This window comes from Paenibacillus sp. PSB04, assembly GCF_025809195.1.
GTDB lineage: Bacteria > Bacillota > Bacilli > Paenibacillales > Paenibacillaceae > Paenibacillus_AQ > Paenibacillus_AQ favisporus.
Genome location: NZ_CP081301.1, coordinates 3,480,344 through 3,538,014, shown reverse-complemented (window position 1 = coordinate 3,538,014; position 57,671 = coordinate 3,480,344). Strand labels below are relative to the sequence as shown.

Below are 57,671 nucleotides of genomic sequence, written 5' to 3'. Positions count from 1 at the left end.
TGGTTCCGTACACGGCGATGCCGTGCGCATCCCGGCCCAGCAGGTCGGTGCCGGCAGGAGTCGACGTGTTTTTGATATCATGGATCTTGTTTTTGGACAGCGTAATGTTGCCTCCTGCGCCGTGAACATAAATCCCAACGGGCATGACGTTGTTAGCAGTCGTCGTATAATTGCAAATTTCGAAACCTTGAATGGTCACATAGTTGACGTCGGCAAGGTCAACGATGCCTTCCGTTCCGCTTACGGAAAGTCCCGTACCGTCAATAACCGGCGTCTCGCCGCTGTAATTGGCAAAGGTGATCGGCCCTTGATCCGCGGAACCGGACTTGGTGACCTTCAGCTTTTGGTTATACACCCCGCCCCGGACATAGACCGTGCTCCCCGGCCCGGCCGTGTCGGCTGCATGCTGCAGCGTTGCCCACGGTGCGGCGCTCGTACCCGCATTCGAATCGCTTCCGTTAACAGCAACGTAGTACTCGGCGCCCGAAGCCTCGACGGTCTGCGACGCCGCATACCCGATGCCAAGCCCCAATACAGCCAGACTGATACCTGCAATCAGTGTTTTACCGAATTTCACGAAATATCAACTCCCATGATTAAAGTTTGAACTGAAATGAAAAAATCCGATTTAGACTTGCTATGTAATTTGTCGATCACCCCCTTTGCCCGGACTCTCATGAACCTTTGCCTGAGCTTCCACCGCCGAGGCGCTTACTGGAGCGGCCGCCTTCCCTGCAGGGCCGATACCGCCGCTGCTGTCGGCAAATGGCCGGTCCCCCCCACGCCCAGCGTGGATAACGCGCCGCAGGCATTGGCGTACTCAAGCAGCTCTCTGCCGGTCAAGCCTTGGAGGAAACCGCAAATCAAGCCGGCATTGAAGCAATCCCCCGCTCCTGTCGTGTCTGCGGGGGTAACCGGATAAGGGGGCGCCGACACGACAGAACCATCAGGAGACCGGAGCGATGCACCCTTTGAGCCTTGTTTGACGGCGATCAGACCGGGAACGGCCGCCAATTGGCCGAATACCGTTTCTACGCTGTCCTGCTCAAAAATATGCAGCGCCTCCTCCTCGCTGGGGATAAACAAATCTGTAACGGCCAGCAGTGCGCGGATCCCGGCAGCATCCCACCGGCCACGGACATCCCATCCGGTATCAAAAGATGTGCTCACCCCTAAGTCCTGCGCCTTCCCGAACAGCTCTTTCCAATGCGGCCGCATGCCGTCCTGCAAATAGTAGGAGCCAAAATGCAAATGATCCGCCTCCTGAATCACAGCATCGGGAATATGGCCGGGCGTCAACAGCGGAATACTTCCGGGATACGTGATCAAACCGCGGTCGGAAGGCGTCGTAAACGAGAGGGTAACCCCCGTTGTGATCTCCGGCAGCACCGCTACATGATCGGTGTTCACCCCCAGCCGCTGCAGCTCGCCCAGGCAGAAGCGGCCGAAGTCATCCGCCCCCACCACGCTGACGAACCGCACGTCCAGGCCGAGGCTGGACAGCGCGCTCGCGGTAATCGCCGATGAGGAGCCGAGAACGACGTCAAAACCGTCGACGATTTTCTCCCGGTTCCATTCCGGGATCACGTCCGTTCCTGAAATAATGATATCCACGTTCAGCTCGCCGGCCACTACGACAATCGGTTTATTCTTGTCCCCTCTCATCATTTCAGCACCGGTATGAAGTCGCGCTCCGCTTCATACAGCTCCTCGAACATGTCGCTGATCTCATCCAGCGAACAGACAGCGGCGGACAGCGGGTCGACCATCAGAGCATGGCGGGCCATTTCCTTGTCGTTATTCAGCACAGCGCCGACGGCCAGGTCAAAGAACGCCATGTTGGACCGGCACAGCGCGGCCAGATGCTCAGGCAGGCTGCCGAAACGGCATGGATTGACGCCATTACGGTCGACCATGCAGGCTACTTCGACGATCCCGTCCCCGGGAAGATTGTGAATCAGCCCTTCGTTCGGCACGTTTCCGTAAATCACCTTCGGTTCATTTTTCAGCATCGCTTCAATAATGATAGCCGCGTATTCATTGCTTGGCGCAAGCTCGATCGGGAGGGAGCCTTCCAGCTGCTTGACGATTCTTTCGTCGTTTTCCTTGCGCCAGATCGGCCAGTTATCCGCATAGTAGCCTGTCGCGCCATTATACCCGGTGCTGCAGTGCTTGTCGATTAAGGACTGCCGTTTGCGGTAGTACGGAATGTACTCTGAAAAGTGCCCGCTGGACTCCGAGACAAAAGCGCCCAAGTACTTCATGGCGTCAAAGCGCACAGGGTCCTTTTTCAGCAGGTCGGGATTCTGGATCTTGTCCCGAAGCACAGGATACAGATCTTTTCCCTCGTGGGTCAGCTCCACAAACCAGGACATATGGTTGATTCCTCCGGCCCTCCACTGCATGTCTTCGTAAGGTACGCCGGCGTATTTGGCTAACTGCCGGGACGTATTCTGGATGGAATGGCACAGGCCGACGACCGGAATGGAGGTCACCCGCGACGTCAGCAGGGTCACCGCCGACATCGGATTCGTATAGTTCAGAATGGTCGAATCCGGGCACAAATCCTCCACATCGCGGATGATGTCCATCCAGCTCGGAAGCGTGCGCAGCGTTTTAAACAGTCCGCCCGGCCCCAGCGTATCGCCGATGCATTGATTGACCCCGTATTTCAGAGGAATCTCGTACTCATAGCGGACCGTTTGCAGCCCGCCCACTTCGATTTGGTTGATGACGAACTGCGAGCCCCCGATGACCTCCCTGCGATCGGTCGAAGCGATAACGTTCCAGCGCTTGCCGGACAGCTCAATGATTTTCTCGACCAGCTTGCGGGCGATCTCCAGCCGCTCCGCGTCGATATCCACCAAAGCGATCGTACCGCCCTCAATGCCTTCAATCAGTAAAATGTCCGTAGCGATGTCCTGCGTAAAGGCGCTGCCTGCGCCGATAATCGATATTTTAGTCATGCAGTTTCTCCTCCTCATGGTCTCTTCTCTTTTTATTTCATGCCTGTCATCGTAAGTCCTTTAATAAACTGCTTCTGGAAAATCAGGAACACCACAATCACCGGCAGGGTGATGAGCACAGCCGCCGACATGACGACGTTATAGTTGACCATATGGGTTCCGTTAAAATAAACAAGGGCGAGCGGCACGGTCATTTTGCTCTCGTCGTTCAAAATAATGAGCGGCCATAAATAGTTGTTCCAGGCATTCATGAACGTAAAAATACCAAGCGCCGACAGCATCGGCAGAATCAGAGGCGCAATGATCCGGACCATCAGCCGCAGCTCGCCCGCCCCGTCGATCCTTGCGGCATCGAGCAGATCCTGGGGAATGTCCTCGATAAACTGCTTTGCCAGAAACACTCCGTAGGAGCTGACCAGATTGGGGAGGATAATCGCCAGCAAATGATTGACCAGCCCCAGTTTGGCCGTAATTAAATACGTCGGAATCATGACCACCTGAAACGGAATCATCATCGTAGCCAAGATCAGGATGAACAGCAGCTTCTGCCCCTTGAATTGATGCTTGGCGAAAATGTATCCCGCCAGGGCGCTCGTAAATAACGTCGCGGCCGTAATGACAACCGACGTCATCGCGCTGTTCAAAAACCACCTTCCGAACGGTGCGTCTTCAAGGACGGTCCGGTACCCCTCCAGGCTGGGATGCTGCGGCAGAAGCGCATGCGAGCCGGACACGATTTCCATGTTGCTTTTTAAAGAAGACAAAACCATCCACAAATACGGCAGCAGCATCAGGCATCCGGCTGCGATCAGCACGAGCATGACGATGCCGTCGAACCATCTATTCCTCCGGTGCATCGAAAGTCCCCCTTGTCAGTACTCCCACTCGGTGCGCCCCAACTTCAGCTGCAGCAGGGTCACCACTAAAATAATGATCAGAAACACCGTGGCCATCGCGGACGCATATCCCATGTTGGAATTGGAGAACGCCTGCTCATAAATATGGAGCGCCAGCACCCGGGTCTCGTTAAACGGCTCACCCTTGGTCATGATCTGGAACTGGGCGAAAGCCTGGAAATAGGAGACGACCGTCGTCACCGAAACAAACAGCATCGTGCGCCGGAGCAGCGGCAGCGTCACATGCCAGAACGAATGCCAGCGGCTCGCCCCGTCCAGAATGGCCGCTTCATAATACATATCCGGAATGGAATCCAGACCGGCGATAAAGAGCACGATGTTATACCCGATATCAGCCCACAGCGTCATCAGAATTACCGAGTACAGCGCATAATGAGGATCGCTCAGCCACTGCACGGGAGCCATGTGGAGCTGGGTCAGCACGATATTAAACAATCCGTGATTGTAATTGAACATCGTGCTCCATACGATCGCCGTTCCCGCCAGCGGCGCGATCGTCGGCAGAAAAAAGACGGTTCGCATCAGGTTCCGCAGCCACCCCGTACGGATCCGCTGGATCGCGACGGCAAACATCAAGGTGATAAGGATGTTGACCGCAACGGCAATGACGACGAACTTAAAGGTGACCCAAAGCGACTTGATAAAAATGGAATCGCCCAGCATGCGGATATAATTGTCCGCCCCGACGAACAGCGCGCTTGCGCTGAGCGGATTATACTTAAATACCGAAAGTCCCAAGCTCCATCCAATAGGAATGAAAGCGAATACACCAAATAGCAGCAGGATCGGCGCCAGCGATAAATAGATGAACCAGCGGCCCCTTCCTTTCTCCCCTCTGCGGTTCGGGGTACCGGGGACGATCCCTGGACTGCTGCTTGCTGCAGCATCATGCTTCATGGAAACACCACTCCGATCATTTATGTTGATCCTGACTGTCGTTGATGGTTTTTTCAATCTGCTGCAGACCGCTTTCCACCGATTCCTGGCCGGTCGCCATCAATTGGAAATGATCATTGATCGTTTTAAAGAAAAAGTCCCGGTCGGCAATGGGCCCGATCCACTGACCCAGCTCCAAAATATCCAGCGATGTTTTCATATAAGGATTCGCTTTGACGTAATCGGGATTTTGCGCCACCGCTTTTTTGGCCGGAACCGTAAACGTTCCCTGGTTCCACTCGAGCAGATTATCGTCGGATGACATGAATTTGATAAAATCGACGGCCGCATCCTGATGCTTGCCCTTCTGGGAAGCTACGAGCCCCCAGCCTGATTCGGCCGCATATGAAGGCGGACTTGCCGTAAAGGAAGGAACGGGCACATACTCAAAGTCTTTCACCTTGTATGTATTCAGCCCTGCAGCAATCGTCCATGGACCCCGGTAGGTCATTGCCGAGCTGCCTTGAAAGAAGTAGTCTGAGGTGTCAAGTTCACCGCCAAACGTGGTGAGGTCCGCCACTTTATCGGTGGCGATCAAAGAGGTTAAGGCGGTCATCGCCTTTTGTGCTTCAGGGGTATGAAAGTCCACATGGTCGTTATCGCCCCAATACTTGCCGTTTTGCTGCAGAATCAAGGAAAGGAACGTGAAGGTAATATTGTCGCTGGAGACGAAATCGAATCCCTTCACCTTGATGCCGTTTGCGTCCCGCACCGTCAGTTTCTTGGCGTCTTCAACCAGTTCGTCCCATGTGGCCGGAGGGCTCGCGATGCCCTGATCCTTCAGCATTTGCGGGTGAATCAGCATTCCGCCGTTCTCGATGTTAAATTCGAGCGGCAGTCCATACAGCTTGTCGTTCAACGTGTACCCTCCGAGCGGGGCTTCGTAATACTCCTGCCGCAGCTGCTCGGCCTCCGGGATCTCCACAAGCGCCCCGTTTTTCGAATATTCCGGTACCCAGGTACCGAACATTTCTGCGATATCGGGCGGATTTTTGGCGGAGAAGGATGCCTTGAGCTTCTGATTGTACACGTCGTAAGGGAAAGTCTGGTAGTCGATCTCAATGTCGGGATGCAAAGATTGATACTTGGCGATCAGCGCTTTATAAGCGTTCATAATGGCATCTTCCTGATGACTCCAAAACACAAGTTTGGTTTTGCCTGTTGAACCGGCAGAGGTAGCGGAAGCATCAGAGCCATCATTCTTTGCGCAACCAATCAGCAAAAATAACATGCAAATTAGAGCAAAAACAGAGAAACTTTTGAAATATCGCAATGACATAACCCCTTTCCCTTTACTTTTTTGCTTATATCACCTCAATCTCATGAAAATCATACCTCTGATGAAAAAGTTAGTCAATCAGTTTTTGCAACTATTTTGCAATAATTTTATTATAATTTGCAAAACATTATCACCGTTTTTCAGTTGACCTGTGATTTTATTTTACTTAACATATAGAGTAAGCAATCCAAACGACAGGTTTTGCAGAATCCTCATCTGACATTAAAGGCAGGTCATGACATGCCCACATTAAAAGATATTGCCGAACGCGTCGGCGTCTCCATATCGACCGTTTCCCGCGTACTGGCCGACGATTCGAATCGCTCCTCAAGCAGCGGGACCAAGAGGAAGATCTGGGACGCGGCGCAGGAGCTCGGATACATGGCGAAGGTGCCGCCCCAGGACCAGGCCGCAGTCAAAAAAATCGGATGCGTCGTATCCACCATGCAGGGACGGCGCTACCATCCCTATTTTTCGGTTATTTTTGAAGGGATTGAGAAGGAACTGGCCCGTCACGGATACCAGATCGCTTTTACCTACACGCAAGAAGATTTGCAAAAAAATGAAATTTTGCAGCAAATCTCCGGCAAAGATTCAATCGACGGTTTAATCGTGATCGAGGGCATTGAGCCCAAATTATACAGCTATCTCAAAAAACACGTTCCGCATGTCGTCGGAATCGACGTTTCCGACCCGAGCATCCCGACCATTTCGTACGACCGCGTCGAAGCGGCGTCGATTGCCGTCAAGCATTTGACCGGACAGGGCCACCGCGAGATTATGTTTATCGGAGGTACGGGCTTGTCCGGCCAATTCGACCGGGAGAAAAGGTACCGGGGGTACAAGCAGGCTCTGGAGCAGGCCGGCTTGCCGGTTCAGCCGGAGTATGTGCTGAATGCCGAATGGGAGCCCGATCGGGCCTACCGACTCATGCTGACCTTTTTGGAGGAGCATCAGGGTAAGCTCCCGACGGCGGTCTTCGCGGCCAGTGACATCATGGCGATGGCCGCCATGCGGGCCATTTCCGAGAAAGGCTACCGCATGCCCCAGGACTTCGCCGTCGTCGGCTTCGACGACAACGAACCGTCACGCTATACCGTTCCTCCGCTCTCCACCATTCATATTCCGACGTTTGAGATCGGCGTCATGGCCGCGCGAACGATCCTGCAGATCACCGGGGATCCCTTTCCGCTGCCGGTCAAAATCGTGCTGCCGTATGAACCGATCTTCCGCCAGTCCAGCATTTGGCAGGTGTAGTCGCAGAACAAAAGGCCCCTCTTTCCGCTCTGAAGAATGAACTTCAAACGGTAAGAGAGGCCTTTTTTCGAATGCTGGGGCCTCCTTCATTAATTATGTACTAGTCGATCCAGAAGTTCTTGACAAGGGGCATGGTTCAACATAATATATGGAATGACTGATCTATAATTTGACTGAACTGGAAAACCCATGGTTTTTCTATTCTTCTGTAGGGGATGTGTCGACAGATGATAACCTTTAGAGACAAAACATATCGCTGTACCTCGGAAATTATACTAAGCTTAGTTAGCGGTAAATGGAAGATATCCATATTAAACGAATTAGCCAATGGTCCGGTACGGTTTAATCAGCTGCAGCGGCTGCTTCCCGAAGCGACCCAACGCATGCTCACGATGCAGCTGCGGATGCTGGAAAACGACGGACTCATTATTCGCAAGGTTTACCCGGTTTCGCCACCAAAAGTGGAATACGGCTTGTCCAAGCTGGGCGAACAATTTGCTCCCATGCTCACGATGTTATGCGATTTTGGCACTGCCTATATCGAAAGTTATCCCGATGAAGTATCCTATACCAGCCCAAAGCATGCCTAAACAGCCGCTTCGAATGTGGAAAACAGAGGTACCCTGGGCGGGTACCTCTTCTTCTTAAATTCCGTGATCACGAACTTCCTTCGTATTGGTGCGCAGCCCATTCTTCTCTCTGGATACGCTGCGGGCTCCCCGATCTAAACGATAGGTGATCCAAGCCAATAAGGATGCTAAAACAGCCATCATCCCCCCGGACCAGGAAAGATCAACGAGCTCCATATACTTCGTGACGAAACCTCCCAAAGCGGATCCCATCGCGATCCCGACATTGATGGATACGGAAGTTAAGGAGGAAGCCAAGTCTTTGGCCTCGGGAACGTGCCGATCGGCCCAATCCATGAAATACAGCTGCATCGTCGAGTTCATAAGGTACACAGCGAGGGCGATCAATGAGATGCTGACGAGCCCCCCGGCAAGCGAGCCGGAAGATACATAAAGCGACGCGAGAATGACAGCCTGCGCCAGGAAGATATAGCGAATTTTTCCCATCCCGCCACCGGCAGCCAGCTTCCCCCCGATTAAAGTGCTAAAGATGGACACGATACCATAAAGCAAAAAGACTAGGCTAATATACCGTGCCGGCACAAAAAGCACATCCTGAAGCATAGGGGCTAAATACGTATAGACGCTATAGGTTGCCGCTATGCTAAATGCTGGAATAAAGAAGGCAAGCACAATTCTGGGATAGGTAAATAATCGAAGTTGGTTTTTGAGTGAACTCCGCGCCCCCTTCAGTCCCCTCGGGATCGTTGCAGAGCTTGCTATCAGTGAAACAATCCCCAATAGCGTCGTAAACCAATAAGACATATGCCACCCGCCCCATTGCCCGATGAATGTGCCAAGGGGGACGCCAAGAACGCTGGCCACAGTGAAACCCGTAAAGATGATAGAGATCACAGGCCCTCTCTTTTCCGGTGGCAGCGTTTCCCTGGCAACAGCCATCGCAAGTGCAATCAGGACGCCAGTAACCACGGCGGTGATCACTCTGGAAAACAGAAGCAAACCATAGGATCCGGATATCGCCGTGATCATATTCCCGATAGTAAATACGCCGATCAGAGCAAGGATGAGCGGGCGCTTGGAGAATCGGCTGAATAACGCCGTGAAGACCGGGGTACCGATGGCAAAAGACAGGGCAAAGGCCGACACCAAGGAGCCTGCGATCGATATGGCGATCTTCATGTCCGTGGCCACTTCGGTTAACAACCCGACCATCACAAATTCACTGGTTCCCAGGACAAAAGTCAATAAAAATAAATTCAAAGTCAGAAGCTTATGTTGTCTAGTCAATATAAATCCCCTCCTACTCTATCTCTATGGACAGTGCCGTTCTTATCTTTCAAAGTAAGCTAATATTTCTGCATACCTTCGCACCTCACCTGTGATTTAAACGACCGTACCGCTCGGCGAAATCTGGATCGATCGTTCTATATGTAAGATTATCAAGTTCCTCCACGCCTGAATAGTACGCACTTTTTTGTATGGTCCGATCATTTTTGTAAGGTAGGATACTTTTTGATACTGGATTATGGGAGTCATCAAAGACCATCGGCGAGAAAAAGAAAAAGGCCCGTGACGTTAAACGCCACGAACCTTCGGACTATCAATCATTACTTTATCTACTCAAACTCACTGCTTCCTATGTCAATTAGACAAAAGCATCGGTGTTTCCTGCGCTGCAAGCTATTGCTTGGATTTATAAAATTCATGGTACAGCTTCATCAGGGCACGCTTCTCGATCCGCGACACGTAGCTGCGGCTGATGCCGAGCTCCCTGGCGATTTCGCGCTGTGTCCGCTCTTCTCCGCCGTGCTCCAGGCCGAAGCGGCCTTTGATGACCTCCTGCTCGCGCTCATCGAGAATGTCCAGGTTCCGGTAAATTTTGCTCTTCTCGATCTTGAGCTGGACCATGTCGGCCACGTCGTCCGCCTCACTGCCCAAAATATCAATCAACGTGATTTCATTTCCCTCTTTATCCGTTCCGATCGGATCGTGCAGGGAAACGTCCTTCCTCGTTTTCTTCAAGGAACGCAAATGCATCAGGATCTCATTTTCGATGCAACGGGCTGCGAACGTGGCCAGCTTCGTGCCTTTATTTGCCTGAAAGCTCTCAATAGCTTTGATGAGCCCGATGGTACCGATCGAGATCAGATCCTCCAGATCCTCGCCGGTATTATCGAATTTTTTCACAATGTGCGCCACCAGCCGCAGATTATGCTCGATCAGCATATTGCGGGCGTGGGCGTCTCCTTCCGCCATCAATTGAAGGTACTTACTTTCCTCTTTCTCTGTCAGCGGCTGCGGAAAGGCGTTGTTTTTGACGTACGATACCAGCAGCGTTAATTCTTTAATGAAAAGGGCGATAAAGCTGAAAAGTCCGGGCAAAGATGACACCTCCTGCTGAATGACTGGGCACCGCGAAAACATGGCTGCTGCTTCCTGCTGTTAGGCTGCGGTCTGTTCATTCTATGTGGGCGAAGGCCCATCTGTGCCTGTACGTATAAAAGAAAATCCTGCCGTTTTAGGCCTGCATTGCTTGCGAGGATGTGTCCCCGGCGGCGCCCTCTGCGGCTTCGCGCAGCTTCTCGAGGGTAAACCGCTGGACAAAACGGCGGTAGGACTCCTTCCTTTTTCCATGCTCCTGAAACTGGGCAATGAGCCTGGTGACGGCCGGAATCAGCTGTTCCGCCTGAAGCCCCGTCAAGAGCAGCTTGGCCAATTCGGCCTTGATCCCTTTCGGCTCACCTCCGACATAGAGATCGTAGCTGTCTTTCATCTTGACAACGGCGATATCCTTCAGCAGCGGTTCGCTCGTTCCGAGTGCGCAGCCGGCGTACCCGATCCTCAGCGGACTCGGTACCGCTATGCCCGCGATCGCCAGATCCAGAGCTCTCGCCACATCCAAACCGGCCTCTTCCGCTCCGCGGCAAAATTGGCAGGCGATCAGGCTCTTAGTCACAAAGCCCGCCGGGTGAATTTGAAGCCCGGCGGCCCTGAGTTCCTCCTGAACCTCTGCGAGACGTTCTTCTTCTGCCGTCACGTACAGCTGTTTGAAGCCGGTCATTTCCACATTGACGACTCTGTCGGCCATGCCGCCGATCGCTGCAAGCTGTTTCGGGGAGAACACGGTTCCCCCGACCCCGAAGCCGGGGGTAACCGCAAATTTGCGCTGACCCAACCTTCCTCACTCCTTATCGCTTCGATGAATATACCTGGTACCTGGTGACAGCCGGCAGCAGATTACGGCACGTTCACGACGAAGGGAACGGTAATGACGCGTCCGTCACGCTGGAACTGCCCCCATATTTTATAGATGCCGGCGTGCGGAAAGGTTGTCATAAACTCGGCTTTTGGCCCCGAGCCTTTTTCATCCATCGGGTGGACGTGCAGGTACTGCTCCGCATCCTCGGACAGAATGACCACGTGTCCGACGGCGCCCAGGTACGGCTGCAGGTCGGTGACCGGTGCGCCGGTCTCGGCATCCTCGATCGTGTACGTGAGCATCAGCTCCTGCCCTGCCGCAAGCCGGTCAAAATCCAGGGTCACCCGCAGTCCGTCCACCGTTTTGACCCGCTCTCCGTCCGGCTTCACGGGAGCAGCCGGCAGCGGTGCACCCTTCACCTCAAGCCACGTCGATTTATTCATCGCGCTTCCGCCTTCCGGAACAAAGTCGGCGATCAGCTTGTAATCTCCGCCTGCGGGGAAGCGGTTGTTCACTTCAAACACGCCGCCGCCCAGGTACTCCGGATGAATATGGTGAAAGTATGACAGATCTTTGCTGACGATAATGAGATGCTCTTTTTGTTCATGCGTCGTTTCGAAGGATTCAATCGCCTTGCCGTCATGCGTAAATGCCATGGTGATCTTCGTATCCACGCCGGCTTCCGGCGCTTGGCCATCTGCGTACGTCCAACTTACGTTCACGTCCTTTTCCTGAAGCCCTCCTGTTTGGCCGCCGCCGTGGTTATGCGTACTGGCCTCTGCGCCGTTCGTCTTTGCCGGCCCATGGGCCGAGTGATGATCATGCGACATGTTCATTTGTTCTCCATCTCCTTTTATCGCTTTTGTTTCGGACTCGCAGGCGGTCAGCACCGCGAGTCCGAGCAGTGCGGCGAGTCCCAATGAACGTTTCATGCAGCCCGCTCTCCTTTCGGGTTCATCTGCAGTTTCATCCGCTGCAGTCTAAGTGCGTTCAGGACAACCGAGACTGAGCTCAGCGCCATCGCTGCCCCTGCAATCCAGGGAGCGAGCAGCCCGAGGGCCGCGACCGGAATGCCCAGCGTGTTGTAGCCAAGCGCCCAGAACAGGTTTTGGCGGATATTGCGCATCGTTTTCCGGCTCATTTCGATGGAATCGGCAATGCTGTTCAAATCACCGCGCATCAGCGTCACATCCGCCGCTTCCATGGCGACGTCCGTCCCTGTTCCGATGGCCATGCCGATATCGGCTTGCGCCAAGGCCGGTGCATCGTTGATACCGTCGCCGACCATCGCCACTTTTTTGCCAAGCGACTGCAGCTTTTTGACTTCGGCAGCTTTCCCTTCCGGCAGAACCTCCGCAAGCACCTCGTCAATGCCCGCCTGCCGGGCGATCGCTTGGGCGGTGCGTTCATTGTCCCCGGTGATCATGACCACTTGAATGGCTAAGCCCTTCAACCGGCCGACCGCCGCCTTGGAGCTTTCCTTGATCGTATCCGCAACGGCGATCAGTCCGGCGTACCGGCCGTCTACTGCGACGAGCATCGCCGTTTTGCCCTCTTCCTCCAGCTTCGTCATGCTGCTCTCGGCATCCCGTGCAAGGATGCCATGCTTCTCCATCAGCTTGCGGGTCCCGGCGAGCACCTCACGGCCGTCCACGACGGCCCGGATGCCGTAACCCGGGATCGCCTCAAATTCCCCGGCTTCGGTAAGCGCAATACCGCGGGCCTTGATGCCGTCTACGATGGCCTCTGCGAGCGGATGCTCCGAAGGCTTCTCCGCCGAGCCGGCCAACCGCAGAAACTCGCGCTCATCCATCGATGCGGTCAGCACATCGGTCAGCTCCGGCTTCCCTTTCGTGACTGTGCCCGTTTTGTCCAGGATGACCGTATTGATGCGGTGCGTCGACTCCAGATACTCGCCGCCCTTAAACAGGACGCCCAGCTCGGCGGCGCGACCCGACCCGGCCATGATCGACGTCGGTGTCGCGAGTCCGAGGGCACACGGGCAGGCGATAACCAGAACCGCAATCGCCTTCTCCAGCGCACTGGCAAAGTCGTACGGGGCAACCCAGAAGTACCAGACGACGAACGACAGGAGGGCAATGCCGACCACGATCGGGACGAAGATGCCGGAGATGACGTCGGCTACCCGCTGGATCGGCGCCTTCGAGCCCTGCGCTTCCTCCACCACTTTGATAATTTGCGCAAGGGCCGTTTCCCGGCCGACCTTCGTCGCCTGAATTTTCAGCCGCCCGTTTTTGTTGACGGTCGCTCCGAATACGGAATCCCCGGCCTTTTTCTCAACCGGTATGCTCTCGCCGGTCAGCATCGATTCGTTGACGGCCGACGCCCCTTCGAGCACGAGTCCGTCCACCGGAATTTTTTCGCCCGGCTTTACAAGGACGATGTCCCCGGCCAGAACCTCTTCGACCGGAACGGTGAGCTCTTCGCCGTTTCTGATAACGACGGCATTCTTCGCCTGCAGCCCCATCAGCGTTTTGATCGCTTCGGACGTCCGTCCTTTCGCGAGCAGCTCAAACAGCTTACCCATAATGACCAGCGTAATCAGCACGGCGCTTGTTTCATAATACATTTCCGGGCCGTGATGAAGGCTTCCGCCTCCGGCGGCCCACTCGATGGTTAGATACAGGCTGTAAAAGTAAGCGGCCGATGTGCCCAGGCTGACCAGAACGTCCATATTGGCACTTTTGTTGCGGAGGGCGTTGAACGCCCCTTTATAGAACTGCCTTCCGATATAAAACTGTACCGGGGTGGCGAGTGCGAGCTGGAACCACGGGTTCATGAACAACTCCGGCATCCAGATCCAGGACAGGAAGGAGAAGTGGCTGACCATGGACCACAGCAGCGGCAGAGACAGGAGAGCGGAGATCAGCAGCTTGCGCTTCTGCTGCGTGATTACCCGGCTGCGCTGCTCTGCCGGATCAGCGGTCTGTTCCCGCTTGGGAGTCGCCTTGTATCCCAGCTTGTCGATCCGCTTCTCCATGTCGCCCGCGTTGACTTCCAGCGGGTTAAATTCCACTCTGGCCGTCTCCATCGCAAAATTGACGTTGGCGCTCTTTACCCCAGGCATCTTGTTGAGCGTTTTTTCAATTTTGACCGCACAGGCCGCGCAGTACATCCCGGTAATATCCAGATCGACCACTTCTTTGGCCGTATCGTACCCCAGCTTCTTGACGGCTTCCTCCATATGATCCATGCTGGTCCGGTCCGGGTCATACGTAACCGTGGCGCGCTCCATCGCAAAATTCACGTTGGCCTCAGACACGCCATCCAGCTTTTTCAGCCCCTTCTCAATCCGGTTGGCACATGCGGCACAAGTCATGCCTGTGATCTGCAAAGACGCTTGCTCCTGCTCCCTACCGTAAGTTTCCATTGCAACGACACCCCGTTTCATTTATTCGTTAGGCGACCTCATAGCCTTGATCTTCAATGGCTTCCTTAATGGATTGAAGCGACAGCTTGCCGCTGTCATACGCTACCGTGACTGTCCCGTCGGCCAAGTTGACCTTGGCGTCCGCACCCAGCGCCTTCATCGCGCCTTCGATGGAATTGACGCAGTGCATGCAGGACATGCCGTTAACCTGTAATGTAACTTGGTTCATATATCATCTCTCCTCGGATCGTTTTAGATGGAAGATGGTATTGGCATGAGCCCGAATCATCGATCACCATCTCCTTGTAATGAAGTATACCCCCCTACCCTATAATTAGTCAACCATTATTTTACTATACCCCCCTAATCTATATTTTTGCCTACAAAAAAAGGATTCTTTCGAATCCTTTGATTATCCGAGCCGTATTCGATTATTTCATCAATTTATTAATCGTTATGAGCAGCTCGTCGATTACTTCATTCTCCCCGTCCTGAATGCGTTCGATCAGGCAGCTCTTCATATGATGCTCGAGCAGAAGCTTGCTGACCCCGTTCAAAGCGGATTGGACCGACGAAATCTGGTTCAGCACGTCGTCGCAGTACGTATCCTTTTCGATTAAGCCTTTAATGCCGCGGATCTGCCCCTCGATCCGGTTCAAGCGGCTGATCAGGTTGTTTTTCGTTTTGGGGGAATGGTGGCTTTTCCGTTCGCCTGTTCCGCAAGACTCGTGCTTGACGGATTCTTCCATGGTCTCTTCCACACGCATCCATCCTTTCTTACTGGCTATCTCTATTGTACCATCCGTTTCCCCGATTGATGAGTCCGGATCGTGCATCCGGTGTCCGGTTTCGTAAAGATCTTTGATCAGCCGGGCATCGAAAGCCCGCCGGATCTTCAGGGGAATATCGATTTAGAAGCGGACAGCCCACACGCAGACCGGTTTGGACACTTCGACCGAATGGCCTGTATACGTTAATTTGCCGGTATCCTGGTCTACGGTGAAGAGCGTCAGGTTATTCGTATCCCGATTGGCCGCGATCACATGCTTACCGCCGGGAACGATGGAAAAATGGCGCGGGTGCTCGCCTTCCGTCGACACGTGCTGCACCGTTGTCAGCTTGCCGGATTCCGGATCGACCGCATAGACGACAATGCTGTCGTGACCGCGGTTGGAGCCGTACAGGAACCGGCCGTCGGCAGAAATCGTAATTTCCGCGCAGCCGTTAGCCCCCGTCCACTCGGCAGGCAGCGTCGGCACGGTTTCCAACGTCTCGAGCGTTCCGTGTTCCGCATCGTATTGAAAGGCTGTAACCGTCGAATTCAATTCATTGATGACATACGCGAATTTTCCGTTCGGATGGAAAGTCAGATGGCGCGGTCCGGCGCCTTTCTCCACCCGGGCGTCGCTCACGGGCACGAGCTTGCCTTCGGCTTCGTCGATCCGGTATGTACGGATAAGATCCAGACCAAGGTCGCACGCGAGCAAAAAGCGCTGATCCGGGCTGTAGAACGAGGAATGCAGATGCGGAGCCACTCCGCTGTAGTCGCCTTGTCCGACATGCTGCTGGATATCCAGCACGCTTCCCACCTTGCCGCCGGCGGCAAGCTCCACCAGGCTGATCGTGCCTTTATGATAGCTGGTCAGCGTCAAATATTTGTTGTTTGCGCTCCGCTGAATGTGGCATGCCGGACCGTTCAGTGCGTACGCCCGGCTGGCTTCGGTCAGCTTGCCTGTTTCCGGATCGATCGTATAAGCTGCGGCGTCGCTCGTCTTCGTTCCGTCTTCGTCTGCCGTTTCGCTGATCGCGTACAGCAGGTTTCCCGCCTGATCCACGTTCAGGAACGTCGGATTTTTGTTGCCGTCCACCTTGTCGAGCAGCGTCAGCTCGCCTTTCCCTTCATTCAATTCGTATACGTAGATTCCGTCGGATGCCGCTTCGGCATATGAACCGACGAACACCAGCATGCGATCGTTTGCTGTCATGATCACTTCGCCTCTCTCTTTGTGTTTGTATAAATGATTGTATCATTGTTAGTGGAATACGGCAAAAGGGGCTCAGCCTTCTTTTTCACCCATCCATAAGGGAAAGGGACGGATCATCGGGTCCATGGTGTAATTATCCTCGGGAAGGAACATAGTAATACGGTCGGTGTTATTGGCGGATGCGTGTAACGGGAATTGCTGCATCACTGGCGGATCTGTTCAATCGTCTTACAGTCATTATGGTACGGGCGACATCATCCTTAAACATAAGGAATATCTGGGATCACAGCCGGATGTAAAAATCATTACGGCGCTTCGGATAGAGCGATCGAACGCAAACAAACCCAACATCAGGAGGCTGATCAAACCTATGAAATTAGCGGATCATACGATTCTCGTCAATGGGGGCGCGGCGGGCATCGGCAGGGGGGTCGTTATGGCTCTCGCCAAAGAGGGTGCCAAGGTAGCCTTTTTCGACAGCAGCGAAGAAAAGGGACGCATCACGGAGAAGGAGGTTAGCGAAAGAGCCGAATGCATGTTTGTGAAAGTCAACCTGCTCGATAAAGATGAGGTCGCTCAAGGCTTCAAGCAGGTTATCGGAAGGTTCAAAACGCTCCACGGATTGGTGAACTGCGCGCAGGCTTCCAGGAACGTGCCCTTTCTGGATACGACTGAAGAAGAGCTCAGACTGGCGCTGCATACAGGCTTTCTGCCCGCTTTTCATCTGATGAAATGGAGCTACCCCTATTTAAAAGAAACGCAGGGCTCGATCGTGAACTTTGCGTCGGGAGCGGCGCTCGAAGGCATGCCCACGCAAACCTCCTACGCAGCCGCCAAGGAAGCCATGCGCGGCATTTCCCGCGTGGCGGCCAAGGAATGGGGGCCGGATCAGATCAATGTCAACATCGTCTGCCCGATCGCAGCCTCCGAAGGCGTGCTGGAATGGAAAGAGAAGATGCCCGAAGCTTACGAGAAAATGGTCAACAACATCCCTTTGCGGCGGCTTGGGGACTGTGAGCACGACGTCGGCCGGGTCGTCTGCTTCCTGCTAAGCAGGGACGCCAAATTTATTACCGGGCAGACCATCATGGTTGACGGCGGCACCATGATGCTGCGGTAGCGTTCAAGCTTGATGGGGAAGCAGCATCCCGCAGCGTGGCTTGGCGGCTGCGAGCACGGCCTTGTTAAGCAGGTCGCCTGCTTGCCCGTTGAGCCGTGACGCCTTCCATAGCTTCAGATATACTTGGGAGCAAAGGAGTGAGATCATGAATTCACACATTCAGCTAGGACACGATGTCCCGGAAGCAGAGGAGTACAACAAGCTGCGGGTAAATGCCGGCCTCAGCCCCAAGGACATCGAAGCTTCCCGCAGGGGACTTCAGGGCTCCCTCTTCATCGCGACCCTCCGCCTGGAAGGGAAACTGATCGGCATGGGCCGAGTCATCGGGGACGGCGGCTGCATGTACCACGTCGTGGACATCGCCGTTGATCCCGATCATCAAGGCCAGGGCCTGGGCAAGCGGATCATGGCCGAAATCACCGGCTACCTGGACCATAACGCTCCGCCCACCGCCTATGTCAGCCTGATCGCCGATGTGCCGGCCGACCGGCTGTACCGGCAGTTCGGCTTCGAGGAGACGGCGCCGGCATCGGTCGGCATGTACAGGCGGTTCTAAGGCGGAGCGGCCATCGGCGGCAGTCTCGGTGAAGTCCTCAGTCCACCTTGGCGCCGTAGGCCCGGGCTACGCCGACCGCCTGCTCCAGGTCGATCCGCACCCCGGTGAGGTCGATCGACCGGAAATCAAAGCGGTCCAGCTTCGCGCCCCGGAGATCCGCACCGTTCAACGCGGCCTTCGCCAGCCGGACGCCGCTCAAATCCGCCTCGCGGAGATCCGCCTTTTGCAAGTTGCATTCGGACAAGTCCGCCTCCACGAAACGGATGCCCCGCAGCTGCTGCTTGACGAGATTGGCGTGCCGCAGGTTCGTGTACGACCAGTCCCCGCCCTGGATTGTGATGCCGTCCAGCGATGCGCCGGAGAAGTCGCTGCCCGTCATTTTGCAATCCTCAAACTTGCTTACGAACAGATTGGCTCCCGCAAAGCGGCAGTTTGTAAACGCTGACCGAGCATGGACAGAAGCGTTCAGCGTTGCTCCCCCAAAGTCGCATTCGATAAACCGGCAGCCGGTCGTCCAGACCTCATCCAGCGCGGCTCCGCGAAAGCTGCACTGATGGAAGGTGCATCCCTTCAGTTCCCCTTCCTTCAGATCGGCTTGGCCAAAATCCACCTTTACGTATTCCTCATCTATGTACTGATACATCCGCTCATCTCCCACGTTTTATTCGATAACCCTTAAGTTTGTTTAGACAGCTTATTTTCTATCCTATCAAACATATGTTCCTTTCTCAATCGCTTTCCGAGTCAGCGTTATAGGCAGTTCTTCCGGACGTTCCATCTTTGACTCGCACATTCCCCATATCCACAAATCCGCTTTTACAGTATAATTATTCCAGCATTATTACGTTTTTATGAACAAGGACCCTGGGTCCGGAAGCCTTACGGCATCGAACAAAAGACAGGGGGCATACCATGTACAAAGTATTCATCGTCGACGATGAAGCGGTTGTCCGCGACGGGCTGAAGCGAACGATCGGCTGGCAGGAGCTCGGCTTCGAGCTGATCGGCGATTACGCCAACGGCCGCGAGGCGCTGGAGGCGATCGATCTAAACATGCCGGATCTTATCATTTCGGACATCTCCATGCCGTTTATGGACGGTCTTGCGCTGACGGCCGCCGCTGGCTCCAAATATCCGCATATCAAAATGATCATCCTGACCGGTTACGACGAGTTCGAATACGCGCAGCAGGCCATTCGCCTCAAGGTTTCCGATTTTATTTTGAAACCGATTACTGCCCAGGAAATCCGCGAGCTGCTTCTGAAGGTCAAGGCCGAGATGGACGAAGAGACCCGCAGGCGCGAGGATTTCAGCCGGCTCTACAGCCAGCTAAAGCAGAGCCTGCCGCTTCTAAAGGAGCGCTTCCTGGAGCGTCTCGTCGTTACCGGGATGAAAGCCGAGGAAGCACAGGAGCGCTTCCGCTATTTCGGCCTGACACCGCTGGCTTCGCCGTGCCTGGCCATGGTGGCTGATATCGACGATTTCGGCTCCCGTTCCCTGCAGAGCGAGAGCGGGCAGGACACGGAAATTCTACGCTATGCCGCTTACAACGTGTTCGAGGAAATCGCCCTCCGCGAGGACCTGCTGCTGTTCCGCACACGCGAGGAGCGCATCGCGCTGGTCGTCTCGGACGGCGCCGAGGATACCGATGTGTACGAAAAGGCGTTCCGGGTGGCCGAAGAAGCACGCTTCTACATTCATAAATATTTAAAATTCACCGTTACCATCGGCGTCGGACAAGCAGTACAGGCAGCGCAGCAGCTTCCCGCATCGTACACAAGCGCCCTTTCCGCGCTGGATTACCGCTTTCTGCTCGGCAAAAACCGGGTGATCAGCCTGCTGGACATGGAGGGCCGGCCCGCCCTCGCCGGGACGCTCCGTGCGAATTGGGACCGCCAATTGGCTTCCGCCGTCAAGACCGGCTCCCTGGAGGAAATCCGCCAGCTGATCCGGGAATTCGTCTGCGACCTGAAACAGGGCATGGAACCGATGGATTCGTGCATTTTTCACATCCAAAAGGTCATCCTTTCCCTCATGAACACCATTCAGGAGCTGGGCTTGCACGAATCGCGCTCGATCCTGCTGACCGACGTCTACAAATACAAAACGCTCGACGAGATCGAAGCCTGGCTCACGGAGACGGTCACCTCCATCATGAACGCCGTTGCCGAAAACCGCCATCATTTGACCCGTATGCAGATCCGCAAGGCCGTCGACTACATCGAGACGCATTATGCCGATGAAGATATCTCGCTGCAGCACCTGTGCCGCCACGTCCTGATGAGCACCAGCTACTTCAGCCTCGTCTTCAAGCAGCATACAGGCGAAACCTTCGTCGAGTACCTGACCCGGACCCGAATGGACAAAGCCAAGGAGCTGCTGGCACACACCGGACTCAAATTTTACGAAATCGCCGGTCAGGTCGGCTACAACGACCCGAACTATTTCAGCATCCTGTTCAAGAAGCATGCGGGCATGACGCCGCGGGAATTCCGCGACAGGCAAGCCAAGGAGAGCTCGCAGCCATGACCAGACAGCGCGCCTCCCTCCTTCCTTTTTTGCCGTTTAAAAGCATTCAGTCGAGCATCTTTTTCACCTTCTCCTGCCTCATCCTGATTACCGTCCTGGTCATCAGCCTGAACAGCTACAACCTGTCGGTCGCCGCGATGGAGACCAATTCGGAGAGCTACGTCCAGGAAATCATCACGCAGGTCAACTCCAACATCCAGTCTTACATCGACAACATGGAAAATATCAGCCTCTTGGCCATGACCAACAAAGACGTCAAGTATTACATCTCCAACAACACGTTTATCAGCACAAGCGACCGGCGGCCGTACGAAAAGCGCATCTCCGACCTGTTCCAGGCCATCCTGTACTCGCGCAAAGATATCTCAGCCATCATGGTGTTCGGATACAACGGCCATTACGTGTCCGACCGCCGGATTACCCTGCTCAACCCGAACACCAAGCTGGAGGACCAGTCCTGGTACAAGGAAGCGAAGAGCAAGGGCGGACAATCCGTCATTTCGCCACCTCACGTGCAGAACGTCATCCAGAACGAATACCGGTGGGTCGTCTCCCTCAGCCGCGAATTGAAGAGCACGGACGGGATCCGGGGTGAGGGTATTTTTCTCGTGGACCTGAACCTGAGCATCATCAACGATATTTGCAGCAAAATTAACCTGGGCAAAAAGGGCTACGTATTCATCGTCGACCAGAACGGGAACATCATTTACCACCCGCAGCAGCAGCTGATATACAGCAACCTGCGCACGGAGCAGATCGCCAAGGTCACCGGTGCCAAGAGCGGTACCTCCTTCACGATCAACGACGACAAGGGCAAGCGCATCTACTCGGTGCATGACACGAACTTCGGCTGGAAAATCGTCGGGGTGGCCTATGCGGACGACCTGATCGCGAACGAAGGCACGATCCGCAGGTCTATCCTGCTGTACGCCATCATGGGCATCCTCTTCTCCCTGCTGCTGTCGCTCGTGCTGTCATACCGCATGTCCAAGCCGATCCGCATTCTGCAGCGGGATATGAAAAAGGTCGAGCGCGGCAACTTCAATATCCGCACGAAGATCGACCAGCCGAACGAAATCGGCCAGCTCGGACGGTCGTTTAATTTGATGCTTGCCCAGATCAAGAACCTGATGCAGGAAATCATCCACAACCAGGAGAACAAACGAAAAAGCGAGCTGATGCTGCTCCAATCGCAGATCAATCCGCACTTCCTGTACAACACGCTCGATTCGATCGTATGGATGGGCGAGCAAAAGAAGCACGAGGAAGTCGTCCTGATGACCTCGGCTTTGGCCAAGCTGTTCCGCGCCAGCATTACGAAAGACAAAGAATTGGTGCCGATCAAGGTGGAAGTCGAGCATATCACCAACTATCTGCTTATACAGAAGATGAGGTACAACGAGCAGCTGGAATACGACATCGACGTGCCGGAGGAAATCAGAGGTTTCATGACGCTCAAAATTTTGCTGCAGCCCTTTGTGGAAAACGCCATTTATCACGGCATCCGCAACAAGCCCGAACCGGGGAAAATCGTCATCCGGGCCCGCGACCTGGGCCAGATGATCCAATTTGAAGTGGAGGACGATGGGCTGGGCATGACGGAGGAGCAAATCGGGCGCATCTGGAACCCGCCGGAGGACAGGACGTCCGGCCGGACGAAATCCAGCGGCATCGGGATTGCCAACGTCAACGAGCGCGTGAAGCTGTACTTCGGCGATACGTACGGGATCCAAATCCGCAGCGAGCTGGAAGAAGGGACCTGCGTCACCATCACCATCCCCAAAATGAAGGAGTAACACCCATGCGCATACAACGTGCCACGCTGCTGTTGGCCATCATTTTTGTCATATCCTGCGTCTACATCATCCTGTACTTCAAGCTGTTTATTCCGACGCCCCCTCAGGAGCGAAGCGTGACGGTGATTCTCAAGGAGCACAACATCCGCTCCGAATTCTGGCAGACGGTGAGCGCCGGGGCCGAAGCGGCCGCCAAGGAGGCCGGGGCCAGCATCAGCATCACCGGCCCGCTGCAGGAGACGGACGCCGAGTCGCAGCTTCAGCTGCTGAAGGGCGTCCTCAAGCAGAAGCCGCAGGCCGTCGTCGTCGCCCCGATCAACGACGACCGCATCATGGATGAGCTCAAGAACATCCAGGATGAGGACATCCCGCTCGTCATTATCGATACGCCCCTCAGCCTGAAATCGCCGCCGGCCTTCGTGTCGAACGATCATGTCACTGCCGGCGTCCAGGCCGGCAAAGTGGCGCTGGAGCAGACCGGCGGTTCGCTAAGGGCAGTGATCATCAGCGATTTCGTGACGTCCGGCGTATCGGCCGAGCGGGAAAAGGGCATCCGCCAAGCGCTTGAGGCCTCGTCCTCGGCGATCTATGGCACGTTTTACTGCTCCGATTCCGAGGAGCGTTCGTACCTGATCGCCAAGACGCTGATCCGGGACCACCGCGACATGAACGCCATCATCGCGCTGAACGAATCCGCAGCCCTCGGCGCCGCCAAAGCGGTCAAGGAAGCCCATCGGACCGGGCTTGTCCAGCTGATCGGCTTCGACACGTCCGCCAGCGAAATCCGGCTGCTCGAGGAAGGCACCCTGAACGCGACCGTCGTGCAGCAGCCTTTTAACATCGGATATTTGGGCGTACAAACCGTGCTCGACCTCATCAACGGAAAAAAGGTCAAGCCGGAAACCTACACCAATTCGATCGTCGTCACCAAGGCCAACATGTATTCCCCGGAAAATCAGAAACTCCTCTTTCCATTTATCGATAAATAAACAATAACCATCGAAAGGTGCGAGAGCCGATGACTTCCCGTTTTCTGACCCGGCTTGCCGGGATCTCCCTCTGCCTGCTGGGCATTCCGGCGCTCCTTCTCTCCTGCTCCGGCCCGCAAGATGCCAAACCGGTGATGAAGCCGCCGGAGGAGCAGACTGCGCTCATCAATTTTGTCGCCTCCGAGTACAGCTCGGAGACGCGTCCCCTGCTCGAAAGCCTGGTGCAGGACTTCATGCTGAAGAACCCGTCGATCGTCATCAATTTGCAGGTGGCCAACTGGGACATCCTCGACGGCATCTATACTACGATGATCAGTAAAAATCAGCCGCCGGACCTGCTGAACACGAACGTGTACACACATTTTGCGAAGGACGGCCTCCTGAACGACATGGACGAGATCATTTCGCCGGAGCTGAAGCGGAAATTTTATCCGGACCTGATGAAGCTCGACCGGTGGGACGGCAAGCAGTATGCCATTCCGTACGTTTCGTCCACCCGGAATATGTATTACAATCGGGACCTTTTCGAGGCGGCTGGCATATCTGAAGCACCGGCCACCTGGTCGGAGCTGAAAAAGGATGCCCTCAAAATCAAAAACACCGGCAAGGCCCACGGCTTCGGCGTCGATTTGAGCGATAACGAAATCCAGGCCTATCTCTCTTATTTCTTCCTTGGGGCGGGCGGCGGGTGGTTCCGTGACGGGAAATGGACGATCAATTCGCCGGAAAACGTCGAGGGCCTGGCCTTTCTGAAGGACCTGTACGACGAAGGATTAACCGATCCCGAGCCGACCGTCACCACCCGGGACGAGAAGCAGCGCATCGTCGGGGACGGGAAGCTGGGGATGATGATTTCGGGCAATTATTTCGGCACCGTCATGCCGAGGGAGTTCCCGAATCTGAAGTGGGGCACTGGCCCTATTCCCGTCAAGGACGGCCGCAAGCCGCTCCTGTTCGGCGTGCATGATAACCTGGTCTCGTTCAAAACAGACCATACCAACAAGGAGGCGCTCTCCGCGTTCCTGGATTATCTGTATTCCAGCCCGGTGTATGAGGAAATCATCGCGCAGGAAGGCTTCCTGCCCGTGACGGAGGAGGCCGGAGCCAAGCTGTCGGCAGCGGATCCCATGGTGAAGCAGCGCCTGGCGGAGCTGCGGAAATCCAGCTTTTATCCGATCCAGCAGCCGGAATGGCAGTCGATCATGGATACCGCACGGAAAATGGGCGACGCGGTCCTGCACGACCACGTCTCGCCGAAGGAGGCGCTGGACGAGCTGCAGCGTTACGCCGAGAAGGTGCAGAAGGAGGTCCATGGAACGGAGTAAGGGGAAAGCGGCAGCGGCGCAGCGGCGCAGCAGCACTGCGACGGGGCCGCTCCACAACCTCACATTTTCCTGCCTCATCCCAAGTAGAAGATTATCCTCCTTTTTTCCCCACGAACAGAAAATAACAAAGAATTCATGGAAGATATTCGATAGAGCCTCTCCCCCCGAATCCTTATGATGGTTTTAGGCGCTGTAATCCAAGTTAGACAACCACTATGGCGTTGCACAATCACTTAAGGAGGGTTAGCTTTTATGATGTTCAAGAGACATTTGGCGGCACTCAGCCTTGCGGCTTTGATGATCGTCGCCCCGCTGGCCGGATGCGGCTCCAAGGACTCGTCTACTTCGACGAAAACCGAAGACGCGTCCTCCTCAACCACCGCCACAACGACCAACACCGATTCCAGCTCGAACACGACGACCGATGACAGCACCAAAAAACTGACCGGAGACTTTGAAATCCAGTACTTCGTCGGCGGCTACGGCGACAAGTGGTGGAAAAAGGTCATCGCCGACTTTAAAGCGGCCAACCCCGATTTGAACGTTAAAGAAAGCGGCGGGCCAAAAATCAACGACCAGATGAAGCCCCGCTGGGTCGGCGGCAATCCGCCGGACTTCGTGTATATTGACGGACCGAACCTGAACGACCGCCAAATGGTGGAGGACGGCCAGCTGGAGGACCTGACGGATTGGATGAAGGACGCCACGAACATCGACGGCACCAAAATCAGCGACATTCTGGCGCAGCCGCCGCAGCTGTTTGACGGCAAGGTCTACGACATCCCGCTCGTTTTGAACTCCTGGGGCGTGTTCTGGGACAAAGCCCTCTTCCAGGAAAAAGGCTGGGAAGAGCCCAAAGACTGGCAGTCCTTCTTGGCCGTCAGCGACAAAATCAAAGCGGCGGGCGTGACTCCGTTTATCCATACCGGCAAATATCCGTACTACATCAACGGTGCGATTTTGTACCCGGCGATCGTATCCGCCAACAACAACGATATTTCCATTCTGCAGGACATGGCCGATTCCAAAGTGGAAGCCTTCCAGCAGCCCGCCGTGCTGACCGCACTGAACAAAATCGTCGAGCTTCGCGACAAAGGCTTTATCGACAAAGCCTCCATCCAGATCAACCACACGGATTCGCAAATGCTGTTCCTGCAGCACAAAGACGCCTTCATCCCGAACGGCCTCTGGCTGCCGAACGAAATGGCCAAGGACGTCCCGGGCGGATTCTCCTTCGGCTTCATTCCATCGGTGACGCAGGATTCAGGCGGCAAAGTCGTCGCCAACACTTCCACCGCCAACGTGGCGATCGCCAAGAACGCCAAAAACAAGGAAGCGGCCAAAGCATTCCTGCAGTTCATCTTCTCCGAAGCCCAGGCTTCGCAGTGGGCCGAGCTGAGCGGCGCTCCGTCCAACATCAAGGGCGACATCAGCAGCTCCAGCGCGCCAAGCCATGTTAAAGATGCAGCGCGGTATTTAACCGATTCCAACACCGTCGTCGTTCCGTCCATTACCTTTAACGCGGACGTGGATAAGGCGATGCAGGATGCCACGGATGCCCTGACCATCGGCAAAATTACGCCGGAAGAGTGGGTACAGCGCGTCGTGGACGTCGCCAAGAAAGTGAAGAAATAATGCGATAGACCGGCAGGAAACGCGGAGGATGACGGGGATGAACGCTCTCTGTTATCCTCCGTACATTTTAGGTGAAAGGCAGGGAGAACGAAGATGAAATTGGGGACGAACGCCTGGCAGCGCAACCTGTTTATCGCAACCTTCATCATTCCCACGTTCCTGTTCTTCTGCGTGTTTACGGTATACCCCGTACTGCAGGCGATGTATTACTCGCTGTATGACTGGTCCGGCTCCTCGGACAATAAAACGTTTATCGGCCTGGACAATTTCAAGGAGATGCTTCGCGACCCCATCATCTGGATCGGGATGGGCAACGACTATTTTCTCGTCGCGGGCAAAATTATCGGCATCATGATTCTGGCGACGTTTTTTGCGGTCGCTCTGACCCGCTTCAAATTTCGGCTCGCCAATTTTTTTCGCTCGATTTTTTTCATTCCGAACGTCATTTCCGTCGTCGTCATCGGCGTCCTCTGGAATTTTATCTATAATCCGCAAATCGGCTTTCTGAACTCCTTCCTGTCCTTGTTCACCAAAGACAAAGTGGACATTACGTGGCTCGGCTTCACCAGCCACACGATCTGGATGCTGCTTCCGCCCGCCATCTGGGCCGGCATCGGCTTTTATATGATTCTCCTGATCGCCGCGATCCAGGGGATACCGGAATCCTACTACGAGGCCTCAAGCCTTGAAGGCGCTGGCCAGTGGCACCAATTCCGCCATATCACGCTGCCGCTGATCTGGGAACAGATGAAGGTGTCCATCCTCAACATTATGATGACCACGCTCAACGGCTCTTTTGTCATCGTGATGATTATGACGAACGGCGGGCCGGACAACACCACCCAGGTCATGGGGTCCTACTTGTATCAAATGGCCTTCACGCAGTACCACTTTGGCTATGGTGCGGCCATTGGCGTGCTGATTCTGGTCTTATCGATGATCACGACGATCATCCTGCAGCGGCTCATGCGCCAGGAAACGATCGAAATCAGCTGATTTTTCTAGGCACAGGAGGAACAAATAATGAAATCAGGCCTTTCCAATCCGATGGTCAAAATCGTGTTTTACGCCATCCTGATCCTGTGGGGCATATCGGTGATTTATCCGCTGCTGTGGACCCTGCTGGACTCGCTGAAAAACAACGACCAATTTTTCCGCAAAATGCCCTGGTCCCTGCCGGACTTTCCGCTGCTGTGGAGCAACTTCAGCTACGTGTGGCGGGAGTTCAGCTTCGGTGATTACTTCCTGAACTCCGTCGTGGTGACGATCGGTTCCACGCTGCTCGGGCTGCTGCTGTCGGCCACCACCGCCTACGTTCTGGCCCGCTACCCGTTCCGGGGAAGCACGGCGCTGTTCCTGCTCTACATTGCCTCCATGATGATCCCGTTCAGCCTGGCGCTCATCCCGCTCTTTTTCCTGATGAACTCCATGCATCTGACGAATTCTTCTTTAGGGCTGATCCTGGTGTATGCCTCTACGCTGATTGCGTTTGGCATTTTCGTGCTCGTCGGATTTTTCAAAAGCCTGCCCAAAGAGCTGGAAGAAGCTGCCGCCATGGACGGAGCGTCCTACTTCGGCATCTTCTTCCGGGTCATGCTGCCGCTCTCGCAGCCGGGGCTTATTACCGTGGGCATCGTCAACGTCCTGAACATCTGGAACGAATACATTATCGGCACGATTCTGGTCAACGATCCGAAGCACTATACCCTGCCCGTCGGCATCGCAATGATGCAGGCCCAGATGCAGTACCGTACCGAATGGGGCCCCCTTTTCGCCGGTCTGCTCATCACCATCGTCCCCGTCCTGATGATGTACATGTTCTTCCAGCGGCAGATCGCCAGCGGAATAACGGCCGGGGCCATCAAGTGATCCCGGATTGCCGGTTACATCGCTCACAGCCGTACAGAAAAAAGCCCGGAATCCCCGGGCTTTGTTTTTGTTCTGCACGTCAGCAAGCTATGCGGTTGTATCCGTGCTCGCTCTGGCACCGGATGCCTGCAGCCCCCACGAGCCGCCAGTCGTTTCCCGCCCTAGCACTCTTTCAGCGTCACTTCCGGCCCCAGCGTAATCTCAAACGCCCGCTCCCAAATGAATGCCGGATTGTCGTAGTCCAGAGTCGCGCAAGCATACGTCGCATATGACCATCCGGACGGTTTGATCCGCCACACGTTCTGCGACACGCCGAGCTCGAAGGCCTTTCTGGCAGCCAGCGCCTCCGTGTTCGCCTGCATGCGTTCGCGAAGCATCTCGACCAGAACCTTATAGTCTTCCGGCGAGTTAAACAGGCGAATGTTTTGATCCGCATACGGTACGTTGGAGTATAGGGTGTGTGCCCGCGAGTACGTCCGAATTTCGGCAATCGTGATCTTCTTATAGTAATAGTCCTTGAGGAATCGCTTGAACAGCAGCGATCCGTGTGCATTCACTGCCTCCTGCAGCGCCGGCGGCCGCTTCTCCGTGCCAAGGTATACGAATCGGGCCTGGGCCATGCCGAGGGCCATACCGATTTTGTTGCCGGCCGTGTTCCACGCGCTGTATCCCAGAAGCTGTCCGGTGGACACGCTGTCGAGCAGCGCTTCGGTTACGGTCGCATCAGCGGCGCCTCCCCCGACAAAATCAATCACCAGCGTCGGGATCCGGCCGGCGCTGTTCGCTTCCATCCGGCTCACGGCGGCGCCGATCTCGCTGGCGCCGGTCACCGCCACGATTTCGATATCATAGGCTGCCGTGTCAACGAACTCCCCGCCGACGATGTCCACATGATGCCGGATATTGTCGTGCACGCTCATATACTCGTAAGGATTGACGATGGTCGATCCGTCCGGCCCAAAATATTTGACGCCGTATTTCGGACGGGAGCTGTACTGGTGAAGCTCCTTCGCCATCCGGCCCAGCAGAGAATATCCCAATGCATCGGCATCGGGGAGAATAATCGCTTTGTCCGGATTCTGGCCGCCGGTGCCGCCCAAATGCTCATTCACAAAGGCTTCCAGGTAAGCAATCTCGTTAGCCTGTACCCCTTGGGTGTAGGAGTCATCCACCCCCACTGCGAGAAAATCCACGTATCCCTCACGGACGAGCCTTTCAATGATATATCGGTTGGTCTTGAATTTATGCCTTCTGGCATTATAGTACTGCTCTTTGTCAAAAAGGGTTGGCTCTCCAAACGAAGTGCCGTCGGGCTTCGTGTCATACCCTTCCAAAATGCCCTCGAACGTGGTTGCGACCGCCCGCGGCTGCTGGGCAAAGGCTCTGGCTTCATCGTATGCAGCCTGGGTCAGGCCTTCCACAAACACCGTGGTCGCCAGCCGCATAATCGTATCCAGCACATAGACCGGCTTACGCGGGTAGGCCCGCTTCACTTCCCGAACGACGTCCAGCAGTTTGGTAGTCTCGGGGTCGTAATCAGGGTAGGCGCCACCCGCGCTTGAACGAAGCCGTCTGCTGCCGATTAACCCGCCGTAGGCCAGCATATCCGTCGAAATGATAAATCCGTCTGCCTGAGCGGCATGTTCCCTGATAAAACGGCGGATATTCCGCGTCTTTCCGTACGTCGGCGATGAGGTGCTCACCAGCTGGCCGCCTTCGGCCACGGCCTTGGAATCGAGGCGATTGGCAATATCCTCCCGGTCAGGGACTATCAGCTGGATCCCTGCGGATCTCCCCTGCACGATTACATCATCCAAATTGGCAGGACGGTCGTCCAGCGGCACATAAAGCACTTTTTTCATAAGAGAACATCTCCTTTGCATGCTTGATTTGTCGTATTACGCGGCGCTGCTGAATACGGTTAAACTCAAGATGGCTTATCATGCCGAAGGAAAGCTTACTCCATGGACAGCTGCATCGGACTTCCGGATATCCGACGCTGCCGCGTCGTTCTTTAAGGGGAGGCACCTTCCATCTTCGGCTGATTCGGATCCGTGAACCCATAATATCATATACCGTTACGATACGCAATATAATATTTGGTTTTTTTATTCCTCCAACGAGAAGGAAAGCCCCCCCCTAAATTTGCGCAAGCAGACGGAGCATTCTCCAGTATTTCTCGGATTCATTCTCATCTATAGGCCGCGTCGAAATGGCGTCTTACAGCTAAGCTAATAGGAATCCTCCGGTTACTTACTATACTTTCAAGTTGACTATGTATGCCCTGTTCATCTACAATATATAAGGTAAATTTACAAGAACAGGTGAAGAAGCAATGACAACGAAGCAAGAATACCGTATTTTGTTATATTATAAATTCGTCAACATCCCTGATCCTGAGCAGTTCACTGCGGAGCATCTGCAGTACTGCAAAGATCTGGGCGTCAAAGGCCGCATCCTGATCGCCTCTGAAGGCATCAACGGCACGCTATCCGGCACCGTGGAACAGACCGAGAAGTATATGAACGACCTGAAAGCGAATCCGCTGTTCTCTGATATCGTCTTCAAGATCGATGAGTCGGAAGGCCATGCGTTCAAGAAAATGTTTGTCCGCCACAAGAAAGAGCTCGTCACGTTCCGTTACGAGGAGCCGCTTGATCCCAACGTCATCGGCGGGAAGCGTCTGTCTCCGGAAGAGTTCCATGAGCTGCTTCAGCAGGATGACGTCATCGTCCTGGACGGACGCAACAGCTATGAATACGAAATCGGACATTTCCGCGGCGCCATCCGTCCGGATGTCGAGTCGTTCCGCGAATTTCCGGAATGGATTCGCAACAATATGAGCCAGTTCAAGGACAAGAAAATTCTGACCTACTGCACTGGCGGCATCCGCTGCGAGAAGCTGACCGGCTTCATGATCAAAGAAGGCTTTCAGGATGTTGCCCAGCTTGAGGGCGGCATCGTAACATACGGCAAGGACCCTAAAGTCAAAGGACATTTGTGGGACGGCAAATGCTACGTCTTTGACGAGCGCATTTCGGTGCCGATCAACCGTACGGAAGAGGACGTCGTGATCGCCAAGTGCATCCACTGCGGCAAAACGCATGACCGCTATATCAACTGCGCCAACCCGACCTGCAACAAACAGCATGTTTGCTGCGAAGAGTGCGAAGAGATCCATCAGTCCTTCTGCTCCGACGAGTGCCGGGACGTCATCATGGCGGCCAAGACCAACTGATCGGGTCCACCTATCCAAATAAACGGCAGTTTCTCTCTCTGAGAGGAGCTTGCCGTTTTTTTGTTAATACGTGGCGGGCGGAAAGCCGCTTTCTTCCATCCTCCAGGCATAAAAACAGCCCGTCCCTCGAATGCCAGGGAACGGGCTGCTGCGGATTTACGTGGTCATCTCATTCGTTATCGTTATTCCTTGGGCGGTGCAGTTGACGATTTGGCGTATGCTAGAACGCGCCGGTTCCCCCGCCTCCGCCTCCTCCCCCGCCGTCACTGAAGCTGGACGAGGAACTGCTGCTGCTTCCTCCGACGCCCATCGGCTTCAGGAGCAGGTGATTTTGCGTATAATTCAAGGATTCCATAATTTCCACGCTGAATAGTGCGGGCACGGCTGCGGCCAAGGCGGCGCCTGACATTCCGGTCTGCTTACGGTGTTTAATATACCGCGGAACGGTCCCAAGCAGGGCGGCATATTCCGCGGCCTGTTCTGTTTCCAGCGGTTCGCCTGCGTAGGACATCTCTCCTTTTCCGAGCGTACTCCGAAGTGCCTTGAGTGCATAACGATAGCGATGCGTCTCCCAGGACAGCACATGAACGGGAATGCTCCATACAAACAGAGCGGAACATACCGTCAGGATCAGGTAGTCGCCCGAAATATCATGCACGATCTGGGAGCCCATAATAAAGCATGCGAGCAGAAACAGGAAGATCCACAGCTTATTCCGGAAACGGATGGACGCCCATACCCCTCCGGCACCAAGCAGCACGGCGGTTAGCACGATCATGAGCGTGGACGCCGCGTCGGTGAACAGCAGATACAGCAGCAGGCCGTAATTCACCGCAGCCGTCAGCGGAATGAACAGCTTGAGCAGCGGATTAGGCCGGACCTGCCCCGAATAAGGCTGGGTACGCGACAGCAGCCTGATCCACTTCATCAGCCGGTCGGCATGCTTAACCGACTTTTCCCGGTACTGCTTGACGATCCTTGCGCTCTGCCGCTCCTTAAACGTTGGTCCCGCCAAGGAATCCAGCTTGAAGATCAGACTGCCGTTGATTTCTTCGAACAGCCAGCCGACAAGATGCTTCTCCGCCGGGTTGAGCTGGTCCATCCTGCCCGTAAAGGTGAACTGCAGCGTGAATTCGGGAGCCGTCGGCTCTTCCTGGAAGCGTTTGGAAGCCGGGACCTGCTTCACGGTCACGTAACCCTTCTGGCGCAGCGATAACAATCCGGCCATGAAGTCTTCCCTTTTTAACCGGCCTTTGCGCAGCATATACATGAGAAGCAGCGGATCCGCTTCATCGATGTCCTGCCGGGTGACATCCCCGCGCCGCAGCCAGGCCGAAATTTTTCTCCACGACAAAGCGTACAGCAGCGCACCTACAATGAAAACAGCCATGCCGGCTTGCACAACCGGACGGATGGCGTTCATTCGATCGTCACGGGCGGCAAGCCGTTCCTGGTATTTCTGCTCGGCAGACAGCTGCTTTTGCAAAGAAACGTGTTCCTCGGAAGCCGTCATTTGGGATAGCTGATCTGGTGGAAAATAGACCACCATATGCGCCGTGCCGTCACTCTTCAAATCATCGGTTTCATAGTGAACCGCCGGCGGGCCTTCGCTTGTAATCTTCCCGCCCGAACGGTCATGCAAAAAGGCATGAACGTCTCCGTCCTTATAATCGCCGGGCATAAACAAGTCGACGGACACCTGGTGAAGATCCTCTTGGTTATTTTTGAAGAAGCTCCATTCCAGCTTGCCCGTTTCGCCATACCTGACTGCCGCATGGTCAATCCGGTAGCGGTAATAAACCTGTTTCGTTTCGTTCTGCGCGGCATCGTATATGTAATACGTATCATCGTCGTCGTCCCATTGGACATCCAGCCGCTGCAAGTTTTCGTAGGAGAAACTGCCTAGCTTCGGATGTTCCGGGGGTACATAGGCTTCAAAAAATTCAACCCCCTTCTGATCCGCCCGATCAATCGCACGCGTCATTCCGTTAAAGCTGCCCTTAAAGGTATACGTAAACAGTTCTTCGACATACAAGTCTCCATCCGGCCCGAGGTAAGCCCTGGATTCCACGCGGTCCATTGAGTAGCTCTTCTTGTCTCCGCAGCCGGTTATCCCAAGGACCAGGACTAGGCTGCCCAGCAGTAGCCACCATCTCCTCATGCGCTCACTCCCATCTCCATACTTCTTGCTCTCTCTACTGACTATGCACAGATTCAAAATGCCCGCTTCCCTGTCATTCAAAGAGCTGTATTCTCCGGGTTACAGCGGCTGCCATAGACGTTTGCTATTATATTAACAAATGCCCCCTAGTGGAAAACAAGTGCATATGGTACCAAAATATGAGTTTTTTCGCCATTTATTGTTGGAATATACGTCTTCCGTCGCATACTGTCAGCGTCTTTCGGTATGTGTTCATTGGAGGACAGATTGCTCATTTTATGCGTTATAACCTAAAAAAAACTGCCCCGGATGATCAACCGACACAAAAGGTCAGTCACCCAAAGGCAGCCTACAGTAAATGAACATGCTGATTACAGAAGGTCGTCAACCGCTTCAAAACCGGTACCGGGATCGTACTCCATCCGGTGAGAGCAGTGCATCAGTGCTTCCAGGCAGCGTTCACGTCCTGCATGATAGCCGGCAAAAAATTTCCGCTCGATGCGGATCGACAGCACCGTAATGTATTCCTCCTGCCCGGTCTTTCCGTTCAGTTTGGTGTCCCTCGCCTGCACGACGACCGACTCCAGCGGGAGCAGGGCAAACAGCTCGCCTGCAATCCGGAGGACGGAGCCGCAGATGTATTTCAGCTCCAGTTCATTGCGTTCGGGAACGGTCAGTTCAGGCGAAGCTACCCCTGCTTCGGTGCGGACTTTCGCCTCGCGCGGGATCACCTGCTGGGAATTGACATCCAGTTCCACTTCCACCTCGGAGCTGCTTCGGACGCTGAACTCGAGGCCGCTCCCAAGCATCGTCAATTCCTGCAGCGGGGCCATCTCTTCCAGAACCCGCAAATAGGCGGTACGGTTGCCGTCCAGGATGTCGTGTGCAAAATCGTTGGCTGCTTTCCATGCCAGATAGTCTTTACGATCCTCTTCCCGGGCCAGCTGAACCTGCCTTTCGAGCTCCTCCCGGATCATGGCGTCCTGCTTGAGGAGCTTCTGGATACGGGTCGGCTGGAACGCAGCCAAATTCCCCTCAGCCAGCTTCTCTTTCGGTCCCTGTTCCCCTCTCGGGAACGGAGGAGCCATGGCGGCAAGAACATCCCAGAATACCGGCTCCCCGTAAGTTTGATCGATCGTCGCGATCCACTCCAGCTGATTGTCATACCAATCGGCCTCAAACGCTAACTTTTCCGCCTCGTTCCAGGCGGTCTGCCCCTGCTGCCGGTTTATGAGTTCACGGCGCTTAAGATAAGCGCTGCTGTATGTCGGTGTGGTCGAAAAAAGAGAGGCTATAGAGCCAGCTGCCGCTGACGCAGCCGCATGTTCGTCACGAGGCATATATCCGCTGACAGGCGGCGAATCTGCGCCCTGTTCGCGGCTTCCCCCTGTATCCATGCTGTACAGATGAGGCCCTGAATTGGTTAGGATACCGTAATTGTATCGATTTCGCATACATTCTTCTCCTCATTCCCAAGTCCGTGAATGGATCACAAGTAATAGGTCATTTATACTAAAGCATAGAGGTAAATTTCGCCATTGCCGTTCATATTCCTGCATCTTTTTCATGAAAATTTATCGGGACCAAAAGGAGCTCAGCCGGTTCATGCAGCTGGACAAGAAAAAAACCGGCCCCTCCCAGGTCCGGTTCATGGTACTTCCATGAATAAAAATGACTCTCTATAAGGCAAGCAGCTCGCGGATTTCCTGCTCAGTCAAGGTCGTGACCGCGTCATCCGCCGACTCCATCACTTCGCGGATCAAATCCTTCTTCCGTTGCTGCAGCTCCAGCATCTTTTCCTCCACGGTGCCCTTCGTCACCAGGCGAATCACCTGGACCACGTTTTTCTGCCCCATCCGGTGGGCGCGTCCCGCGGCCTGCTCTTCCACCGCCGGATTCCACCACAAATCGTACAGGATGACCGTGTCCGCTCCGGTCAAGTTCAGCCCTGTCCCGCCCGCTTTGAGCGAGATCAGGAATACGTCGTTCTCTCCCTGGTTAAACCGCGAGCACGTGTCTACCCTCTCCTTGGCCGGAGTCTGCCCGTCCAGATAAAAGACCGGAATCCCCCGCTGACCCAGCTCGCTGCGGATGATCCGGAGCATGCTCGTAAACTGGGAAAAGATCAGGATCCGCCGCCCGCTGCTGAGGCATTCGTCGACCACGTCCAGCAGCTGGGAGAGCTTGCCGGCCGGACCTTCGTACCCGTCCACAAACAGCGAGGGATGGCAGCACAGCTGACGAAGCCTCGTGATGCCGGCCAATATTTTCATCCGGCTCTTCTGGAACCCCTCCATCTCCAGGTCACGGATCGTCTCTTCTTTGAATTCCTCGAGGTAAGTGGCGTATAGCTTCTTCTGCTCAAGGCTGAGCTCCGAGCGCTGAACCGTCTCGATCCGTTCCGGCAGCTCGTCCAGCACATCAGCCCTTAACCGGCGTAAAATGAACGGCTGCACAATCCGAGAGATCTGGCCGCGGGTCAGGCCGCGGAAAGCTTTCTGACCCGTAAAAAGACCCGGGAATACCGCCTCGAAAATCGACCACAGCTCATCCACCGCGTTTTCGATCGGCGTGCCCGTCAGCGCAAACCGCCGCTCCGCATGGATTTCCCGCACCGCTTGGGCGGTCTGCGTCGCGTAATTTTTGATCATCTGGGCTTCGTCAAGAAACAGGGTGCTGAAGCCCATCTCCCGGTACAGCCGGATATCCTTGCGCAGGGACGGATAAGAGGTGATAATGACGTCCGCCTGCTGCGCAGCAAGGCTGTCAGGAGATTCGGTTTCTGCGCCCGCAGCCGCTATGCGAAGCAGGGAATCGCTGCGCTCCTTCCGCGCGCCTAGGGCCACATGAACCTGAACGGACGGAGCGAATTTCTGGAACTCGCTCTCCCAGTTATATACGAGCGATGCGGGGGATACGATCAGGACCGGAAGGTGCCCGCCTTCCTTCTCCCTGCGTTCGGACACAATGTAGGCAATGCTTTGCAGCGTTTTGCCCAGCCCCATGTCGTCGGCCAGAATCCCGCCGAACCGGTAATGGCCAAGCGTCTTCAGCCACTGGAAGCCGTCGCGCTGATAATCCCTGAGCACGTCGGCAAGCTCCTCAGGAACATCGAAGTCCATCTGCTCGGGATGCGTCATATGATCAATCAGCTGCCGCAGCGATTTCCCCATCTGGACCCCATAAGCCCGGCCTTCCTTGTCACGGAGCTGCAGACCCTTGACCAGAGGAAGATGGATATGGCTGCCGGTAATATCGCCTTTTTTCATCCCGAGCTCGTCATACAGCTCGCCGAAGGTTTGGAAGGCTTCCTTTTCCAGGGACACATACGCACCGCCGGGAAGACGGTAATACTTCCGCTTCTCAATCACGCTCAGCAGCAGCTTGCGGATTTCTTTGTCGCTCACATGGTCCAGCTCAAAGTTGATCTCGAGCCAGTTGGTCGTATGGTCCGTGTCCGCCTTGATTTTCGGAGGCTTGTTCGGATTGTGCATCAGCTGCTTGACGGCGGGAGTGGCGTATACTTGGACCCATTTCTCCAGCTTGGGCAGCAAATGAAACAGGACGTCGTATACGCTGTCTTCTTCCGACAGGTCCAGCACCATTTCGCGTCCGTTCTGCACAAAGTCCGTTCCTTTCAACGCCTCGATCATCCGCCGCTCCTTGTCCGTGTCCCGGACCAGAATAAAGTCGCCGTCTTTCCGGGCATCCGTATCGGCAAATGCGTCGATCACAATCCCGTCGTACACGAATTCCAGCCTTGCGGTCAGCTCGGTTTCGTCCCGGTCCAAATACAGCTTGGCCACGAGGTCCGGCTGCACCAGCTGATCCCGGACGCTGGCGTCCATGCCGACCTTCCCGATGCGCCGCAAGCCGGGAACCACCTTCTCCATCAGTGCGTCCATCTGGTGCGGTGATATGTTAATCCGCTTATGGTCATAGCGGTATATCAAGGTTTTCATCTCTGACAGCAGGAGCAGGTCGCGCACCGGCAGCCGGTATATCGTGCCGTCAACAGCTGCGCAGCCGTACGCGGTCATCACAACGACCCGCTTCAGCCCGTTGATTTCCAGATGATAGGCGTCGCCGCTATCGATGCTGCCCACATGGAAAGACAGCGGTATCTGGCCTTCACCCAGCTGAATCGGCTGAGGTGAAGCATACTCGCGCTCCATCGCAGCCCCGGCCTTGACCAGCAAAGGCAGCAGCTCGTTCCAGCCCAACGGCGGGATCGTCAGCATCCGCTGGCTGCCCGAGGCAGCGAAGCCAGGAATGGATCGTCCTGCTTCATCATACGCGAACTCGCTGCCGCAAATCCGGATCAGCATGTCGATGACCGCCCAGTCCTCGGGCCGGAACGTGTGCTGCTTCGGGCTGTAAGTGAACAGCTTGGTAAAGGGCAGGCTTCTTCCTTCCTCGATGTGAAGCAGAAACTGCCTGATATTTTGCACGACGTACAGCCGGTTCGGTCCGACCTTCATCTCGATCCGGAACTTCGGTTCCGGCTGATACTCGTCCGTCACTTTGCAGGTCCATTCCACAGCCAGCGTTTCCTTAAGCACGCTCGCCGCTTTCTGGCCGGTCTTCAGCCGTTCGCTGTCCGCCATCTGCTCAAACAGCTCGATCAGTCCGCTGGTGAGCCGCACGTCCCTGGAGGAAACCGCGGGCGTCGGAATCGGGACGACCTCCCCCCGCGGCTGCAGCCGGTCCGCCCCGCCCTTTTCTTCTTCCAGCAGATAGATCAAGACGCCGGCGATATGCTTGCAGTAAGGATAATATCCGCCGAAGCCCGCACAGTGGCAGGTTGCGCTGAAATCCGCTCCGTCGATATCGACCTCCACCCGGTATATATCCTCGTCCTGCACTACCGCTTCAATGTAACGGTTATCGTCATCGCGTTCCACGATCATGACCTGACCGTAGGCGCAGTATTCCTCACCCCGTTTAAAGGCGGATGCGCCGCATAATGATCTGATTCTTTGCGAAGTAAAAGCCAGCATGTCTTCCGTCCTTTCCGGTCTCCTGTCCTAAAATCTCGTGTACTCAATATACCATAGTTCGGCTCAGGAAAGCGAAAAATTAGGAACTCTTGTTCTCTATCCGTTCAGGTAAAATAAGGTTCCTTTTCTTGGCGCAGACGATCTTTAACGGCTTTTTGCGGTTTCTTTGATCAGCTTGAATACTTCCGCAAGCGCGTCCGTCTTTTGGCCGCTCGCCATGGCCGATACATAGGCATCCCGATGGGCATGCAAAACCCGGATCCGCTCGAGCAGCGTTTGCGGAGTCAGACCTTCCTCTTCCAGCACTTCGGCATAACCCGCTTTTTCGAACGAATGCGCATTAAGAATTTGATCGCCCCGGCTTTGCTGCCGGGTCAATGGGATGAGAAGCATCGGCTTGCGCAAGGAAAGGAACTCAAAGATCGAATTGGAGCCGGCACGGGTGATCACCAGATCCGACATCGCCAGCACATCCGGCAGTTCATCGCGAATGTATTCGAATTGACAATAGCCGGGAACCGTCAGCGCCGGATCGAGCTGCCCTTTCCCGCATAAGTGCACGACTTGAAAAGCTTCCGTCAGCTCAGGCAGCGCCTGGCGTACCGCCCCGTTAATGCTCTGCGAGCCAAGACTGCCGCCCATTACCAGCAGAACGGGCCTCCGCGGGGTGAACCCGCACAGCTTCCGTCCGGCGGCAGCGCTGCCCTGTTTCAGCTCATTCCGGATGACTGCGCCGACATGGCGGCCCTTGCCCTTGCCGATATGCGCAGTCGCTTCCGGAAACGTCGTGCACACCGCTTCAGCCATCGGGATGGCAATCCGGTTGGCCAGCCCCGGCGTGATGTCCGACTCGTGAATGATAACTGGCACCCGGTTCAGCCAGGCACCGATGACGACGGGCACAGATACGAACCCGCCTTTGGAAAATACAATATCGGGTTTCCGGCGGCGGATGAGACGGTACGCCTGATAGACGCCCTTGGCGATCCGGAACGGATCCTTGGCGTTTTGCCAGTCTAAATACCGGCGCAGCTTCCCTGTCGATATCGGAAAATACGCCACGTCCGGCAGCGGCGACAACAGCTCCCGCTCGATCCCATTGACCGAGCCTATGTATTCCACCGCCCAGCCTTCCTGCCGGAACAGCGGGATCAGCGCCAGGTTGACCGTGACATGTCCGGCGGACCCTCCGCCGGTAAACATTATTTTTTTCTTCATGAGGCCCTCCACTCGTTTCAACCACTGCATCTTATTGTATTATAATGCCGGTCTGGAGATAAATGCCCGTCCCGCTATTACAAATCAGCCGTACACACCGACACCCCTTCGACAGCCCGAAGCCGAATTGGGACCACACATCCAAAGCCTGCTGAGGGTTCTGATCCGGGTGATATGGCCATTTTCATAAAATGTTTCATCCATTGCTTGCTTTTAGCACTCGTTGTGGATACAATAAAGCTAACTTTTTTTAACAGGGAGGTGAGGTAGAAGTGGTACGCAATTTTGGAAACGACCGGATCAATCAACTGCCGATGATTTTGTCCGGCATTTTTTACAGAGTTCCCGTTAACGGGATCCGTCTGTCCATTTTTAACAATCCGGTTGTTTTACAAAATTGCGAAATGCCGCTCCTACCTTAACTTCAACGGATAAGCGTTGAACGTTCAAGCCGCAGGGACATTTCCCTGCGGTTTTTTTCTGTAGATGCGGCTTCTATGGAGGAAAATACAATGATGATTCAATGCAAAAACATACAAAAATACCATGGTGCCCAGCTCGTTCTGTCTGATGTATCCTTTGAAATCCGCGAAGGGGAAAAAGCGGCCCTGATCGGCCGCAACGGCTGCGGAAAAACGACGATGCTCCACTTGCTGAACGGCGGAGACAAGCCGGATCAAGGCGAAATCTCCATTTCGCGGGGCGCCAAGCTTGGCTTCCTCGCCCAAATTCCCCAAGCCGGAGACGGCGAAACGGTGTATGACATCCTGCTGCGCGCTTTTACGGCGCCGCTTGAATGGCAGCGGCGGATGCGCGAGCTGGAGGCGCTGATGTCCGGCTCCTCCGCTTCCGGCGGCAAAGAGCCAGAGCAGTGGCTCGCCGAATACGGCAGGCTGCAGGAACGCTTTGAAGCAGCCGGCGGTTATGAAATGGAAGCGACCATTGACCGCATCGCCGGCGGCCTTGGCATCCCCGCGGGCCAGTACACCCGCCCCTTCGCCTCCCTCTCCGGGGGAGAGAAGACCAAAATCGGGCTCGCCTCCCTGCTCCTTGAGCAGCCTGATGTGCTGCTGCTGGACGAACCGACCAACCACTTGGACATGGCGGCGATCGAATGGCTGGAGCAGTTCCTGAAGGAATACCGCGGCACCGTGCTTACGATATCGCATGACCGTTACTTTCTCGACAAGCTCGTGACCAAGGTGGTCGAGATTGAAGACGGAGAAGCTTTTACCTACCACACCGACTACAGCGGTTATCAAAAGGAAAAGGAAGCGCGGCTCCTGCAGCAGTTTGCCGATTACCAGGAGCAGCAGAAAAAAATCAAAAAGATGCAGGAAAGCATCAAACAGCTGATCGAGTGGGGCAACCGGTCCAACCCGCCGAACGCCGGGTTCCACCGCCGTGCCGCCTCCATGCAGAAGGCCCTCGACCGTATGGTGAAGCTGAAGCGGCCGGTGCTTGAACGAAAGACGATGGATTTGTCGCTGCAGCAGGAAGACCGCTCCGGCAAGCAGGTGCTCGTGTTCGAGGAGCTGGGCAAATCGTACGGCACACGCACCTTGTTCAAAGGCGTCAACGAAACGCTCCGGTACGGGGAAACCGTCATGCTGCTCGGCGGCAACGGAAGCGGCAAGAGTACGCTGATCAAGCTGGCCCTGGGCGAGCTCGAACCGACGGAGGGGAGCGTGGCCGTCGGCTCGCGCGTCAGCATCGGTTACCTCGCGCAGGAGGAAACGCCGGAATCCGTCAAGCAGAACGTGCTTCAGTACTACCGGGAACAGGCCGGCATCGAGGAAGGTGAAGCCCGCGGCCGGCTGGCGCGATTCCTGTTCTACGGCGCCGATGTATTCAAAGACATCCGCAGCCTCTCCGGCGGGGAATGGACGCGGCTGCGCTTCGCCATCCTGATGGAGCAGAAGCCGAATCTGCTGATTCTGGACGAACCGACCAACCATTTGGACATTGACGCGAGGGAAGCGCTGGAAGAGGCGCTCGAGGAGTTCCCCGGCACCATCTTCGGCGTATCCCACGACCGGTATTTTATCAACAGGCTGGCGGCCAGAATTTGGAGCCTGGATCACGGGCAGGTCCGTTCCTTCATCGGTAACTTCGAGGATTACAAACAGGAAATCCGCAAGCTGAGCGAAGCCGAAACGGCGGCGCAGGCACGGAAGGCTGAGGCGGCTGGCTCAAAGGGCGCGGAAGCCGGCAGCCAGGGCAAGGAGCCGGTATCCAAGCCGGCTGCTGCGCGCCCCGATACCGGCGAGCGGCGTTCCCGGAAAAGCGATGCCTCTGCTTCCATTTCACTCGAGCAGTCGATCAAGGAGCTTGAGGCCCGTCTGGGGCAGATCGACGCCGACATGCTGGAGGAAGGCGCCGCCTCAGATCTGGGGCGCCTGCAGCAGCTTCATGCAGAGCGGGAGCAGCTGCAGGCACAGCTGGATGCGGCGTATGGGCAGTGGCTGGAGCAGCAGGACGCGTAAGCAGGTGATGCTTATGCGGGCGAAACGTACACAGGCGATTCGCAGTGCATCTCACACATGTCTCATGCAAAGAAACCCCTGGTCGTGAACGACCAGGGGTTTTCCTGTACAAGCATGTATATGATAAGACGTTTTATTCGTTGTTGTCTTCTGCAGCCGTTTCCGCCGCTTCTTCTCCCTCCGCTGCCACGGATTCGTCCGCAGCCTGGGCCTCCGTCGCCATGCGGGATGCCGTTACGGAAGCAACCAGCTCTTCCGGTGAGGCTACGAGCGTTACGCCGGATGGCAGCTGGATGTCTCCGGCTACCAGCTTGTCGCCGATTTCCATATGCGATACGTCCACGGTGATCGCGGATGGCAGATTTGCAGGAAGCGCCTCGACTTCAAGCTCGGTCTCCTGATGCTGAAGCACGCCGCCCACCTTGGTGCCGGCAGCCGTACCTTGGAAGTCGATCGGAACGCGAACCTTGATCGGCTTGTTGGCGGAGATGTGCATGAAGTCCACATGCATCCACTCACCGGCTTTGCGCTGGTAATCCTTGATGATCACGTCCAGATCCGACGAGCCTTCCACCTTCAGCTTGAACACTTCGGACCGGCCTGTTCTGGCAACTTTCGCCAGCTCCTTCGCATCGACGCTGACCGGCATGCTCTCGGTCTGTGTCCCGTAGACCACCGCCGGAATGCGTCCGCTTTGTCTCAAGCTGCGCAGGCTCGAATGCTTCGTGTCGGTTCTTCGTTCTGCTGTAAGAGAATGAGATGTCATCTTTTACAACCTCCTCTGATATTTAATCTGTCCCCTGCAGTACACAGGCATATCTATGTATTACCCATTTTTGGCGAAATCAAAACCTTGCAGCGCAAAACAGCCAGCTGCATCTGTACGCTGCTTAGCCCGGAGTACACCGAAGGAAGGAGCAGTATATCTAAACAAAAACGTCTTAAAGCGGTCCTTTCCAATATCACAAAAAATCCCGCATCGGTCATTGCAACCGTGCGGGATTTAGGCTGGCCCGGCGAACGGCACATGCCGCTGCCGAAGGTTTTATTTTCCGGATATCATCGTAAAATCGTCAAAATGAAAGCCTGGGGAAACGACGCAGGAGACGAACACCGGCTCGTCGCCCAGCGGCTTGGCCGCCTGCCAGACATTGGCCGGAACGAGCGCCTGCGGCACCTGACCTTTATCAACGTCCATTCCCAAAATGATTTTGGTCTCCCCGCCCGGCTGTTCCCCATCGCCTCCGAGCAGCAGCTCGAGCGGACTGCCGGAATGCCACAGCCACAATTCATCGGAATAAACGCGGTGCCACGCGGAGGATTCCTCCGGATGCAGCAGGAAATAAATCGAAGTCGCCGAAGGGCGCGAACCCGAATACTTGGGATCCAGCACGTCTTTCGGGATTTCAAAGGACGCCTTCCATAACTCCTTGTACCACCCGCCCTCGGGATGGGGCAGCATGTCAAAGGTTTTCACCAGAGGCGACAGCAGTTTCTCGGTCATCGTAAGCCTTCTTTCTCTGTTATATATCACCCTATCCAAGGGAATCTCACTTTACTTTATAGGAATCACCCGTTTTTGTAAAATGCATGCATCCCTATTCCGGTTACAGAAAAGAAAGCTCCATATTTCCGTCATACCGTCGCCCCAAGCTTCTAGGCTTCTAGGCTTCTAAACTTCTCAGCTTGCAAGCTTCTAATGCGGCCAAACCTTCCAACCTGTTAAGCTGCTCCATCCCCAGGTTGCCGTACGCTCCAGCCAGCCCCCTTACACAGCCGGCCGCACTCCTCCCGGCACCCGGGCGTCAGCTGATCTTCTTCCAGTCGTCCGATCCGCTCCGGACAAGCACCTTCAGCTTGCTGTGATGCCATCCGAGCTTGATAAACCGGTCCTGGTCGCAGTCCTTCGCCTCCCACTCGTTCAGCCGCACGATATATCCGATTTCCTGCACGTTCAGCGGGACATATATCGTCGCCACAGCGCGTCCGTCCTCCATCCGGTCAAAATCGACCCGGCGTTCCCGCATGCCGCTGCCCCATACCCATAAGTTCCAGCCGTCATATTTGCGGTCCTGGCGCTCATAATGCAGCTCCACCGTCTTGAGCGGGCGCGGACGGCCGCCTTCTTCCTCATACAGAACCATGACCGACAGGCCTGGGACGCTCACCGTTTCGTCGACGATCATCTCCAGCGCCCCGTTCCGGGCCTGAAGGTTTTTGACGGCCACCTTCCAGCCGGTAATGGAAAACGGAATGTCGACCTGCGCCTCCCGAACGTTTGCGTTGTAGATGACGATGATATTTTTCCACGTATCGCCGTTGGCATGATCCTTCAGCCGGTAAGCGACGACATTGCCGTCGCAGCGCATGACCTCCATGCTCCGTTTGATCTGCTCCTTGTCCGTCATACGGAACGCCCGGTGGGCGCGGCGCAGCGCGATCAGTCCCTGGTAATACTCGAATACCGGCAGGAACCGGGACTTGTTGCTCCAGCGGATGGCGTTAATCGCATCCCCGCTCCGGTAGCTGTTGTGGTCGCCGAATTTGCTGCGGAGCATCTCGTCACCCGCATGAATGAGCGGAATGCCCTGAGAAGTCAGCACGATGCCGTTGGCCAGCAGTGCTCTCCGGACGCTTTCGTTCTCCAGCAGCCGGTCCTGGTCGATGCTCCGGTAAGGATCGGTGGCTGCGACAGCTTCTTCGAGGCTTCCCCCTCCGGCAAGTTGGCCGTTATCGATACCCCGGATCAGATCACCTCCCAGTCCCTGCGTAATCAGTACTTTATCCCACAGGTTAAGGTTGTCGTGAACCGTCACATAGTTGATCGTCTCCGTAGGTGATCCGGTAAAATCGTCGATTGCCCCCTGAATGCCGGCCAATACCGCCGCTTCCTTGCCGGGCTGCCCCGTGGCAAAGCCCTTTCCCGCACCGTCGCTGTCTCCCTTGATGGCCCCCCGGAAATTGTCGTTGAAAACGGCAAAGCCTTTACCCCTTTGGGATCCTTTCAAGGTTTGCTGCTTCAGCGGCGTTTCACCGCCTGTCCAAGGCTCCCCGTAAATCAGCAGTCCCGGATGCTCGCGGCGGAGCTCCTCAGTGATCTGCGCGATCGTGTCCGTGTCGATCAGACCCATCAGGTCAAAACGGAAACCGTCGATATGGTATTCTTCCGCCCAATAGTGCAGGGAATCCTTGATGTATTTGCGGACCATCGGGCGCTCGGTTGCCAGCTCGTTCCCAACGCCGGAGCCGTTGCTGAACCGCCCTGACGCATCGGTCCGGTAAAAATAACCCGGCACAACCTTCTCAAACAGGCCTTCCCCCGCAGAGTAGGTATGATTGTACACCACATCCATCACGACCCGGATTCCTTTGCGGTGCAGCGCCATAATCATCTCCTTGCATTCCCGGATCCGGACTTCGGGGCTTGACGGGTCGGTCGCGTAGGAGCCTTCCGGCACGTTGTAATGCTGGGGATCATAACCCCAGTTGAATTTCGGTTCTGCCGAGTCCGGATCATCGACCGTCAGCTCGTTCACCGTCGCATAATCAAAAATCGGCAGCAGATGGACATGTGTCACGCCGAGTTCGGCCAAATGATCGATGCCGAGCCGGCTGCCGGCTGCGTCCCGCACGCCTGTCTCCGTAAACGCTTTGAACTTGCCTTTATACTGGAGCCCGGAATCCGGGCTGATCGAAAAATCCCTGACATGCAGTTCATAGAGTACCGAGTCTTCCACCCCCAGAAGACCGGGAGTTTCTTCCTCTTCCCAGCCCTCCGGGCTTGCGGCCTTCACGTCGACGATCGCCGTCCGCTGCCCGTTGGCACTGACCGCCCGGGCGTAAGGATCGGCCGCATAAACTTCCCGTCCGTCCGGGTGCTCCACCTTGTACATATAATATTTTCCGGCCAAATCGCCTCTGAAATGAAGTGACCATACGCCGCCTTCCCCGCGTCTCATGCCGATTTCGAACCCTCCGGCGTGATCGGTAAGCGCTCCGCCGTCATAAGTTCCGGCATCGTCATACAAGGCGAGGGTTACCTTCGCCGCCGTCGGCGCCCAAACTTTGAATATACTTTCAAGATGCGTATAATGACATCCCAGGTCGCCGCCTTCATATATTTCCACGTTATTCATCATCATTCATCTCACCACCATGGTTTACCTGAATAAATGCCTCAAAAAATCGCTTTCACTACATCCTATGTTACTTTCTTGCCATTTGTAAGGGGTTCTATAAGCTTTTCCCTGCCCAAATTTACGGGACAGCTGTGACTGCATGGTTAAATCATTATATGCTTGTACGCTAGCATTTACCCCATAGTTGCACGGTTCTTTCAAATCATAGAATAATAGATCCAGGGCAGCTTCCATTTAGCGGCGTATGTACCCTCCTCTTGTTCTTGTTATCGACAAACCGAACCCTGGTCATAAATAACCCGCGCTGCAGGTGCAATAAGCTGTGCCGGGATAATGGGCCCTCGTATAAAATCGTGGTATAAAATCAAAAAGGCTGCGGCACGATGTGCCCCAGCCCCTGTCTCGATATCGTTATTATTCGTTCAAAAATTGCTCATACTGCTCTGCCGTCAGCAGCGATTGCAGCTGCTCTTCCAAATCTCCTTCAACCTCTACCTCGATCATCCAGCCTCCGTCGTACGGCTCGCTGTTGACGAGCTCCGGCTCGCTTTCCAGCGCATCGTTGATTTTGGTCACTTTGCCGCTCACCGGACTGAACAGATCCGACACGGTTTTGACCGACTCGATCGTTCCGATGCTCTCTTCGGCCGCGACGTCGGCGCCGGCTTCCGGCAGCTCCACAAACACGATGTCCCCCAGCTGGTGCTGGGCGAAGTCGCTGATCCCGATGCGGACCACAGATCCGCCTGCCTTTTCCACCCATTCATGATCCTTGCTGTACCAACGGTTCTCCTTCACATTGCTCATCGATTTCGCGTCTCCTTTGATTTCAATTTTGGGGCTGCCGTTAATAGGTTAATCTTCCTTGGCAGGCGCTTTAGCTTCTTTGGCCTTTCTGCGCCGCTGTTCCACCAGTTCCTTGGTCAGCTTGCGGCCAGTTGGCGTCTGGGCGAGTCCGCCCTTCCCGGTCTCGCGGTGCTTGGCCGGCATGGCGCTTCCGACCTCCAGCATGACGCCGATCACTTCATCGGCCGGGATAACGCTGCCAACGCCGGCAAGAGCCATGTCCGAAGCCGCCAGGGCGGTGACGGCCCCCAGCCCGTTCCGGACGATGCAGGGAATCTCCACCAGCCCGGCGACCGGATCGCAGATCAGGCCGAGGCAGTTCTTCAGCGCCAGGCCAACAGCATGAACGGCCTGCTGGGGCGTGCCGCCGCGCAGCTCGACCATCGCACCCGCGGCCATGCCGATCGCCGAACCGACTTCTGCCTGGCAGCCGCCTTCCGCCCCCGAGATCGAGGCGTTGTTGGCTATAACATAACCTATGGCGCCGGCACAGAACAAGCCCTTGACCAAATGTTCGTCTTCCCAGCCGAAGCGTTCCTGGGCGCTGACGAATACGCCGGGGATGATTCCGCATGAGCCCGCTGTCGGCGTCGCGATAATGCGTCCCATCGAGGCGTTCACTTCCGACACCGCCAGCGCGTAGGCCATCGCCTCGGCCGCAGGGCCGCCAAGCGATGTTTCGCCCTGCTGCATATAATCGGACACCTTTTTGGCATCGCCGCCGGTGAGTCCGCTCCGCGACTTGGTATTGCCGGTGAGCCCCTGGCGCACCGCTTCCTTCATCACACCGTAATATTCGGCCATTTGCCGGAATACTTCCTCGCGGGAGACGCCCGTTTCGCGCGCCTGATCCTCAAGCATAACCTCGGCAATCGTCTTGTTCTCCTGGCTGCAAATGTCCGCCAGCTGTTCGAGGGTCTCGAATCTCATATGATGGTTAGCTCCTTTTGGTCAAATCGATCATCGTTACTTCCTTGATGTGGGGAAGCTTGCGGATGGCCTGAATCGTGGTCTCCTCCGGAGCGGAATCCAGCTCGAACACGGTCATCGCATCCCCGCTGCGTCCCTTGCGGTCCACATCCATATATCCGATATTATATCCGTCCCGGCTGAGCAGCGCGGTCATGTTGGCCAGAACGCCCTGGCTGTCGGAATGCTTCACCGCCAGGGTCGGGTATTCGCCCGTGATCTGGACGTCAAAACCGTTCAGCGAATATACCGCGATCGTCCCGCCGCCAATCGAGGCGGCTACGATTTCAGCGGTCCGGCCGCCCCCGGTCAGCTGGATTTTGACCGAGTTCGGATGCGGTCCGTTGCCCCGGCCCTGAACCCATTCCAGGGTCATGCCGGCTTCTTCAGCCAGCACGTCCGCCTGCGGAATCCGCTGATCATCCGTTTCATAATCCATCAGCCCGGCGGTCAGCGCCAAATCGGTTCCATGTCCCCAATACGTCTCTGCAAAAGAACCGAACAGCGTCATCTTGGCCGTCTCCGGCTGGCTGCCCAGCAGCTGACGCGCCACTCTGCCGATGCGTACCGCTCCAGCGGTGTGCGAGCTGGAAGGCCCCACCATGGAGGGACCGATGATGGAAAACACATTTTTAAATCTCACTTCGTTCTACGCTCCCCGTTAGCTATTTTCGACGCGCTTTGCGATGAATTAGACAGAAAAAAAGGACAGCAAAAAAGGCGTCAGCACCTTTTCTCTGTCCCTTGTACCTGAGAGTTTGTGCGGCATCGTGCGCCGCGTTCCCCTTGGGTGGCCGAATAGCTCTCTCCAGAGCCGCGTCCCGCGGCGGTTCCTTGTACCTGAGAGATTAGCTGCCTGCATGTGCCTACCTGCAGCTTGCTCCTTCGGTGCCGCCCTTAAACGATGGGCGGTCTCTCCCGCGCGCGTTCATCCGCTGAATATTCAATTACTTTGCAAGCATCCGCTCTACTTTTCTAAACTCTGAACTAAGAATAAAGCAGAGCGAATACGGGTGTCAATATAACATATGCGGCCTCGTCTAAAACTCCATTCCCGTGCGCAAAAATTGCATCGCTCCGAGCGCCGCGATCCGCTTGCCGTCTTTCGGGGATGCGAAGGAGCAAGCATGGAACATGTCCGGCAGCGTATGCTTCTCGGCCGTCCGCAAAGCGGTGTCCATGTATCCCGGGTAAGTGGAGGTGCTGCCGCCAATCACCAGAACGTCCGGGTTAAACAGGTGCAGCACGTTGGTGATGGCCAGCCCACAGTAAAAGCCGGCACGTTCCAGCAAGGCCAACGAATCGCCGTCTCCATCCCGGATCTTGGCGAGGAAGGCGTCGATATCGCAGCCCGCCCTAGCGAGAATTCCGATGCCGCCTGCCAATTCGTCCACCTTGCGCGGCCCGGCTTCAGTCGCAATAACGGTGTAGCCCAGCTCCCCGGCAAACCCGCCTGCACCGGTATACATCCGCTGTTTGGAGTAGACCCCGAGCGCCAGCCCCGAGCCGGCCATCATCACCGCGACCGTATCCTTTTCCGGATAATTGGCCGCCTCGGCAACTGTTGCCGCTTTCACGTCATTGATCAGACGGCAGCGAAAGCGCCCTTTGGCAAAATCGTCAGCCGTCACCCCGCACAGCGCGCGGATATCGGAAAACTGCAGGCGGCGGTCTCCCTCTACGAGTCCCGGAAGCGCGATTCCCAGCCCCTCCGGCTCATACGGGAGCCCTGCTATAAAACGGTCAATCTCCCCCGCCAGATATTCCAGCGAACAATCCAGCCCGGTAGGGACCTTGTGCTCGACAAGCTGTCCATCTACCTCGGCAACCATCAGCATTTTCGTACATCCCATATCGACGCCTACTACGTTCTTCATCATCACGGCTCCTCCCAAATATTCTAATTCGCTTCACCTTCGGCGGACAGCTCTGGGATGATACAGTCCCCCCGGAATGCCGCTTGGACCAAAATACCCAAAATCGAACATTATGAACATAAATTCATTGTAATATTCGTAATTAGGCATTATGATAATGTTGTTGACACCGGTTTGTACTTTGAGTATTAATAATATATAGAACGAACTCGAACATTTGATTCGAGCTTTATGATGTCGTGAACAAACAATCGTATAGCGGATGATGGTAATGGGAGAGATTACTGCCGAGCAGTAACGCCGAAGGAGTAAGCCCGGACCCGGGTGAATCTCTCAGGCAAAAGGACGATTACCGGACGCATCTCTGGAGAGAATTCTGAACGTAAGAATCACCCAAGGGGAAACTTGCTTGTTGCCCGGGGTTGATGTGGAGCCCGAATTTCGCCTGTGAAGTCCCCGGGCCGCTCCATTCACCGGCATCCGTAAGGTAACTCTCAGGTACCAAGGACAGAGCTTGAAAGAAAGTATGCGAGCACGCATGCTTATTCTTTCGCCCTGTCCTTTTTGTGCTGCTTGGAAGAACTTTTATGATGAAAAGCCTAAACAATCCGTGGTAACACGTGAAAACCGAGGTGACTCATGTCCGAATTGAAAAGAACACCGCTTTTTCCTCTCTATGCACAGGTTCCCGGCGTCCGCTGCATCGATTTTGGCGGCTGGGAGCTTCCCGTCCAGTTCAGCGGCATCCACAAAGAGCATGAGGCGGTCCGCGAGGCCGCCGGGCTCTTCGACGTTTCCCACATGGGCGAATTCAAGGTGGACGGCCCGGGATCGGAAGATTTTCTCCAGCTCGTGACCGTCAATGACGTATCGGTTCTCGAGCCGGGTCAGGCGCAGTACAGCGCTTTGTGCTATCCGGACGGGGGCGTTGTCGACGACCTGCTCGTCTACAAGCTGGGCGTGGAGTCCTACATGCTCGTTGTGAACGCCTCCAACATTGACAAGGATTGGGCCTGGCTTCAGGAGCACCGGCCGGACGGCGTGAACATGGTGAACGAGTCCGAAGGAACTGCGCTGCTGGCTCTTCAGGGGCCGAAGGCTGAAGCGGTGCTGCGGGCGCTCGTCGATGCCGATTTGGGGCAACTTTCCCCGTTTCATTTTATCCAAAATGTGAAGCTGTTCGGCGCTAGTACGTTGATTTCCCGCACCGGTTATACGGGGGAAGACGGCTTTGAGATCTACCTTGCCGCACAGGATGCTCCTGCGGTCTGGAGCGGATTGCTCGAGCAAGGCGAAAGCTCAGGCCTGATTCCGGCAGGGCTCGGCGCCCGCGACACGCTTCGCTTTGAAGCGAAGCTGCCGCTGTACGGACAGGAGCTGTCCAAGGACATCTCCCCGCTCGAAGGCGGCATCGGCTTCTTCGTCAAGCTGGGCAAAGCGGCCGATTTTATCGGCAAGGCGGCCCTGCAGCAGCAGAAAGACGCCGGCGTGCCGCGCAAACTGGTCGGCATCGAAATGATCGACCGGGGCATCCCCCGCTCCCATTATCCCGTATATGCGGGAGATGAGCAGATCGGCGAAGTGACGACGGGAACCCAGTCCCCGACGCTGAAGCGTAATCTCGGTCTCGCGCTCGTGCAAAGCGGCTATTCCGCCCTTGGAACCGAAGTGGAAGTCGACGTCCGGGGCAAGCGGCTCAAAGCCAAGGTCGTAAGCACCCCTTTCTACAAACGCGAACGCAAATAAATAGCAGGCTAACAGCATGATACGATTTTCAACCTAATCTAAAGGAGCTGACTCCACTTGAAACACCGTTATCTGCCTATGACCGAACAGGACCAGCAGGAAATGCTGGATACGATCGGCGTCTCCTCTCTGGAGGACCTGTTCAAGGACATTCCTGAAGAAATCCGTTTCAAAGGGGACCTGCCCGTATCCCCGGGACTGAATGAATACGCGCTGACGACGCACCTGTCGGAGCTTGCCGCGAAAAATGCCAATACGGACCAATATGCCAGCTTTCTGGGCGCGGGAATTTATGATCACCACATCCCTTCGGTCATCAACCATGTCGTGTCCCGTTCCGAATTTTACACGGCCTACACGCCGTATCAACCGGAAATCAGCCAAGGCGAGCTGCAGGCGATCTTCGAGTTTCAGTCTTACATTTGCGAGCTGACCGGCATGGCCGTCGCCAATGCGAGTATGTATGACGGGGCCACCGCCCTCGCTGAAGCCGGCTCCCTGGCCAGCGCCGCCACAAAGCGCAAGCAGCTGCTCGTGTCCAGCACGGTGCATCCGGAAGCCCGTCAGGTTGTCCGCACGTATGCCAAAGGGCTCGGTCTCGACGTCGTGGAGGTCCCTTCCGCAAACGGCGTCACCAACCTGGCCGAGCTGGCTGAAGCCGTGTCCGACCAAACGGCCGCCGTACTCGTGCAGAGCCCGAACTTCTTCGGAGCGATCGAGGATTTGGCCTCCATCGGTGACCTCATCCATGCCAGCAAAGGGCTGATGGTCGTCAGCACCAACCCGATCTCCCTCGGCATTCTCGAAGCGCCGGGCAAGCTCGGAGCCGACATCGTCGTCGGCGACGCGCAGCCGCTCGGCATCTCATCTTCCTTGGGCGGGCCAACCTGCGGATTCTTTGCCGTGTCGCAGGACCATATGCGCCGCATGCCCGGACGGATCGTAGGCCAGACGGTCGACCGGAACGGCAAGCGCGGCTTCGTTCTGACGCTGCAGGCCCGCGAGCAGCATATCCGCCGCGAGAAAGCGACGTCCAACATCTGCTCCAACCAGGCGCTGCTCGCCCTCTGCGCATCCGTGTACCTGTCGGTCATGGGCAAGCAAGGCATGATCGAGGTCGGCCAGTTGAATCTGCAGAAGAGCCATTACGCCGCACGCCGGCTGGGCAGCATTTCAGGGATAAGCATGCCGTTCACGTCCCCGTATTTTAACGAGTTTGTCATTAAACTGCCGGAAGGAACCCGCGTGGCCGAAGTCAATGCGAAGCTGCTGCAAAAAGGCATCCTCGGCGGCTACGACCTCGGCAGAGCTTATTCCGAACTGGAAGGACATATGCTGATTGCTGTCACGGAACGCCGCACCAAAGAACAGATCGACCAATTCGCTCAAGCGCTGGAGGGCTGCATATGATTCAGGAAAAAGCGTTGATTTTTGAGTTGAGCCATCCCGGACGGATTGCCTACTCTTTACCGGAGTTTGACGTCCCTGTTGAGGAAACAGAAGAGCTGATCCCAAGCTCGATGCTGCGGTCGGAGCCAGCCGCGCTGCCTGAAGTGTATGAAGTGGACGTCATCCGTCACTATACCGAGCTGTCCCGCCGCAATTTCGGGGTGGACAACGGCTTCTATCCGCTCGGCTCCTGCACGATGAAATATAATCCGAAAGTGAACGAAGATGTCGCCCGTTATCCGGGCTTTGCCAAAATCCATCCGTATCAGCCGGAGGACAGCATTCAGGGCGCGCTTGAGCTGCTATACCGCCTGCAGGACGATTTGGCCGGTCTGACCGGCATGGACGCCGTGACCCTGCAGCCGGCAGCCGGCGCGCATGGCGAATGGACCGGTCTCATGATGATCCGCGCCTACCATGAAAGCCGCGGCGAGCACCGCGACAAGGTCATCGTGCCGGATTCCTCGCACGGCACCAATCCGGCCAGCGCCACCGTCGCGGGGCTGAAGACGATCACGATCCCGTCGACCGACAAGGGCCTCGTCGACCTTGACGCCCTGCGTGCCGCCGTCGGCAGCGACACCGCGGCGCTGATGCTCACCAATCCGAACACGCTCGGCCTGTTCGAGGAGCAGATCCAGGAAATTGCCGCCATCGTCCACGAGGCAGGGGGCCTGCTGTACTACGACGGAGCCAACTCCAACGCGATCATGGGCATCACCCGCCCGGGAGACATGGGCTTTGACGTCGTGCACCTGAATTTGCATAAAACGATGAGCACGCCGCACGGCGGCGGCGGTCCGGGAGCCGGTCCGGTCGGCGTAAAGAGCCGCCTGATTCCGTTCCTGCCCCGCCCGCTTGTGTCGAAAACGGCTGACGGTAAATATACGCTCGAAGGCGGCAGCGACCAGTCCATCGGGCGGGTCAAGGCGTACTACGGCAACTTCGGCATTCTCGTCCGCGCTTACACCTACATCCGCAGCTACGGCCCGGAAGGTCTGCGCCGCGTATCGGAGTGCGCCGTGCTGAACGCTAACTATATGATGAGCCGGCTCGCGCCATACTTCGACATTCCGTATCCGGGCGTCTGCAAGCACGAATTCGTCATGTCAGGCTCCCCGCTCAAGCAGTACGGCATCCGGACGCTGGACGTGGCGAAACGCCTGCTGGATTTCGGCTATCACCCGCCGACCATTTACTTCCCGCTGAACGTGGAGGAGTGCATCATGATCGAGCCGACCGAAACGGAGAGCAAGGACACGCTCGACGCCTTTATCGATACGATGATCCGCATCGCGAAGGAAGCGGAGGAGCAGCCGGAGTTGCTGCTGAACGCGCCGTACGACACACCGGTGACGCGGCTGGATGAAACGACCGCGGCACGCAAGCCTGTGCTGAACTGCGCCTGCAGCTGATTTTCGGATTTGGATTCGATACAATTCGGACTTAATGCGAATTCAGATATTGGAGAGAATACCCAGGAGCACCCTTTTCAGGGTGTTCTTTTTTTATATATTTTTCTGTAAACCGGAGACATACCTACATAAAAAAAGGCCGGCATTCCGTAGAATACCGGCCAAGCTCGGATAAAGATATGCGTTATGCGTAACAAAACTTAGCTAAGCTCAGGTTGATAACTAAGGGTTATCAATCGTGATGCCTTTCTAAATCCCGCGGGTCAACAGCAGAACCATCCACTACTGAAGGCTCTGCACCAGCTGCGTCACTTCCTCCGCCGTGCCGAGCTGCAGCGCCTGTTCGGCGAGCCGCTCCATGTCCGCCCGGGACAGCTTGGAGATCTGACTGCGCGCCGGAAGAATGGACGAGGCGCTCATGCTGAACTCGTCAAGCCCGAGGCCGAGCAGAATCGGGATGGCCACGGCGTCCCCTGCCATTTCACCGCACATGCCGACCCATTTGCCCTCACGGTGCGCGGCATCGATGACCATTTTGACCAGACGAAGGATCGCCGGATTATAGGGCTGATACAGGTACGATACCTGTTCGTTCATCCGGTCGGCCGCCATCGTGTACTGGATCAGGTCATTGGTGCCGATGCTGAAGAAATCCACTTCCTTGGCGAATACGTCCGCCAGGACGGCTGTCGACGGAATTTCGACCATGATTCCGATCTGGATGTCGTCTGCGACGGCGATGCCTTCCGCCGCCAGCTTGTCCTTCTCTTCCAGAAGAACGGCCTTGGCTGCCCGGAACTCGGCAAGCGTGGCGATCATCGGGAACATGATGCGAAGGTTGCCGTGCACGCTGGCCCGCAGCAGAGCCCGCAGCTGGATCCGGAAAATGTCCTGCCGATCCAGGCAGAGGCGAATCGCGCGGAATCCGAGAAACGGATTCATCTCCTTCGGCAAGTCCAAGTAAGGCAGCTCCTTGTCGCCGCCGATGTCCAGCGTGCGCACGACCACCGGCTTGCCTTCCATCTGCTCCAGCACGGTCTTGTAGGCGTTGTACTGCACATTCTCCGAAGGCAGCTTGTCGCGGCCCATGTAGAGGAATTCGGTCCGGTACAATCCGACCGCTTCGCCGCCGTTGTCAAGAACGCCCGCCACGTCGTTTGGCGTACCGATGTTGGCCGCCAGCTCCACATGAATCCCGTCCTTCGAGACGGTCGGTTCCGTACGGAGCTGCTTCCATTCCTCCATCTGCTTCGCATAGGCCTGCTGCTTTGCCGTGTACTCGGCGATCACCTCTTCGGTCGGATGGATGATGACATCACCTTCCATCCCGTCCACGATCACCAGCTCACCGCTCTGCACGGAGCTTAGAACGCTTTTCGTGCCGACCACCGCCGGAATTTCGAGCGAACGGGCCATGATGGCCGAGTGCGACGTTCGACCGCCGATATTCGTCGTAAAGCCTTTCACGAACTTGCGGTTTAAGCCGGCTGTGTCCGATGGAGTCAGGTCCTCGGCGATCACGATCACTTCCTCATCGATCTCCGACGGGCTCACGTATTGAAGACCGAGCAGATGCTTCAGAATGCGTTTGGTCACGTCCCGCATATCCGCGGCGCGTTCCTGAAGATAAGCGCTTTTCATATTTTCGAACATCCGGATGAACTGCGCTGCCGTCTCATCCAGGGCATATTCCGCATTGACCGATTCGCTCCGGATCTTGTCCTTCACCGGGTCAATGAGCTCCGGATCGCTTAAAATAAGCAGATGCGACTCGAAAATTTCCGCTTTTTTCTCGCCCAATTCCGCCAGCGTCCGCGCCTTGATGGCCTCAAGCTCCACCCGCGACTTGGCCAGCGCATCATCCAGCTTCGCAAGCTCGGACTGAACGTCATCCGCCTGCTTGCGGCTTACCGCGTAATCCGGATGCTCCAAGATGAATGCGCGGGCGATCGCAATTCCCGCCGATGCCGCGATTCCCTTGATCTTATTCATGAATCTCGCCCAGCCCCTCGCCAACCATAACCTGCTCAAGCGCTTCCAGCGCTGCGCGCTCATCGCCGCCTTCCGCGATCAGCGAAATGATGTCGCCCTGCTCCAGATCCAGAGACAGAACGCCCAAAATCGATTTTAAAGTAACCTTCTTCCCGCCGGACTCGGCAAAGCACTCCGTATCCTTGAATTTGGTAGCTGTATTGACAAGCGCTGTCGCCGGACGCGCATGAATTCCGTCTTCATCGATAATTTTAAACGTTTGCTGCATGAGGATCATCCTGCTTTCTGCTGAGATTTTGTAAATACCAAAAAGGCATGAGTATCCGCTCGGGATCCTGGTCTCTACCGCTAAGCGTTAGATTGCCCCAGTAATGGGCAAAACAACCAAGATCTACAGGTTTACTCATGCCTGATCGTATCAGTAACACGTATGCATGTTCAATTGGGTTCATTACAGTCAGTATTGTAGCACCCATCCCGCCAAGTTGCAAGCGCTTGATATTCGAAAAAGGCGCCTGCGCTTCTTCCAAAGTGAAAGCGGCGGGACCATACACAATCAAAGGCGCCACACCCGCACGCGATCAATCCACGCGCCCCTGCTTTTTGTGAACCAGACGCTGGAGATGGATCGTCAGATATCCCACTTCCGCCGGATATACGGGCCGGCCGAGGCGCTCCTCCATCACTCCGGTCAGCTTTTGAGCGAGCCGGTACGTATCCGGATATTCCCGCTGCATCAAGGCGTCGAGCGTGTCTGTTTCCTCTACGGCCTCGCCTCTGCGGATTCGCTCCAAAG

Annotated in this window: 48 protein-coding genes and 2 riboswitches (2 of these 50 running past the window's edge); of the genes, 17 read left to right on the top strand and 31 right to left on the bottom strand. The window is 55.7% G+C overall.

What is annotated here, in order from left to right; genetic code table 11:
* The 6 genes from K2F33_RS16275 to K2F33_RS16250 all read right to left on the bottom strand — a co-directional run.
* Nucleotides 1-577 carry the 5' end (the start) of a right-handed parallel beta-helix repeat-containing protein gene (locus K2F33_RS16275; RefSeq protein ID WP_263882215.1) on the bottom strand. 962 nt of this gene lie to the left of the window's left edge, so the window shows 577 of its 1,539 coding nt (coding positions 1-577); its start codon is at nucleotides 575-577; its stop codon lies beyond the left edge, outside the window.
* A 134-nt stretch (nucleotides 578-711) separates the two neighbouring features.
* On the bottom strand, nucleotides 712-1,668 hold the full coding sequence (locus K2F33_RS16270) for a carbohydrate kinase family protein (RefSeq protein WP_263882214.1): 957 nt from the start codon (nucleotides 1,666-1,668) through the stop codon (nucleotides 712-714).
* Nucleotides 1,665-2,966 (bottom strand): alpha-galactosidase, encoded by a 1,302-nt coding sequence (melA, locus tag K2F33_RS16265; protein WP_263882213.1) that lies wholly within the window; start codon nucleotides 2,964-2,966, stop codon nucleotides 1,665-1,667. Before melA ends, K2F33_RS16270 begins: the two co-directional genes overlap by 4 nt.
* A gap of 32 nt (nucleotides 2,967-2,998) precedes the next feature.
* Nucleotides 2,999-3,823: a carbohydrate ABC transporter permease gene (locus K2F33_RS16260; RefSeq protein ID WP_076169717.1), complete on the bottom strand. Its 825-nt coding sequence runs from the start codon at nucleotides 3,821-3,823 to the stop codon at nucleotides 2,999-3,001.
* 15 nt (nucleotides 3,824-3,838) lie between these two features.
* The gene (locus K2F33_RS16255) at nucleotides 3,839-4,780 is read right to left on the bottom strand and encodes a carbohydrate ABC transporter permease (protein ID WP_076169716.1); all 942 of its coding nucleotides are present in this window, start codon (nucleotides 4,778-4,780) and stop codon (nucleotides 3,839-3,841) included.
* 16 nt (nucleotides 4,781-4,796) lie between these two features.
* Nucleotides 4,797-5,933, bottom strand: a complete 1,137-nt coding sequence (locus K2F33_RS16250) for an ABC transporter substrate-binding protein (RefSeq protein ID WP_263882212.1) — start codon at nucleotides 5,931-5,933, stop codon at nucleotides 4,797-4,799.
* Nucleotides 5,934-6,338: 405 nt separating this feature from the next.
* Here K2F33_RS16250 and K2F33_RS16245 point away from each other — a divergent pair, with 405 nt between their 5' ends.
* Together K2F33_RS16245 and K2F33_RS16240 are read left to right on the top strand one after the other, a co-directional pair.
* Nucleotides 6,339-7,355 (top strand): LacI family DNA-binding transcriptional regulator, encoded by a 1,017-nt coding sequence (locus K2F33_RS16245; protein ID WP_089548270.1) that lies wholly within the window; start codon nucleotides 6,339-6,341, stop codon nucleotides 7,353-7,355.
* 227 nt (nucleotides 7,356-7,582) lie between these two features.
* Nucleotides 7,583-7,945, top strand: a complete 363-nt coding sequence (locus tag K2F33_RS16240) for a winged helix-turn-helix transcriptional regulator (RefSeq protein ID WP_076169713.1) — start codon at nucleotides 7,583-7,585, stop codon at nucleotides 7,943-7,945.
* Between the two features lie 54 nt (nucleotides 7,946-7,999).
* Here K2F33_RS16240 and K2F33_RS16235 read toward each other — a convergent pair whose 3' ends face one another.
* From K2F33_RS16235 to K2F33_RS16200, 8 genes are all read right to left on the bottom strand, one after another.
* On the bottom strand, nucleotides 8,000-9,232 hold the full coding sequence (locus K2F33_RS16235) for an MFS transporter (RefSeq protein ID WP_263882211.1): 1,233 nt from the start codon (nucleotides 9,230-9,232) through the stop codon (nucleotides 8,000-8,002).
* A 393-nt stretch (nucleotides 9,233-9,625) separates the two neighbouring features.
* Complete coding sequence (gene sigK / locus K2F33_RS16230) at nucleotides 9,626-10,327, bottom strand: RNA polymerase sporulation sigma factor SigK (RefSeq protein WP_076169711.1); 702 nt, start codon at nucleotides 10,325-10,327, stop codon at nucleotides 9,626-9,628.
* A gap of 136 nt (nucleotides 10,328-10,463) precedes the next feature.
* The gene (locus K2F33_RS16225; RefSeq protein WP_263882210.1) at nucleotides 10,464-11,120 is read right to left on the bottom strand and encodes an NAD(P)/FAD-dependent oxidoreductase; all 657 of its coding nucleotides are present in this window, start codon (nucleotides 11,118-11,120) and stop codon (nucleotides 10,464-10,466) included.
* Nucleotides 11,121-11,182: 62 nt separating this feature from the next.
* Nucleotides 11,183-12,076 (bottom strand): hypothetical protein, encoded by an 894-nt coding sequence (locus tag K2F33_RS16220; RefSeq protein WP_263882209.1) that lies wholly within the window; start codon nucleotides 12,074-12,076, stop codon nucleotides 11,183-11,185.
* A complete protein-coding gene (locus K2F33_RS16215; RefSeq protein ID WP_263882208.1) occupies nucleotides 12,073-14,535 on the bottom strand; it encodes a heavy metal translocating P-type ATPase in 2,463 nt (820 codons plus the stop codon). Before K2F33_RS16215 ends, K2F33_RS16220 begins: the two co-directional genes overlap by 4 nt.
* Before the next feature lie 28 nt (nucleotides 14,536-14,563).
* Nucleotides 14,564-14,764 carry a cation transporter gene (locus K2F33_RS16210; protein ID WP_089548274.1) on the bottom strand — a complete coding sequence of 67 codons (201 nt, stop codon included), beginning with the start codon at nucleotides 14,762-14,764 and terminating at the stop codon, nucleotides 14,564-14,566.
* Between the two features lie 202 nt (nucleotides 14,765-14,966).
* Nucleotides 14,967-15,284, bottom strand: coding sequence for a metal-sensitive transcriptional regulator (locus tag K2F33_RS16205; RefSeq protein ID WP_089550326.1), 318 nt, complete (start codon nucleotides 15,282-15,284; stop codon nucleotides 14,967-14,969).
* A gap of 162 nt (nucleotides 15,285-15,446) precedes the next feature.
* Nucleotides 15,447-16,520 (bottom strand): lactonase family protein, encoded by a 1,074-nt coding sequence (locus K2F33_RS16200; RefSeq protein ID WP_263882207.1) that lies wholly within the window; start codon nucleotides 16,518-16,520, stop codon nucleotides 15,447-15,449.
* Between the two features lie 370 nt (nucleotides 16,521-16,890).
* On the opposite strand from K2F33_RS16200, the gene K2F33_RS16195 reads away from it, so the two are divergent.
* Together K2F33_RS16195 and K2F33_RS16190 are read left to right on the top strand one after the other, a co-directional pair.
* Nucleotides 16,891-17,640 carry an SDR family NAD(P)-dependent oxidoreductase gene (locus tag K2F33_RS16195; protein WP_263882206.1) on the top strand — a complete coding sequence of 250 codons (750 nt, stop codon included), beginning with the start codon at nucleotides 16,891-16,893 and terminating at the stop codon, nucleotides 17,638-17,640.
* A gap of 145 nt (nucleotides 17,641-17,785) precedes the next feature.
* Nucleotides 17,786-18,196: a GNAT family N-acetyltransferase gene (locus K2F33_RS16190; RefSeq protein ID WP_263882205.1), complete on the top strand. Its 411-nt coding sequence runs from the start codon at nucleotides 17,786-17,788 to the stop codon at nucleotides 18,194-18,196.
* A gap of 37 nt (nucleotides 18,197-18,233) precedes the next feature.
* Here K2F33_RS16190 and K2F33_RS16185 read toward each other — a convergent pair whose 3' ends face one another.
* A complete protein-coding gene (locus K2F33_RS16185) occupies nucleotides 18,234-18,839 on the bottom strand; it encodes a pentapeptide repeat-containing protein (RefSeq protein ID WP_076169703.1) in 606 nt (201 codons plus the stop codon).
* 269 nt (nucleotides 18,840-19,108) lie between these two features.
* Here K2F33_RS16185 and K2F33_RS16180 point away from each other — a divergent pair, with 269 nt between their 5' ends.
* The 7 genes from K2F33_RS16180 (at nucleotide 19,109) to K2F33_RS16150 (ending at nucleotide 28,339) form a co-directional block, all read left to right on the top strand.
* Nucleotides 19,109-20,725, top strand: coding sequence for a helix-turn-helix domain-containing protein (locus K2F33_RS16180; protein WP_263882204.1), 1,617 nt, complete (start codon nucleotides 19,109-19,111; stop codon nucleotides 20,723-20,725).
* On the top strand, nucleotides 20,722-22,521 hold the full coding sequence (locus K2F33_RS16175) for a cache domain-containing sensor histidine kinase (RefSeq protein WP_263882203.1): 1,800 nt from the start codon (nucleotides 20,722-20,724) through the stop codon (nucleotides 22,519-22,521). Before K2F33_RS16180 ends, K2F33_RS16175 begins: the two co-directional genes overlap by 4 nt.
* A 5-nt stretch (nucleotides 22,522-22,526) precedes the next feature.
* The gene (locus tag K2F33_RS16170) at nucleotides 22,527-23,510 is read left to right on the top strand and encodes a substrate-binding domain-containing protein (protein ID WP_076169695.1); all 984 of its coding nucleotides are present in this window, start codon (nucleotides 22,527-22,529) and stop codon (nucleotides 23,508-23,510) included.
* A 29-nt stretch (nucleotides 23,511-23,539) separates the two neighbouring features.
* Nucleotides 23,540-24,835, top strand: a complete 1,296-nt coding sequence (locus K2F33_RS16165; protein WP_263882202.1) for an extracellular solute-binding protein — start codon at nucleotides 23,540-23,542, stop codon at nucleotides 24,833-24,835.
* A gap of 252 nt (nucleotides 24,836-25,087) precedes the next feature.
* Nucleotides 25,088-26,470 (top strand): ABC transporter substrate-binding protein, encoded by a 1,383-nt coding sequence (locus K2F33_RS16160; protein ID WP_089548283.1) that lies wholly within the window; start codon nucleotides 25,088-25,090, stop codon nucleotides 26,468-26,470.
* 93 nt (nucleotides 26,471-26,563) lie between these two features.
* Nucleotides 26,564-27,466 (top strand): carbohydrate ABC transporter permease, encoded by a 903-nt coding sequence (locus K2F33_RS16155; protein WP_263882201.1) that lies wholly within the window; start codon nucleotides 26,564-26,566, stop codon nucleotides 27,464-27,466.
* Between the two features lie 27 nt (nucleotides 27,467-27,493).
* Nucleotides 27,494-28,339 (top strand): carbohydrate ABC transporter permease, encoded by an 846-nt coding sequence (locus K2F33_RS16150; RefSeq protein WP_089548285.1) that lies wholly within the window; start codon nucleotides 27,494-27,496, stop codon nucleotides 28,337-28,339.
* 161 nt (nucleotides 28,340-28,500) lie between these two features.
* On the opposite strand, the gene K2F33_RS16145 is transcribed toward K2F33_RS16150, so the two are convergent.
* On the bottom strand, nucleotides 28,501-30,201 hold the full coding sequence (locus K2F33_RS16145; protein ID WP_263882199.1) for a DUF4127 family protein: 1,701 nt from the start codon (nucleotides 30,199-30,201) through the stop codon (nucleotides 28,501-28,503).
* Nucleotides 30,202-30,674: 473 nt separating this feature from the next.
* On the opposite strand from K2F33_RS16145, the gene K2F33_RS16140 reads away from it, so the two are divergent.
* Nucleotides 30,675-31,577 (top strand): oxygen-dependent tRNA uridine(34) hydroxylase TrhO, encoded by a 903-nt coding sequence (locus K2F33_RS16140; protein WP_076169690.1) that lies wholly within the window; start codon nucleotides 30,675-30,677, stop codon nucleotides 31,575-31,577.
* A gap of 220 nt (nucleotides 31,578-31,797) precedes the next feature.
* Here K2F33_RS16140 and K2F33_RS16135 read toward each other — a convergent pair whose 3' ends face one another.
* The 4 genes from K2F33_RS16135 to K2F33_RS16120 form a co-directional block, all read right to left on the bottom strand.
* Complete coding sequence (locus K2F33_RS16135) at nucleotides 31,798-33,738, bottom strand: DUF2207 domain-containing protein (protein WP_263882198.1); 1,941 nt, start codon at nucleotides 33,736-33,738, stop codon at nucleotides 31,798-31,800.
* A gap of 371 nt (nucleotides 33,739-34,109) precedes the next feature.
* Nucleotides 34,110-35,192, bottom strand: a complete 1,083-nt coding sequence (locus K2F33_RS16130; protein ID WP_263882197.1) for a hypothetical protein — start codon at nucleotides 35,190-35,192, stop codon at nucleotides 34,110-34,112.
* Between the two features lie 225 nt (nucleotides 35,193-35,417).
* Complete coding sequence (locus K2F33_RS16125) at nucleotides 35,418-38,738, bottom strand: DEAD/DEAH box helicase (RefSeq protein WP_263882196.1); 3,321 nt, start codon at nucleotides 38,736-38,738, stop codon at nucleotides 35,418-35,420.
* Nucleotides 38,739-38,882: 144 nt separating this feature from the next.
* Entirely contained in the window at nucleotides 38,883-39,956 is a 1,074-nt protein-coding gene (locus tag K2F33_RS16120; RefSeq protein ID WP_263882195.1) for an undecaprenyldiphospho-muramoylpentapeptide beta-N-acetylglucosaminyltransferase, read from the bottom strand.
* A gap of 272 nt (nucleotides 39,957-40,228) precedes the next feature.
* On the opposite strand from K2F33_RS16120, the gene K2F33_RS33635 reads away from it, so the two are divergent.
* Together K2F33_RS33635 and abc-f are read left to right on the top strand one after the other, a co-directional pair.
* The gene (locus K2F33_RS33635) at nucleotides 40,229-40,378 is read left to right on the top strand and encodes an RAxF-45 family protein (RefSeq protein WP_279628456.1); all 150 of its coding nucleotides are present in this window, start codon (nucleotides 40,229-40,231) and stop codon (nucleotides 40,376-40,378) included.
* A gap of 90 nt (nucleotides 40,379-40,468) precedes the next feature.
* Entirely contained in the window at nucleotides 40,469-42,442 is a 1,974-nt protein-coding gene (abc-f, locus tag K2F33_RS16115; protein WP_263882194.1) for a ribosomal protection-like ABC-F family protein, read from the top strand.
* 133 nt (nucleotides 42,443-42,575) lie between these two features.
* On the opposite strand, the gene K2F33_RS16110 is transcribed toward abc-f, so the two are convergent.
* The 7 genes from K2F33_RS16110 to K2F33_RS16080 form a co-directional block, all read right to left on the bottom strand.
* Nucleotides 42,576-43,208 (bottom strand): 50S ribosomal protein L25, encoded by a 633-nt coding sequence (locus K2F33_RS16110; RefSeq protein ID WP_076169684.1) that lies wholly within the window; start codon nucleotides 43,206-43,208, stop codon nucleotides 42,576-42,578.
* Nucleotides 43,209-43,487: 279 nt separating this feature from the next.
* Nucleotides 43,488-43,946 (bottom strand): cupin domain-containing protein, encoded by a 459-nt coding sequence (locus K2F33_RS16105; protein ID WP_145131506.1) that lies wholly within the window; start codon nucleotides 43,944-43,946, stop codon nucleotides 43,488-43,490.
* A gap of 301 nt (nucleotides 43,947-44,247) precedes the next feature.
* The gene (gene pulA / locus K2F33_RS16100; protein WP_318672614.1) at nucleotides 44,248-46,584 is read right to left on the bottom strand and encodes a type I pullulanase; all 2,337 of its coding nucleotides are present in this window, start codon (nucleotides 46,582-46,584) and stop codon (nucleotides 44,248-44,250) included.
* A gap of 411 nt (nucleotides 46,585-46,995) precedes the next feature.
* Nucleotides 46,996-47,388 carry a glycine cleavage system protein GcvH gene (gene gcvH / locus K2F33_RS16095; protein ID WP_263882193.1) on the bottom strand — a complete coding sequence of 131 codons (393 nt, stop codon included), beginning with the start codon at nucleotides 47,386-47,388 and terminating at the stop codon, nucleotides 46,996-46,998.
* A gap of 48 nt (nucleotides 47,389-47,436) precedes the next feature.
* On the bottom strand, nucleotides 47,437-48,357 hold the full coding sequence (gene sdaAA, locus K2F33_RS16090; protein ID WP_212984513.1) for an L-serine ammonia-lyase, iron-sulfur-dependent, subunit alpha: 921 nt from the start codon (nucleotides 48,355-48,357) through the stop codon (nucleotides 47,437-47,439).
* Nucleotides 48,358-48,364: 7 nt separating this feature from the next.
* Nucleotides 48,365-49,039 (bottom strand): L-serine ammonia-lyase, iron-sulfur-dependent subunit beta, encoded by a 675-nt coding sequence (gene sdaAB, locus K2F33_RS16085; RefSeq protein WP_076169679.1) that lies wholly within the window; start codon nucleotides 49,037-49,039, stop codon nucleotides 48,365-48,367.
* Between the two features lie 174 nt (nucleotides 49,040-49,213).
* A riboswitch (glycine riboswitch) is annotated at nucleotides 49,214-49,326 on the bottom strand.
* Nucleotides 49,327-49,436: 110 nt separating this feature from the next.
* Entirely contained in the window at nucleotides 49,437-50,276 is an 840-nt protein-coding gene (locus K2F33_RS16080; protein ID WP_263882192.1) for an ROK family protein, read from the bottom strand.
* Between the two features lie 259 nt (nucleotides 50,277-50,535).
* Nucleotides 50,536-50,632, top strand: a riboswitch (glycine riboswitch).
* A 280-nt stretch (nucleotides 50,633-50,912) separates the two neighbouring features.
* Here K2F33_RS16080 and gcvT point away from each other — a divergent pair.
* The 3 genes from gcvT to gcvPB are packed head-to-tail and all read left to right on the top strand — an operon-like array spanning nucleotide 50,913 to nucleotide 54,883.
* Nucleotides 50,913-52,019, top strand: coding sequence for a glycine cleavage system aminomethyltransferase GcvT (gene gcvT, locus K2F33_RS16075; RefSeq protein ID WP_263882191.1), 1,107 nt, complete (start codon nucleotides 50,913-50,915; stop codon nucleotides 52,017-52,019).
* Between the two features lie 57 nt (nucleotides 52,020-52,076).
* The gene (gene gcvPA, locus K2F33_RS16070; protein ID WP_263882190.1) at nucleotides 52,077-53,429 is read left to right on the top strand and encodes an aminomethyl-transferring glycine dehydrogenase subunit GcvPA; all 1,353 of its coding nucleotides are present in this window, start codon (nucleotides 52,077-52,079) and stop codon (nucleotides 53,427-53,429) included.
* A complete protein-coding gene (gene gcvPB / locus K2F33_RS16065; RefSeq protein ID WP_263882189.1) occupies nucleotides 53,426-54,883 on the top strand; it encodes an aminomethyl-transferring glycine dehydrogenase subunit GcvPB in 1,458 nt (485 codons plus the stop codon). The genes gcvPA and gcvPB overlap by 4 nt, the downstream gene beginning before the upstream one ends.
* A 282-nt stretch (nucleotides 54,884-55,165) precedes the next feature.
* On the opposite strand, the gene ptsP is transcribed toward gcvPB, so the two are convergent.
* The 4 genes in view from ptsP to glcT are tightly spaced (at most 21 nt apart) and all read right to left on the bottom strand, a layout consistent with a single transcriptional unit that may run on beyond the window.
* Entirely contained in the window at nucleotides 55,166-56,875 is a 1,710-nt protein-coding gene (gene ptsP, locus K2F33_RS16060) for a phosphoenolpyruvate--protein phosphotransferase (protein WP_212967684.1), read from the bottom strand.
* Nucleotides 56,868-57,143, bottom strand: coding sequence for an HPr family phosphocarrier protein (locus K2F33_RS16055; RefSeq protein ID WP_076169674.1), 276 nt, complete (start codon nucleotides 57,141-57,143; stop codon nucleotides 56,868-56,870). Before K2F33_RS16055 ends, ptsP begins: the two co-directional genes overlap by 8 nt.
* The gene (locus tag K2F33_RS16050; RefSeq protein ID WP_089548299.1) at nucleotides 57,127-57,435 is read right to left on the bottom strand and encodes a hypothetical protein; all 309 of its coding nucleotides are present in this window, start codon (nucleotides 57,433-57,435) and stop codon (nucleotides 57,127-57,129) included. Before K2F33_RS16050 ends, K2F33_RS16055 begins: the two co-directional genes overlap by 17 nt.
* A gap of 21 nt (nucleotides 57,436-57,456) precedes the next feature.
* Nucleotides 57,457-57,671 carry the end of a glucose PTS transporter transcription antiterminator GlcT gene (glcT, locus tag K2F33_RS16045; RefSeq protein ID WP_263882188.1) on the bottom strand. The gene runs 640 nt beyond the window's last position, so only the last 215 of its 855 coding nucleotides appear in the window; the start codon falls outside the window, past its right edge; the stop codon is at nucleotides 57,457-57,459.

Excerpts from the sequence above, each read along its gene's own strand:
- K2F33_RS16145 (WP_263882199.1), bottom strand. The coding sequence starts at position 30,201 with ATGAAAAAAGTGCTTTATGTGCCGCTGGACGACCGTCCTGCCAATTTG.
- K2F33_RS16190 (WP_263882205.1), top strand. The coding sequence starts at position 17,786 with ATGAATTCACACATTCAGCTAGGACACGATGTCCCGGAAGCAGAGGAG.
- K2F33_RS16110 (WP_076169684.1), bottom strand. The coding sequence starts at position 43,208 with ATGACATCTCATTCTCTTACAGCAGAACGAAGAACCGACACGAAGCAT.
- K2F33_RS16155 (WP_263882201.1), top strand. The coding sequence starts at position 26,564 with ATGAAATTGGGGACGAACGCCTGGCAGCGCAACCTGTTTATCGCAACC.
- K2F33_RS16130 (WP_263882197.1), bottom strand. The coding sequence starts at position 35,192 with ATGCGAAATCGATACAATTACGGTATCCTAACCAATTCAGGGCCTCAT.
- abc-f (WP_263882194.1), top strand. The coding sequence starts at position 40,469 with ATGATGATTCAATGCAAAAACATACAAAAATACCATGGTGCCCAGCTC.
- ptsP (WP_212967684.1), bottom strand. The coding sequence starts at position 56,875 with ATGAATAAGATCAAGGGAATCGCGGCATCGGCGGGAATTGCGATCGCC.
- gcvT (WP_263882191.1), top strand. The coding sequence starts at position 50,913 with ATGTCCGAATTGAAAAGAACACCGCTTTTTCCTCTCTATGCACAGGTT.
- pulA (WP_318672614.1), bottom strand. The coding sequence starts at position 46,584 with ATGATGATGAATAACGTGGAAATATATGAAGGCGGCGACCTGGGATGT.
- K2F33_RS16125 (WP_263882196.1), bottom strand. The coding sequence starts at position 38,738 with ATGCTGGCTTTTACTTCGCAAAGAATCAGATCATTATGCGGCGCATCC.
- K2F33_RS16180 (WP_263882204.1), top strand. The coding sequence starts at position 19,109 with ATGTACAAAGTATTCATCGTCGACGATGAAGCGGTTGTCCGCGACGGG.
- K2F33_RS16255 (WP_076169716.1), bottom strand. The coding sequence starts at position 4,780 with ATGAAGCATGATGCTGCAGCAAGCAGCAGTCCAGGGATCGTCCCCGGT.
- K2F33_RS16215 (WP_263882208.1), bottom strand. The coding sequence starts at position 14,535 with ATGGAAACTTACGGTAGGGAGCAGGAGCAAGCGTCTTTGCAGATCACA.
- K2F33_RS16270 (WP_263882214.1), bottom strand. The coding sequence starts at position 1,668 with ATGATGAGAGGGGACAAGAATAAACCGATTGTCGTAGTGGCCGGCGAG.
- sdaAA (WP_212984513.1), bottom strand. The coding sequence starts at position 48,357 with ATGAGATTCGAGACCCTCGAACAGCTGGCGGACATTTGCAGCCAGGAG.
- K2F33_RS16105 (WP_145131506.1), bottom strand. The coding sequence starts at position 43,946 with ATGACCGAGAAACTGCTGTCGCCTCTGGTGAAAACCTTTGACATGCTG.
- K2F33_RS16260 (WP_076169717.1), bottom strand. The coding sequence starts at position 3,823 with ATGCACCGGAGGAATAGATGGTTCGACGGCATCGTCATGCTCGTGCTG.
- K2F33_RS16205 (WP_089550326.1), bottom strand. The coding sequence starts at position 15,284 with ATGGAAGAATCCGTCAAGCACGAGTCTTGCGGAACAGGCGAACGGAAA.
- melA (WP_263882213.1), bottom strand. The coding sequence starts at position 2,966 with ATGACTAAAATATCGATTATCGGCGCAGGCAGCGCCTTTACGCAGGAC.
- K2F33_RS16055 (WP_076169674.1), bottom strand. The coding sequence starts at position 57,143 with ATGCAGCAAACGTTTAAAATTATCGATGAAGACGGAATTCATGCGCGT.
- K2F33_RS16195 (WP_263882206.1), top strand. The coding sequence starts at position 16,891 with ATGAAATTAGCGGATCATACGATTCTCGTCAATGGGGGCGCGGCGGGC.
- K2F33_RS16185 (WP_076169703.1), bottom strand. The coding sequence starts at position 18,839 with ATGTATCAGTACATAGATGAGGAATACGTAAAGGTGGATTTTGGCCAA.
- K2F33_RS16165 (WP_263882202.1), top strand. The coding sequence starts at position 23,540 with ATGACTTCCCGTTTTCTGACCCGGCTTGCCGGGATCTCCCTCTGCCTG.
- K2F33_RS16080 (WP_263882192.1), bottom strand. The coding sequence starts at position 50,276 with ATGATGAAGAACGTAGTAGGCGTCGATATGGGATGTACGAAAATGCTG.
- K2F33_RS16245 (WP_089548270.1), top strand. The coding sequence starts at position 6,339 with ATGCCCACATTAAAAGATATTGCCGAACGCGTCGGCGTCTCCATATCG.
- K2F33_RS16210 (WP_089548274.1), bottom strand. The coding sequence starts at position 14,764 with ATGAACCAAGTTACATTACAGGTTAACGGCATGTCCTGCATGCACTGC.
- K2F33_RS16220 (WP_263882209.1), bottom strand. The coding sequence starts at position 12,076 with ATGAAACGTTCATTGGGACTCGCCGCACTGCTCGGACTCGCGGTGCTG.
- K2F33_RS16120 (WP_263882195.1), bottom strand. The coding sequence starts at position 39,956 with ATGAAGAAAAAAATAATGTTTACCGGCGGAGGGTCCGCCGGACATGTC.
- gcvH (WP_263882193.1), bottom strand. The coding sequence starts at position 47,388 with ATGAGCAATGTGAAGGAGAACCGTTGGTACAGCAAGGATCATGAATGG.
- K2F33_RS16200 (WP_263882207.1), bottom strand. The coding sequence starts at position 16,520 with ATGACAGCAAACGATCGCATGCTGGTGTTCGTCGGTTCATATGCCGAA.
- K2F33_RS16175 (WP_263882203.1), top strand. The coding sequence starts at position 20,722 with ATGACCAGACAGCGCGCCTCCCTCCTTCCTTTTTTGCCGTTTAAAAGC.
- K2F33_RS16160 (WP_089548283.1), top strand. The coding sequence starts at position 25,088 with ATGATGTTCAAGAGACATTTGGCGGCACTCAGCCTTGCGGCTTTGATG.
- gcvPB (WP_263882189.1), top strand. The coding sequence starts at position 53,426 with ATGATTCAGGAAAAAGCGTTGATTTTTGAGTTGAGCCATCCCGGACGG.
- K2F33_RS16150 (WP_089548285.1), top strand. The coding sequence starts at position 27,494 with ATGAAATCAGGCCTTTCCAATCCGATGGTCAAAATCGTGTTTTACGCC.
- K2F33_RS16250 (WP_263882212.1), bottom strand. The coding sequence starts at position 5,933 with ATGAACGCTTATAAAGCGCTGATCGCCAAGTATCAATCTTTGCATCCC.
- K2F33_RS16170 (WP_076169695.1), top strand. The coding sequence starts at position 22,527 with ATGCGCATACAACGTGCCACGCTGCTGTTGGCCATCATTTTTGTCATA.
- K2F33_RS16135 (WP_263882198.1), bottom strand. The coding sequence starts at position 33,738 with ATGAGGAGATGGTGGCTACTGCTGGGCAGCCTAGTCCTGGTCCTTGGG.
- K2F33_RS16240 (WP_076169713.1), top strand. The coding sequence starts at position 7,583 with ATGATAACCTTTAGAGACAAAACATATCGCTGTACCTCGGAAATTATA.
- K2F33_RS16140 (WP_076169690.1), top strand. The coding sequence starts at position 30,675 with ATGACAACGAAGCAAGAATACCGTATTTTGTTATATTATAAATTCGTC.